Annotated in this window: 47 protein-coding genes, 2 pseudogenes and 1 other annotated feature (1 of these 50 running past the window's edge); of the genes and pseudogenes, 12 read left to right on the forward strand and 37 right to left on the reverse strand. The window is 50.6% G+C overall.

What is annotated here, in order from left to right; genetic code table 11:
- Positions 1-1,015, forward strand: a 1,015-nt coding sequence (locus AC1DWB_RS12530) for a hypothetical protein (RefSeq protein ID WP_477541403.1), incomplete at its 5' end; no start/stop codon positions are given.
- A gap of 89 nt (positions 1,016-1,104) precedes the next feature.
- Here AC1DWB_RS12530 and AC1DWB_RS12535 read toward each other — a convergent pair.
- Entirely contained in the window at positions 1,105-2,364 is a 1,260-nt protein-coding gene (locus AC1DWB_RS12535) for an S-layer homology domain-containing protein (protein WP_477541404.1), read from the reverse strand.
- Positions 2,365-2,568: 204 nt separating this feature from the next.
- Between AC1DWB_RS12535 and AC1DWB_RS12540 the strand changes: the two genes are divergently transcribed.
- On the forward strand, positions 2,569-4,329 hold the full coding sequence (locus AC1DWB_RS12540; RefSeq protein ID WP_477541405.1) for an FAD-dependent oxidoreductase: 1,761 nt from the start codon (positions 2,569-2,571) through the stop codon (positions 4,327-4,329).
- A gap of 319 nt (positions 4,330-4,648) precedes the next feature.
- Here AC1DWB_RS12540 and asd read toward each other — a convergent pair whose 3' ends face one another.
- The 7 genes from asd to AC1DWB_RS12575 all read right to left on the reverse strand — a co-directional run bounded on the left by asd (position 4,649) and on the right by AC1DWB_RS12575 (position 13,582).
- Complete coding sequence (asd, locus tag AC1DWB_RS12545) at positions 4,649-5,734, reverse strand: aspartate-semialdehyde dehydrogenase (RefSeq protein ID WP_477541406.1); 1,086 nt, start codon at positions 5,732-5,734, stop codon at positions 4,649-4,651.
- Positions 5,735-5,821: 87 nt separating this feature from the next.
- Positions 5,822-6,085, reverse strand: a binding site (T-box leader).
- A 329-nt stretch (positions 6,086-6,414) separates the two neighbouring features.
- The gene (locus AC1DWB_RS12550) at positions 6,415-7,863 is read right to left on the reverse strand and encodes an extracellular solute-binding protein (protein WP_477541407.1); all 1,449 of its coding nucleotides are present in this window, start codon (positions 7,861-7,863) and stop codon (positions 6,415-6,417) included.
- A 95-nt stretch (positions 7,864-7,958) separates the two neighbouring features.
- Positions 7,959-9,185 carry a GNAT family N-acetyltransferase gene (locus AC1DWB_RS12555; RefSeq protein WP_477541408.1) on the reverse strand — a complete coding sequence of 409 codons (1,227 nt, stop codon included), beginning with the start codon at positions 9,183-9,185 and terminating at the stop codon, positions 7,959-7,961.
- 4 nt (positions 9,186-9,189) lie between these two features.
- On the reverse strand, positions 9,190-10,392 hold the full coding sequence (locus AC1DWB_RS12560) for a DegT/DnrJ/EryC1/StrS family aminotransferase (RefSeq protein WP_477541409.1): 1,203 nt from the start codon (positions 10,390-10,392) through the stop codon (positions 9,190-9,192).
- A 238-nt stretch (positions 10,393-10,630) separates the two neighbouring features.
- Positions 10,631-11,602 (reverse strand): ROK family protein, encoded by a 972-nt coding sequence (locus AC1DWB_RS12565; protein ID WP_477541410.1) that lies wholly within the window; start codon positions 11,600-11,602, stop codon positions 10,631-10,633.
- A gap of 109 nt (positions 11,603-11,711) precedes the next feature.
- Positions 11,712-12,497, reverse strand: coding sequence for a DeoR/GlpR family DNA-binding transcription regulator (locus AC1DWB_RS12570; RefSeq protein ID WP_477541411.1), 786 nt, complete (start codon positions 12,495-12,497; stop codon positions 11,712-11,714).
- Between the two features lie 23 nt (positions 12,498-12,520).
- Entirely contained in the window at positions 12,521-13,582 is a 1,062-nt protein-coding gene (locus AC1DWB_RS12575) for an SIS domain-containing protein (protein ID WP_477541412.1), read from the reverse strand.
- 246 nt (positions 13,583-13,828) lie between these two features.
- Here AC1DWB_RS12575 and acsA point away from each other — a divergent pair, with 246 nt between their 5' ends.
- Positions 13,829-15,556, forward strand: coding sequence for an acetate--CoA ligase (acsA, locus tag AC1DWB_RS12580; RefSeq protein WP_477541413.1), 1,728 nt, complete (start codon positions 13,829-13,831; stop codon positions 15,554-15,556).
- A gap of 117 nt (positions 15,557-15,673) precedes the next feature.
- Here acsA and AC1DWB_RS12585 read toward each other — a convergent pair whose 3' ends face one another.
- Both AC1DWB_RS12585 and AC1DWB_RS12590 read right to left on the reverse strand, forming a co-directional pair.
- The gene (locus AC1DWB_RS12585; RefSeq protein WP_477541414.1) at positions 15,674-16,036 is read right to left on the reverse strand and encodes a hypothetical protein; all 363 of its coding nucleotides are present in this window, start codon (positions 16,034-16,036) and stop codon (positions 15,674-15,676) included.
- 234 nt (positions 16,037-16,270) lie between these two features.
- Entirely contained in the window at positions 16,271-16,525 is a 255-nt protein-coding gene (locus tag AC1DWB_RS12590; RefSeq protein WP_477541415.1) for a hypothetical protein, read from the reverse strand.
- Positions 16,526-16,679: 154 nt separating this feature from the next.
- Here AC1DWB_RS12590 and AC1DWB_RS12595 point away from each other — a divergent pair, with 154 nt between their 5' ends.
- The 3 genes from AC1DWB_RS12595 to AC1DWB_RS12605 are packed head-to-tail and all read left to right on the forward strand — an operon-like array spanning position 16,680 to position 19,401.
- Positions 16,680-17,600: a DUF2997 domain-containing protein gene (locus AC1DWB_RS12595; RefSeq protein WP_477541416.1), complete on the forward strand. Its 921-nt coding sequence runs from the start codon at positions 16,680-16,682 to the stop codon at positions 17,598-17,600.
- Between the two features lie 6 nt (positions 17,601-17,606).
- Positions 17,607-18,596 (forward strand): helix-hairpin-helix domain-containing protein, encoded by a 990-nt coding sequence (locus tag AC1DWB_RS12600; protein WP_477541417.1) that lies wholly within the window; start codon positions 17,607-17,609, stop codon positions 18,594-18,596.
- Positions 18,597-18,618: 22 nt separating this feature from the next.
- The gene (locus AC1DWB_RS12605) at positions 18,619-19,401 is read left to right on the forward strand and encodes a ComEA family DNA-binding protein (RefSeq protein ID WP_477541418.1); all 783 of its coding nucleotides are present in this window, start codon (positions 18,619-18,621) and stop codon (positions 19,399-19,401) included.
- A 14-nt stretch (positions 19,402-19,415) separates the two neighbouring features.
- Here AC1DWB_RS12605 and AC1DWB_RS12610 read toward each other — a convergent pair.
- A pseudogene (locus tag AC1DWB_RS12610) lies at positions 19,416-19,565 on the reverse strand (SPASM domain-containing protein); the annotation flags it as partial.
- Between the two features lie 19 nt (positions 19,566-19,584).
- Here AC1DWB_RS12610 and AC1DWB_RS12615 point away from each other — a divergent pair.
- Positions 19,585-20,322, forward strand: coding sequence for a ComEA family DNA-binding protein (locus AC1DWB_RS12615; protein ID WP_477541419.1), 738 nt, complete (start codon positions 19,585-19,587; stop codon positions 20,320-20,322).
- A gap of 15 nt (positions 20,323-20,337) precedes the next feature.
- Here the strand turns inward: AC1DWB_RS12615 and AC1DWB_RS12620 are convergent, their stop codons facing one another.
- The gene (locus AC1DWB_RS12620; RefSeq protein WP_477541420.1) at positions 20,338-21,213 is read right to left on the reverse strand and encodes a radical SAM/SPASM domain-containing protein; all 876 of its coding nucleotides are present in this window, start codon (positions 21,211-21,213) and stop codon (positions 20,338-20,340) included.
- 141 nt (positions 21,214-21,354) lie between these two features.
- On the opposite strand from AC1DWB_RS12620, the gene AC1DWB_RS12625 reads away from it, so the two are divergent.
- A complete protein-coding gene (locus tag AC1DWB_RS12625; protein WP_477541421.1) occupies positions 21,355-21,939 on the forward strand; it encodes a dihydrofolate reductase family protein in 585 nt (194 codons plus the stop codon).
- Between the two features lie 74 nt (positions 21,940-22,013).
- Here AC1DWB_RS12625 and AC1DWB_RS12630 read toward each other — a convergent pair whose 3' ends face one another.
- The 13 genes from AC1DWB_RS12630 to AC1DWB_RS12690 all read right to left on the reverse strand — a co-directional run bounded on the left by AC1DWB_RS12630 (position 22,014) and on the right by AC1DWB_RS12690 (position 41,539).
- Positions 22,014-27,956 (reverse strand): S-layer homology domain-containing protein, encoded by a 5,943-nt coding sequence (locus AC1DWB_RS12630; protein ID WP_477541422.1) that lies wholly within the window; start codon positions 27,954-27,956, stop codon positions 22,014-22,016.
- 26 nt (positions 27,957-27,982) lie between these two features.
- The gene (locus AC1DWB_RS12635; RefSeq protein ID WP_477541423.1) at positions 27,983-29,635 is read right to left on the reverse strand and encodes a beta-N-acetylhexosaminidase family protein; all 1,653 of its coding nucleotides are present in this window, start codon (positions 29,633-29,635) and stop codon (positions 27,983-27,985) included.
- A complete protein-coding gene (locus AC1DWB_RS12640; protein ID WP_477541424.1) occupies positions 29,628-30,998 on the reverse strand; it encodes an FAD-dependent oxidoreductase in 1,371 nt (456 codons plus the stop codon). Before AC1DWB_RS12640 ends, AC1DWB_RS12635 begins: the two co-directional genes overlap by 8 nt.
- Before the next feature lie 100 nt (positions 30,999-31,098).
- Positions 31,099-32,127 (reverse strand): LacI family DNA-binding transcriptional regulator, encoded by a 1,029-nt coding sequence (locus tag AC1DWB_RS12645; protein ID WP_477541425.1) that lies wholly within the window; start codon positions 32,125-32,127, stop codon positions 31,099-31,101.
- A gap of 124 nt (positions 32,128-32,251) precedes the next feature.
- A complete protein-coding gene (locus AC1DWB_RS12650) occupies positions 32,252-32,797 on the reverse strand; it encodes a GNAT family N-acetyltransferase (RefSeq protein WP_477541426.1) in 546 nt (181 codons plus the stop codon).
- Positions 32,798-32,821: 24 nt separating this feature from the next.
- Positions 32,822-33,727 (reverse strand): Gfo/Idh/MocA family protein, encoded by a 906-nt coding sequence (locus AC1DWB_RS12655; protein WP_477541427.1) that lies wholly within the window; start codon positions 33,725-33,727, stop codon positions 32,822-32,824.
- 34 nt (positions 33,728-33,761) lie between these two features.
- The gene (locus tag AC1DWB_RS12660) at positions 33,762-35,111 is read right to left on the reverse strand and encodes a hypothetical protein (protein ID WP_477541428.1); all 1,350 of its coding nucleotides are present in this window, start codon (positions 35,109-35,111) and stop codon (positions 33,762-33,764) included.
- A gap of 40 nt (positions 35,112-35,151) precedes the next feature.
- Positions 35,152-36,357 (reverse strand): M20 metallopeptidase family protein, encoded by a 1,206-nt coding sequence (locus AC1DWB_RS12665; RefSeq protein WP_477541429.1) that lies wholly within the window; start codon positions 36,355-36,357, stop codon positions 35,152-35,154.
- Positions 36,358-36,397: 40 nt separating this feature from the next.
- A complete protein-coding gene (gene sdaAA, locus AC1DWB_RS12670; protein WP_477541430.1) occupies positions 36,398-37,318 on the reverse strand; it encodes an L-serine ammonia-lyase, iron-sulfur-dependent, subunit alpha in 921 nt (306 codons plus the stop codon).
- Complete coding sequence (sdaAB, locus tag AC1DWB_RS12675) at positions 37,315-37,995, reverse strand: L-serine ammonia-lyase, iron-sulfur-dependent subunit beta (protein ID WP_477541431.1); 681 nt, start codon at positions 37,993-37,995, stop codon at positions 37,315-37,317. Before sdaAB ends, sdaAA begins: the two co-directional genes overlap by 4 nt.
- 118 nt (positions 37,996-38,113) lie before the next feature.
- Positions 38,114-39,178, reverse strand: a complete 1,065-nt coding sequence (locus tag AC1DWB_RS12680; RefSeq protein ID WP_477541432.1) for a dihydrodipicolinate synthase family protein — start codon at positions 39,176-39,178, stop codon at positions 38,114-38,116.
- 3 nt (positions 39,179-39,181) lie between these two features.
- A complete protein-coding gene (locus AC1DWB_RS12685; protein WP_477541433.1) occupies positions 39,182-40,198 on the reverse strand; it encodes an NAD-dependent epimerase/dehydratase family protein in 1,017 nt (338 codons plus the stop codon).
- A gap of 132 nt (positions 40,199-40,330) precedes the next feature.
- A complete protein-coding gene (locus AC1DWB_RS12690) occupies positions 40,331-41,539 on the reverse strand; it encodes a serine hydrolase domain-containing protein (protein WP_477541434.1) in 1,209 nt (402 codons plus the stop codon).
- 85 nt (positions 41,540-41,624) lie between these two features.
- Between AC1DWB_RS12690 and AC1DWB_RS12695 the strand changes: the two genes are divergently transcribed.
- From AC1DWB_RS12695 to AC1DWB_RS12705, 3 genes are all read left to right on the forward strand, one after another.
- Positions 41,625-41,804, forward strand: coding sequence for a hypothetical protein (locus tag AC1DWB_RS12695; protein WP_477541435.1), 180 nt, complete (start codon positions 41,625-41,627; stop codon positions 41,802-41,804).
- A gap of 93 nt (positions 41,805-41,897) precedes the next feature.
- Entirely contained in the window at positions 41,898-42,668 is a 771-nt protein-coding gene (locus AC1DWB_RS12700; RefSeq protein WP_477541436.1) for a P-loop NTPase family protein, read from the forward strand.
- 171 nt (positions 42,669-42,839) lie between these two features.
- Entirely contained in the window at positions 42,840-43,298 is a 459-nt protein-coding gene (locus AC1DWB_RS12705) for a hypothetical protein (RefSeq protein ID WP_477541437.1), read from the forward strand.
- A gap of 229 nt (positions 43,299-43,527) precedes the next feature.
- Here the strand turns inward: AC1DWB_RS12705 and AC1DWB_RS12710 are convergent, their stop codons facing one another.
- On the reverse strand, positions 43,528-44,577 hold the full coding sequence (locus AC1DWB_RS12710) for an HD-GYP domain-containing protein (protein WP_477541438.1): 1,050 nt from the start codon (positions 44,575-44,577) through the stop codon (positions 43,528-43,530).
- Between the two features lie 156 nt (positions 44,578-44,733).
- Complete coding sequence (locus AC1DWB_RS12715; RefSeq protein ID WP_477541439.1) at positions 44,734-45,582, reverse strand: AraC family transcriptional regulator; 849 nt, start codon at positions 45,580-45,582, stop codon at positions 44,734-44,736.
- A 141-nt stretch (positions 45,583-45,723) separates the two neighbouring features.
- Here AC1DWB_RS12715 and AC1DWB_RS12720 point away from each other — a divergent pair, with 141 nt between their 5' ends.
- Complete coding sequence (locus AC1DWB_RS12720) at positions 45,724-47,031, forward strand: Gfo/Idh/MocA family protein (protein ID WP_477541440.1); 1,308 nt, start codon at positions 45,724-45,726, stop codon at positions 47,029-47,031.
- A 402-nt stretch (positions 47,032-47,433) separates the two neighbouring features.
- Here the strand turns inward: AC1DWB_RS12720 and AC1DWB_RS12725 are convergent.
- The 10 genes and pseudogenes from AC1DWB_RS12725 to yqeK all read right to left on the reverse strand — a co-directional run.
- A pseudogene (locus tag AC1DWB_RS12725) lies at positions 47,434-47,868 on the reverse strand (IS110 family RNA-guided transposase); the annotation flags it as partial.
- Positions 47,869-47,976: 108 nt separating this feature from the next.
- Positions 47,977-48,120: a hypothetical protein gene (locus tag AC1DWB_RS12730; RefSeq protein ID WP_477541441.1), complete on the reverse strand. Its 144-nt coding sequence runs from the start codon at positions 48,118-48,120 to the stop codon at positions 47,977-47,979.
- Positions 48,121-48,498: 378 nt separating this feature from the next.
- Positions 48,499-50,196 carry a type 2 periplasmic-binding domain-containing protein gene (locus AC1DWB_RS12735; protein ID WP_477541442.1) on the reverse strand — a complete coding sequence of 566 codons (1,698 nt, stop codon included), beginning with the start codon at positions 50,194-50,196 and terminating at the stop codon, positions 48,499-48,501.
- A gap of 82 nt (positions 50,197-50,278) precedes the next feature.
- Positions 50,279-51,154, reverse strand: coding sequence for a carbohydrate ABC transporter permease (locus tag AC1DWB_RS12740; protein ID WP_477541443.1), 876 nt, complete (start codon positions 51,152-51,154; stop codon positions 50,279-50,281).
- 13 nt (positions 51,155-51,167) lie between these two features.
- Entirely contained in the window at positions 51,168-52,070 is a 903-nt protein-coding gene (locus AC1DWB_RS12745) for an ABC transporter permease (RefSeq protein WP_477541444.1), read from the reverse strand.
- 316 nt (positions 52,071-52,386) lie between these two features.
- Positions 52,387-54,594 carry a helix-turn-helix domain-containing protein gene (locus AC1DWB_RS12750; protein ID WP_477541445.1) on the reverse strand — a complete coding sequence of 736 codons (2,208 nt, stop codon included), beginning with the start codon at positions 54,592-54,594 and terminating at the stop codon, positions 52,387-52,389.
- A 273-nt stretch (positions 54,595-54,867) separates the two neighbouring features.
- Positions 54,868-54,999, reverse strand: coding sequence for a hypothetical protein (locus tag AC1DWB_RS12755; protein WP_477541446.1), 132 nt, complete (start codon positions 54,997-54,999; stop codon positions 54,868-54,870).
- A gap of 454 nt (positions 55,000-55,453) precedes the next feature.
- Positions 55,454-56,515 carry a zinc-binding metallopeptidase family protein gene (locus AC1DWB_RS12760; protein WP_477541447.1) on the reverse strand — a complete coding sequence of 354 codons (1,062 nt, stop codon included), beginning with the start codon at positions 56,513-56,515 and terminating at the stop codon, positions 55,454-55,456.
- A 119-nt stretch (positions 56,516-56,634) separates the two neighbouring features.
- Positions 56,635-56,916, reverse strand: a complete 282-nt coding sequence (locus tag AC1DWB_RS12765; protein WP_477541448.1) for a hypothetical protein — start codon at positions 56,914-56,916, stop codon at positions 56,635-56,637.
- Positions 56,917-57,441: 525 nt separating this feature from the next.
- Positions 57,442-57,671, reverse strand: the 3' portion of a protein-coding gene (yqeK, locus tag AC1DWB_RS12770; protein ID WP_477541449.1) for a bis(5'-nucleosyl)-tetraphosphatase (symmetrical) YqeK. Its footprint extends 382 nt past the window's final position; the window shows 230 of its 612 coding nt (coding positions 383-612); its start codon lies beyond the right edge, outside the window — the gene reads right to left on this strand; its stop codon occupies positions 57,442-57,444.

Here is a 57,671-nt window from a genome sequence, read left to right on the forward strand (position 1 = left end):
GCGCCAACTCAGCTTCCAGCCTTCGCACCCGCAGGCGTTGTATCGAATTAACTTGCCAACTGGTGCAAAGACAAGTTTATTCGCGTCCATGGTTCATTACGATGAGATTGAAGTTTCCCCTAACGGTCAATACGGGTTGGCCGCCATTGAAAACTATAACGAGATGTATGCCATCTACACTTACTCCGTTATCAAGCTGGACGGGACTGTACTTCACTCGTTCGATATCGATGCTATTCACCTAGTAAAGTGGTATCACAACGGAGAATCGATCGTGTATTTGCACAATAACAACGTCATGCACCTTAACCTCGTTACCGGGGAGACGACGACGATCATGGCAGCACCAGACTCAACGAGCAATGCCAGATTCGTCTCACTCGATACGTATTCGAAATCAGCTGGTTCCATCATTGCAGGCTGGGGAACGCACAACGATGAAGGCAAGTTCACGTATGATCTCTACGTCTTCTCTGATCCGACCGATAATTCACCTAACCGAATTCGCAATGTTGGCACGTTTTCCTGCTATGAAGGACCGTGTTATGCTCCAGGCGAACGAACCGTGAAGCAAGACAGCCTACATTTGGAACAGCAGATCATGAAGGAAGACAAATGGAACTGGATCGCCTATGAACTAGATTTGAATAGTGGTGAGAAGAAAGAAGCCGTATCCACTTATTCCCCACTAGATGATGGCAGCAAGAGAATCGTGGCACTGGAAGACGGAACATCGTTATGGATTCAGCCTAAGAATGGTGGAGAGGAATGGTTGCAGGTCGACCGGACCACGAATATGCGAACATCACTGCTGGAAACGAAGCTCGGCATGAACAAAGCATGGACACCGGTGTTGGAGATCGGAGCTGGCCAATATTTGATCCATCTCCCTGATCAGCCTTGGCAGCTAGTTAATACCGGTAACAAGAGCATGTCCACATTCGATGCGATCCCACCAGAAGTGCACGCGGTTCATAAGCATGGATCCGAGCTGTATTTCTTCAGTAGTAAATGATGGACTTAAACTCAAAAGCCCTACATCTGATAGATGCAGGGCTTTCCTTCTAACCTTATTATGATCTCGTCTGTCTAGCTGTCTCTAATTTATTTTACTTCAATAGAAGTAACTTTATTGTTAACACCTTTCAACTGTACATTTTGACCGGTGATCAGATTAGCTGCATTTCCGATAATCGTATAGGAAGGATCAACTTCATACACCTTCGTAGTTCCAGTCGTAGAGCCATACACGTCTTGGGTTATGCTGATGAGCTTAATCTTCTGCCCTTCGTACACTAATGTATTCAGTTTGCCGTCTTCCGTGAATGTTACGTTCGGTGTAGTTGTGCCTTGTTTCGTGATGTCTACGTAGAAGGCAATATTCGTGTTGCTTACCAATTTGACCGTTATTTCATCGCCTACTGTAACTTCTGTTAAAGGTACTCTCGCACCACCAGTGAATACCCATGCTCCAGCATCCAATAATACTTGCGTCGTCGTTCCATCCTTCTTCGTGACGTTCAGGACGTTACCGTTCACTGCCGTAACCGAGCCTTTCACCGCATCCTTCTCGAAGTTAGGTGTTTGCTGATCCGCACGGTCAACCAATGCTGCCATTTGAGCGCGTGTTACTGGAACGTTTGGACGGAATGTGTTGTTTTCGAACCCATCGATCAGGCCTTTTTCAACGGCAACCGCTACATAACCTACGGAACCGGCTGGAATTTCTTTAGCGTCCTTGAACTGCAGTTGTGTATTCATTTTTGCTTTTGCTTCGCCGTCAAGCTTAAGTGCTTTGACAAGCAAGGTCGTGGCCCACAGGCGATCTGCTGGTTTGTCAGGCTGTACAGTTGTTTCGGTCTCGCCGAACAAATCGTGCTCCAACGCTACAGCTACGTAACCTACAGCCCAAGCTGGGATTTTATCCGCATCCTTGAAATTCAGCTTCGTGCTCATCTCAGCTTGCGACTTCGCTTGCTCCTCAAGACCGAGTAAACGAACAGCCGCTGTGATCGCTTCTACACGGGAGATCGTGTTTCTTGGCTTGAATGATCCATCCTCGTAACCTTGGAAGATCCCTTTGGATGACAAGCTTGTAATATTTTTAATCGCCCATTCAACATCGGCGCCCTGCATATCGTAGAAGTTGAAGATGTTGATTGTACCGTTATTGATAATTTTGCTTCCGGTGTCCTTGCCTTTGCTGTCTTTAYCGTTGTTACCCTTCACGTTCTGCTCATAACGGTCACGGTCGTTGTCGTTTCCTTTGCCCTTGTTATTGTCAGCGAACGCTGCTGTGGAACCGCCAATCACCATTGCCAACGTCAATCCAGTAACGACTACTTGCTTGAACACTTTCTTCATAAAAACATCTCCCTCTCATTGTCAGAAAATATAGTGATAATAAGTCGTGCTGCTCTTCCTGTCTGATGCTGCAGAGAACCTTCGCGAAGTGTTCCTGGTTACGTTAGATTGTTTCGACTTTATAAAAACAATTGAGGGGGTCGCGACAACATGATAGACTAGAATAGCACATACGAACTACAACGCGAAGGAGCAACCCGGTCCATGTCAACAAGACGAATGCCTGCAATGAAACCTACCGTTTGGCTCATTATTTTCATAATAGCAGCAGCAATTGGAGTAACCGTTTTCTTCCTATGGACATCTATTGCCGAGGAAGATAAGACAGCACAGCCGAACGATCAAATAGTCCAAAATGCCCAGACGCCATTAACGAGCCCAAACCCACTTCCATCACCTAATAACCCATCATCTGGAAATACGATCGCAACAGGTACGCCTGCTGATCATACGACAACACCTGCACCGACGTCCTCCCAGACTCCGAATACACCTAAATCTGATGATAAGGCTGGAGCTGTACAACCTCCTGCTTCCACAGAGAAAGCCGACATTGTCATCATCGGTACCGAGATGGAAGGGATGTACTTGGCAAGGGCTGCGGTGGACGAAGGGCTGAAGGTTGTTGTACTGGACCCCAGGGATAAGGTAGGCGGCCAGCTGATTGAGGCGGAGATGCTGTTCCTCGACGAGACGAAGGATGATCAAGGGAAATCGCTCGTGCAAGGCCGCATGAAGCAATTGTTCGATGGGTTCAAGAATGGTAAAATTCGCAAGAAATCGGAGTTTGTACAATACTTCGATACGTTGAATAAGGACATCCCGATTGTGTCAGGCATCTCATTACTGGATGTGAAGGCTGTCCCGGGCAAGCTGTCTCAACAAGCAGTTCAGACCATTACATATCAAACAAAGGATCAACAGAAGAAGACAATCGAGGCGCAATATTGGGTCGAGAACACCGACAACGGCGCGATAACCCGCAAGCTTCAAGTAACTCGGATGCCCGGGCTGGAAGCATTCTACGGACAACACAACATCGAGTATATGAGTGCCGGAATCATGATGAAGTTCAAAGGCGTCGATTGGGCGAAGTTCTCAAGCAGCTTCAACGCGTTGACAGCTGAGGAAAAGAGCAAAAAGTACGGCGGAGGGTATGTGAACGAAAGCTTCGCCATCGGGTTATCCGGGATGACCAGCGCTTATCATTCAACGAACAACCGGGTATTCCTGCGCGGATTGAATGCAGTTAACCAACGGGATGGCGATGTGTTGATTAACGCCCTTCTCGTCTATACGATCGATCCCGCTGACCCTAAGTCTGTCGCAGAAGGCCTGGAACTGGGCAAGAAAGAACTGCCGCTCATTCGTGACCATTTCCGCAAAAGCATCGTAGGTTGGGAACATGTGGAGTTGAATGGATTCCCCGAGTACTTATATATTCGTGAGTACGATCACTACGAAACCGATTATGTGCTGAAGCCCTCGGACATGCTCGGGGGGAATATGTTCTGGGACAACGTTAGCATTGCTGGCTATCCGCTAGATCTGCAGGGTACGAGCGCCAGCAAATGGGGCATCGAGATGGGACGTCCGGACAAATACGGCATGCCATTACGAAGCTTCCTGCTGCGCAATTACGACAACRTCATCCTAGCGGGCAAGAACGTCGGTTCCTCCGCTATCGCCTATGGCAGCGCACGTATCCAGCCGAACACCGGACTCGCTGCCGAATCGATCGGCGTCATTTTGGGGCAGATTCAAGGGAAGAAGAAGCTGCGCGAGCTGAAGGAAGAAGACATGCGACCGCTGCATACTTATCTGGAGAGCAAGTATCATATTAAGCTGACCGGGGTCAAGGGCAACAATAAGATTACGGGCTGGACAGCGGATGAAGTGCACAAGCTGGATACGGGTGAGATCGTATATCCGCAATATATTAAAGTACGAAAGCCGCCCAAGTAGGGCGGCTTTTACTTTTGTTCGCTGAATAAAGAAACAGCGTCGGACTTGGACGCAATACGAAGCTGTCGATTCATTGTGAACACAGGAGTGGAAAGTGAAAGAGAGGACCTTTATACAATCAATGGAGGTTCAAACAAGATGTTTGAAACCTGGGGCCCCCGCAAAGTACTCGGAATTAACTACAGAGCTTGGCTTCACTTTGTGGGGATGACTAAGGGGTTCTTTTTCACTTGTAACGGCCGTCTGCTTCAATCAATGAATCGACAGCCGCAATATACGTCCTAGTCCAACGCTGCCGTTCGAATCCATTTGCTTGCTTCTATTTTGCCTGAATGTACCCTTCCGCTTTAAGCAATTCGGCGATCAGAACAGCACCACCCGCTGCTCCGCGTAATGTGTTATGCGAGAGTCCTACAAATTTGTAATCGTAGATGGAATCCTCGCGCAATCTACCCGCCGTAACTCCCATACCGCGCTCAATGTCACGGTCAAGTTTCGTCTGGGGTCTGTTCTCTTCTTCAAAATAAGTGATGAATTGCTTGGGTGCGCTTGGCAGGCCAAGCTCTTGTGGTCGCCCTTTGAATTGCAGCCAGCGATCGAGAATCTCATCTTTCGAAGGTTTGTTCTCAAACGAAACAAATACCGTAGCCAAATGCCCATCCGTTACTGGAACGCGAATACATTGTGTTGTAATTAATGGAGAACTTGCTTTGATAATTTCATTATTTACAATACTACCCCAGATGCGCAATGGCTCTTGCTCGCTTTTTTCTTCCTCACCGCCAATATAAGGGATCACATTATCTAACATATCGGGCCAATCGGTAAAATTTTTGCCAGCTCCAGATATCGCCTGATACGTCGATGCAACCACCTGTGTTGGTTTGTAATCCAGCAGTGCATGAAGGGCTGGCACATAGCTCTGAATGGAACAGTTGGGCTTAACGGCAATGAAACCGGTCGAGGTTCCAAGTCGCTTTCTCTGTGCAGCAATCACATCAAAATGACCTGGATTAATTTCCGGAATGACCATCGGAATGTCAGGCGTCCAACGGTGAGCCGAATTATTAGAGATAACAGGCGTACCTGTTTTGGCGTATGCCTCTTCCAACGCTTGAGTTTCAATCTTGTTCATATCAACGGCACAAAAAATAAAATCGACCTGAGTAGCAACCTCTTCCACGTTCGAAGCATCCTGAACGACGATATGTTTCACATCTTCAGGAATGGGGCTAGACAGCTTCCATCTGCCTTGTACAGATTCTTCATACGTTTTACCAGCCGAGCTGGCACTGGCTGCAATGTTCGTTACCTGAAACCAGGGATGCTGATCCAGCAACTGAACAAAACGCTGACCAACCATGCCCGTTCCTCCGACAATACCAACCTTCAGTTTTTGTGTCATTAGGTATTCAATCCTTTCGAAATGGAGTTATTCGGGTTTATCGAAATTAAAACAACAAAAAAATCCCACCCCCAAGACTTAATCAGTCTTAGGGACGAGATTCGTATACTCGTGGTACCACCCCAGATTCGCCAAAACGTTGCCGTATTAGCCTCTTCAAGTACGGCATTACCATGTAATGCTTATACTTTAGCTCTGTAACAGGAGCTCCTGTCACACCATCGCCTTTCGCGGGGTTCCGATGTGCTGCTCTGAGCCTTTTTTCAATAAAGAACGCTTTACTCCCTTTTCACCTAACGGAGCTCTCTGCAAAAGAATTCGTTTATTTACTCTTCTCTTCATCGCATTTGAATATTGCAATTAATTTTACCAGATATCTCTTGTGAGGTAAACAAAAATATGTCCGAAACAAGAAATACCGTCAGGAATCACAGGACGGTCCTTGGTGAATGAGTTAAGTTGTGTGCGCGGTGAGGGTATGTGAGGAGATTCCGCTTCTCCCCCCCCTCCCACACCCTCTTTCGTTCTTCTTTCGTATTAGGAGTTACGTCTTCCGTACAATCAAGGCATTACATCTTCCAAGTGGCAGAAAGGTTCCACCCCTAAAACTTATACTTCTATCTAAAAAAAGACTGTTCGCCAGGTCCGACACCCGACAAATAGCCTTTTCAGCGTACATCCTATTCAGTTACATGACTGCCCAACGCGCCCGCTTGCTCCAACAGATCATTCACACGGATACAAGCCGGTTCAGGTGACTCCATATTAGCCCATAAGACGTGCAACTCGCTATGCAACACACCTAGCTGGTCAGCAGACAAATGCAAGCTTTGCATCGTCTGCGCATACGGCATCACTTCAGCGAATGCATTATAGTTCGCCGGATGAATCGACAGATCAAGCAACCTGTTATCCATAGCAATCTGACGTCTAACCGGGATTGTACAGCCATGACGCTTCAAAAGCGACTGCGCTTCAGTGCCCAACATGAACTCGGCTAAGCTCTCCGCCACTTTAACCTTATCTCCGAATTTATTAACAGCCAGGGCACCGGCCACGAGCAGCGTTCCCTTATCCGTATTGCCTGGGAGCGGCAGTACATCCCACTTGAGATCGATTCCGCGAAACTCATTCATGAAGTAGTAGGTGGACATAACCATAGCCGCCCGCATTTTCTTAAACACCGTCTCTGCTAAAAAGCTGCTTCCGTGTGAATAAATCGGCGATACATGGTGCTTATACATCAGATCAATACAGAACTGCAACGCCTCGGCGTTGCGTGGGTCAGCAAACTTGCCAGTTCTGCCATCCTCCGAAACAAAGCTCCCGCCATTTTGCATAATAAAAGTAGGCCAGCGGTTCGAAGAAGACGAGAAACAAAACCCGTATTGCTGCATCATGCCGTCGTCACCGGTCTCTTCCGTACACTGCTTGGCAATGCGTAGCAAATCGTCCCAAGAGTTCATCGCTTGCGCATCGGCATCAGTAACACCCGCATGAGCGAACATTTCCTTGTTGTAGCAGATCACGACTGGAGAGAAATGGACCGGCATGGCCATCAGCTGTTGCTTATGACGAAAGGCGTCGAATAGTATAGGATAACTGTCCTTCTCAGGATCAATACTCTTAGGCGTAGACGGCTCCAGAAGGTGCAGCTTGTCCAGCTTAACGAAATCGCGGAAATGCGCATCCGATACGAAGAGCAGATCGGGACCTTTCCCCTCTTCCATCATCTGGGTCACACTGGTCACATATTGCTCAGCCGGTAATATAATCAGTTCCACTTGAACATAAGGATGCGACTTTTCATAACGATCGATGATCATTCTTACAATATCGGTTTCATAGGAACCCGAAAACCACGTCAACTTAATCGTCTGACGCGGGATTTCTTCTTCCGGTGGTTTAATACGGTTGCCCTTGCCGGCGATCTTCTCGATTAGCCCTTCTTCGACCAGTTGCGCGAGAACTTTCCGGACGGAGACACGACTGATTTTGTATTTCTCACTGAGCGTATTCTCAGGCAAAATAAATTCGCCCGGCTTAATAGCCCCGCTAAGTATCTCATTCTTCAGTTCCGTGAGAAAATTATTGTACCGTTCTTGAAACAAATTCCTTCTTTTCAGCAATGTAGACCGCTCCAATACAAGTTCATAAGTACATATTACCTTACGAGGAGCGGTTTTGTAAAATGAGTACATTACCAAATAATCACATTTCGTGATTAGACATAATTCAAGCCAGCTGGAGAAGGGAATGGAACGGGAAATATGGCTTTCCATGCCTCCTCTGATGGATACGGAATGTTGGTAGCGCCGTCACGGACCGGACTACTAGATTGAGAATCGAACAGGAGTGAAATCCATTCAGCTCCAGTCAGTACATAGTCAACATGGTCCCAGGACACCTTGACGTCAGCCGATGACGCCTCCTGCTCGATCTTGACTCTGGCGCATGCCGCCGCATCTACCGATTGCCAATAAGGCATTAACTGGGCAACAAGTGTTGCTGTATCAAGGACAAGCACAGACCCTGTGTGCTTCTGATGTTGGCTGTGTCCAACCACTTCGCTCAGGAGAGCAATGAGTTCGCGATCATAGGAAGCAACGGACACGTTCAACTGCTCCACACCTGCTTCCGCGAAGCCATGCGCGAGAATAGCGGCCACTGCTGTCGGACGGCCGCCCCATTCTACGGCGCAGGGCGCGCCCTTGGGCTTGACGGCGCCCGGCACAGCCAATACGGCGTATGCCTGCACGCCGTCATCGTCCTCCGCCACCCAGACTTGGTGGCGGAGCTTGCCGTTGCTGGCCATCGCCGAGGCTTGTATCAAGCCGGCGATGTCCCACACGCTCTGCTCGAAGCGGACGTGTCGGGCGTCCGCCAACTGCTTGACGGCGAACCAGTCGGCGCCGTCCAGTGCTCGTATGCGCAGCCGCCCAGTAGGGTCGGCTGCGGCCAGTAGCTTCTGCGCGCCGGTGGCGTCGAGCGGGAACTTCGCTATGTCGCCGAAGAGCTGGCTGCCGGCGCGCTCGTAGATGCCACGGTGGCCGGAGATGAGTATGAGCGAAGCTTTGGCTCTTCGGCCGTGAGCTATAATATGCTGCAGGATCAGGCCTGCGTAGCCCTTGCCCCGATGCTCTAGCTCTGTGCACACAGAGCCGATCGAATAGACGGCCAGTGTAGCCGGGCCGATCTTCACGATCGACGGCACTAACCCGATGAAGGACACTAGCCGGCCATCCACGAAGCAACCGAACGATTGCTTCAGGCTAGCAGAGAAAGCATGGGGATACGCGGTTCCCATGGAAATATGCTCCGCATCGCGGAACGTTCGGTCAGACAAGGCAACGGCCTCATCGATCTCTTCCTCGCGAATGGGACGAATAATTGGCGTCGACGCTGGATCTTGGACGGGGTCTGGATTCGAGCTTGGGTTAGATGTTGTCATCGGACTATATGTGGCTATGCATGACTTTGCGCACAGCTTCGGCTATATCATGAATGTCGGATTCATCTCCGAGCAGCATGTTCTGATGCAGCCACAACACTTCTTTCACACACAGCCGCTCACTGATAGGGCAGCTATATACGCGATTCTCGCCCGTCCACTTCTTCGTTTCGTTGATCACAGCCTGGTTCTGATTCAACGACACATAGCCCGACGATGCCGGAATTCCTTCAGCCACCAATTGCTTGATCACTTCGTTCTTATCGATCCGATTAGCCAAAGCTGCTTCCAGCTTGAACATGTACAAATGATAAGCGTGACGTGTGATGCCCGGATCGCGGCGCAATACTTGAATACCCTCGATCTCGCTCAGCAGTTGCGTCAACAGCTTGCCATTCCGTTCACGTGCTGCCATTTGCTCTTCCAGTCGCGTCATCTGTCCGATTAGGATCGCCGCTTGAAACTCCGTCATGCGCAAGTTCCAGCCGATGTGCTCATGCTGATACCAGCCGCCATTGCGAATGCGCCCTACGTTCGTAAGCGACCAAGCCATATCGGCCAACTCTTCGTTGTTGGTCAAGATCATGCCGCCTTCACCGGCGTTGATGTTTTTGCTGGACTGGAAGCTGAACGTACCAAGGTCGCCTTGCGCGCCTATACCCGTTCCATTCCACTGGCCGCCTACGGCTTGCGCGGAATCTTCGATCAGCCACAGGTTGTGCTTGGCCGCGATTGCCTTCAGTCGTGTCAGATCCGCAGGAGCGCCGCCGATATGAACCGCGATGATCGCTTTGGTCTTCGGCGTAATCGCCGCCTCGACTTTATCTGGGTCAATGAGCAGGGTGTCCGGCTCAACATCAACGAATACCGGAATGGCCCCGAACAAGAGCGCAGAGCTCGCCGTCGCGATGAATGTGTACGGAGGCATAATAACTTCGTCGCCAGGCTGAACCCCTGCTGCTTGTAAAGCAATCGTAATCGCAACGGTTCCGTTGACGATGGAGACTGCATACTTCGCATCATGGGCGGCGGCGAATTTCTCTTCGATGATAGGCAGCATCACGCGACCCGTACCGCCCCATTTGCCCGAGCGGACCACTTCGAGGATCAGTCGCTCTTCGACTTCATTATGAATCGGCCATTCCGGGAATGGTTTCGTACGCACCGGGGTACCGCCATTTATCGCTAGTTTCGGTTCAATTGTCATTGTTGCACGCTCCTATAAAATAACAATTTAGGTATCATACCTGTATTATATATTAGATAGTGGGCCTATGACTATATATAGTTAGTAGTAAACTTGGCGGTGGCTCCTTGTGGTGTTTGTTTGCCCTTGGAACGGCCGAGCTTGCTTTAATCAACTTATACTTTCTGGCGTGTAAATACGAAAAAGCGGACACCCTGTCCGCTTCTCCGTGTAATCGATTATTTATTGAGCTATTCGCTCAAGCACCTGCGCGTGCAAGTGCAAAGGCCGCGCTACCGACGACACCTGCGTCGTCGTTCATCTCGGCCAAGCGGATGTCCATCCGATCCAAGTACATCGGATGGACAATGCCTTGCAGCCCGCGACGCAACGGAGCGAGCAGCCGCTCGCCTGCATTGGCGGCCCCTCCGCCAATAATGATGACGTCGGGGCTCCACAGCGGAATCGCGTAGGAGAGCCCCTTCGCCAGCATGTAGCCGACGAAGTTCATGATGTAGACGGCTAGCTCGTCACCCGCGTCGTACGCGCGGGAGATGTCTGCGGCGGTGATGGCCGCCCGCTGCTCGGCGTCCGGGAACCAGTCGGCCAGTAGACTTGCCCGGCCGGCCTCAAGTTGTTCGCGCGCGATACGGGCGATGCCAGTCGCCGAAGCGATCGTCTCCAGGCAGCCGTGCAGCCCGCAGCCGCAAGGCGCGCTCTCGCCCTCCATCACGATGTGGCCGATCTCGCCGGCCTGGAAGCCGCCACCATAATACTGGCGGCCGTTGTTGATCATCGCCGCGGCGATGCCGGTGCCGAGTGTGATGCCCATGATATGGGCATACCCGCGTCCCGCGCCACGGACGGCTTCGCCGTAGATATACATCTTCACATCGTTGTCGATGTACACAGGAATGCCGCCCAGCAGGCCGCTTAGCTTCTCCGTCACCGGCACATCGTGCCACTTCAAGTTACCGGCGAAGATGGCGACACCGCGCTCCGGGTCAACGATGCCCGGATTGCCCATGCCGACGGCTGTCAGATCGCCGCGCCCTGCGCCTTGCTCCTGCAGCAGCTCATCGATCATCCCGGCAATATGACTCAGCACATAGTCGGCGCCGTTCGCTGCGCCCGTCGGCTTCTTCACTTTGCGTAGCAGTTCCAGCTCGCTATTCAGCAGCCCGCACACGATGTTCGTTCCACCAATGTCCACACCTACTACATAACTCATATCCGGCACACTCCCATGTCCACGATCACTCATATTTCTATCAGAATCTGTACATCTCCTACGAACCTGCAATCCTAGTGTACATAATTATACACCAGTTGTTCCTCCCTCATTCCGCTACATACACGCGGATGTTCTGACGGTTCAACTCTTGTTGAAAGGAAGCTTCAAGCGGAGCGTCGGTAATACAAGCCTGAGCCGCAGACAGCGGAGCGATCGAGAACAAGGACGCTCGCCCTACCTTCGTTCGATCGAACACCGCATACGTCTGATCGGAACGCTTGATCAGCATCTTGGCGATTTGAGCTTCCGATTCCGAGTAGGTCGTCAGCCCTTGCGACAAGGCGACTCCGTCGAGACCCAGAAACATTTTACCTATATTCAGACTCTCGATGACCTTCTCGGACAACGGCCCGCATAGCTCGAAGCTCTTATGCCGAAGGACGCCACCCGCTACCACAACCTGGATATCATCGCTGTCCGCGAGCTCCATCGCGATATTGATCGCATTGGTCACGACCGTGATGCCTCTGCGGTGCTTGATGGCCCGAGCGATGTGGAACGTCGTCGTTCCGCCGGACAGACCGATAATGTCGCCCTCTTCGATCAACGCTGCCGCCGTCGCCGCAATTCGCTCCTTCTCCAGCCAGGAGATCGAAGTCTTCTCTTGGAAAGACACTTCGCGCGCCGGACTGTGCCCGTCATAGATGGCCCCGCCAATCGTACGGATGATTGCCTCGGACTTCTCCAGCATATCCAAGTCGCGTCGCGCCGTCGCTTCCGAGCAATGCAACGTATCCACGATATCCTGCACCGAGACACGACCTTTCTGCTTGAGCATCGTTACAATCGTGTCTCTGCGTTGATCGCCCTTGGAAAGCGATTGACCGCCCATGCCCGATTCCTCCATCCTGCTTGCTAAATCTTCACAACTTGCGTCAAATTACGCGGGTGATCCGGATCTACATTGTTTTTCAAAGCCGTATAGTACCCGATATATTGCAACACCGGCAAATACAACACACTGCGAGCTTCATCGGACAAGGAGCTTCCACCTACTTCGAACACGGCATCGGCAAATTCTGTATCCGCACCCTTGGCTGACGTGACGATCAGAACTGTAGCGCCGTAAGCTTTCATCTCTTCCGCTACTTTCACTTCGAACGAGCGAGCGGTCTCCGACAGCAGCAGCACGATCAGCGTGCCTGGCTCGACAATCGACTTAGGACCATGACGGAATTCTAGCGTACCGAAGCTTTCGGTCCATACATAGGACATTTCTTTGATTTTCAGGCAAGCCTCTTGAGAAAGTCCGTAGTACGCGCCCATGCCCAAGTAGACGAATTTGTTCAACGCATGATCTTGCACCAACGATTTGGCAAAAGGATCAGCAGCCTTCACCACAGCCGCATCAGCCGCGACTACTTGACCGATTTCTTCCCACAGTTGCGCTTGACCTGAAGCGATCGCTATGGCAGCTTGCATCTGCAACGTCATGCTGCTGAGCGATTTGGTCATAACGGTACTCTTCTCTTTGCCAAGCGGGGAGACGAGGCAATCGCACATTTGCGCCATTTTGCTATCCTCGTAGCACGTAATCCCGCATGTGGTCCAACCTTCTAACGATTTGACCGAATCCAGTGCGAGAATGACTTCCGTCGATTCACCCGAGCGAGATACGCCAACCAACAACGTCTTGCGTCCAGGTACGGCCGCGGTGTCACGGAATAAATAAATTTCCGAAGAAGGTTGTGCCGAAGAGCTGCGTCCTAACCATTTGCGGAAAGTAGCGGCCATCGTCTGAGCTTGATAATAGGATGAACCGGATCCGATAAAAATAACTTCGTCATACTCAGTGTTGCCGATATATTGCGAAACCCATTCTTTCTGAGACGTTTCCAAATGGCGTACTGCTGCTGCCAGTGCGTCTGCTTGAGCGGAAATTTCCGGGTAAGTCAATTGACCAAAATTTGTTTGCATAAAGTCATCTCTCCTCTTTCATCCATCTGAATACTTACTATCTTCAGTATAAGATGTAGAAATGATTTTATCAATCATTATAATGACTTTTTCAATCATTTTATTAAGGGACATTTTTTCGAAACGTCATTTTGGCATGAAAAGGGAAAAAGTAAATTCAAAAAGCTGCTACCGTATGTTACAATGTTAGGGTTAAATTTATAACAGGATAGAGACAAGTACTAATCGACTGGGAGGAAGGGAATTATGTTGGAAAATCAAGAAGACATCATTCAAGCAAGCGCTGCCAATTCGAATCTCCACAATTATGAGGAAGCCCGCGATAGCTTCAAATGGGAAGACGTTGAAAAGCAGTTCAGCTGGTATACGACCGGCAAGGTGAACATGGCTTATGAAGCGATTGACCGTCATGCTGAATCTGGCCGCCGCGACAAGGTTGCGCTCTATTACAGCGATGCGACCCGCGATGAGAAATACACGTTCGCCGAGATGAAAGCGAATTCTAATAAATTCGGTAACGTGCTGCGTAAGATTGGCGTTGGGAAAGGCGACCGTATCTTCATCTTCATGCCGCGCACACCGGAGCTGTACTTCGCCCTGCTTGGTTCGCTCAAGGTTGGCGCGATCGTCGGCCCGCTGTTCGAAGCGTTCATGGAGACAGCTGTTCGCGACCGACTGGAAGACAGCGAAGCCGTCGCCATCATTACGACACCGTCGCAATTGCCACGCGTACCCGTTAATGAGCTGCCGAATCTAAAGCATATCATTCTCGTTGGCGATAACGTTGACGCATCAGCCGCTGGGCAAATCAACTTCCATCAAGAAATGGCTACTGCCTCCGAATCACTCGATATCGAGTGGTTGGACCGCGAGGACGGCCTTATTCTACACTATACATCCGGTTCTACCGGCAAGCCTAAAGGTGTGTTTCATGCGCAGAACGCGATGATCCAACATTACTATACAGGCCGCATCGTGCTCGACCTGCAGGAAGATGACGTATACTGGTGTACCGCCGATCCAGGTTGGGTCACGGGAACGTCTTACGGTATATTCGCTCCATGGCTGAACGGCGCGACGAACGTCATTCGTGGCGGCCGCTTCAGCCCGCAGGACTGGTACAACACCTTGCAGCGCTATGGTGTAACTGTCTGGTACAGTGCGCCGACCGCATTCCGCATGCTGATGGGCGCAGGCGACGATGTCGTGAAGCAGTATGACTTGTCCAAGGTGCGTCACGTGCTGAGTGTTGGTGAGCCGCTTAACCCAGAAGTCGTACGTTGGGGCATGAAAGTATACAACAAGCGTATCCACGATACTTGGTGGATGACAGAAACAGGCGGTCAACTGATCTGCAACTATCCGTCAATGGCGATCAAGCCAGGCTCGATGGGCCGTCCGATTCCAGGCGTAGATGCCGCCATCCTCGATGACGAAGGGAACGTGCTCCCTCCTTACCGGATGGGCAACCTGGCGATCAAAACACCTTGGCCGTCGATGATGCGCAAGATCTGGAACAACCCTTCGAAGTATGCGGAGTACTTCCGCCTCGAAGGGTGGTATGTGTCCGGCGACTCGGCCTATATGGATGAGGACGGCTACTTCTGGTTCCAGGGCCGCGTTGATGATGTAATCAACACGGCTGGCGAGCGCGTTGGACCGTTCGAAGTCGAGAGCAAGCTCGTCGAACATCCGGCTGTAGCCGAAGCTGGCGTCATCGGTAAGCCCGACCCGCTGCGCGGTGAAGTGATCAAGGCGTTCATCTCGCTACGCGAAGGCTTCACGCCGTCCGACGAACTGAAGGCGGACATCGCCAAGTTCGTCAAGGAAGGGCTGTCCGCGCATGCTGCTCCGCGCGAGATCGAGTTCAAGGATAAGCTGCCGAAGACGCGCAGCGGTAAGATTATGCGCCGCGTGCTTAAGGCGTGGGAGCTTGGATTGCCGACTGGCGACCTGTCGACGATCGAAGATTAAGATTAGTGTATGCAGGGTGCCATCCGTCGTGGATGGCACCCTTTTCGCCTGAAATGAGGCTGTCGATTAACTGTTGATAGAAGCAAAAACGGCCGTTCCAAGTGAAAAAGGACCCCTTTAGCTCAAACATCTTGTTTGAACCTCCCTGATTGTATAAGGGATTTTGCGGTATGGAGGTTCAAGCCAAAACTCGCCAGGGTCCTCTTTTTCACTTTCCACTCCTGTGTTCACAATGAATCGACTGCTGCTCTGCAAGTCCGAAAATTGGCCTGCAGCCCGGGAAATGGCAACCTGCTTCGCCCCAAGGCCGATTTTCGGCCTTGCAGCCCGGGAAATGGTAACCTGCTTCGCTCCAAGACCGAAAATCGGCCTTTGCACGGCTTCGCGGCGTGCCTCCACGCGTTGTAAGACGATTTTTTCGTCTTGCACGGCTTCGCTGGGCGCTTCCTCGAGCTGTAAGACGATTTTTTCGTCTTGCACGGCTTCGCGGCCAGCTTTCTCAAGCTGTAAGACGATTTTTTCGTCTTACACAGCTCAGCGGCTCGGCGACATGCCTTCACGGGCTGAAAGGCGATGATTTCACCTTACCAGTACAAGGCCAAGATCTCGAATTGTGATCTTGGCCTTGTTCGTGCCCCAGCCCTTTGACCCACCTGTAAACTGCTCATCAGCTCCCTAACTCAAAACAAACTAGTTGTGGTCACCCCTCACTTCCTACAACTCTGGCAGTAACACATATAAGGTGGTGGCAGCTAAGTTGGATAGCTTGCGCAGGCCGAACGTTACCGTGCCACTGGTGGGCATCAGATCAACGTAACTTATCAACTGCCAGCCCGTACCCACCGGATAAGCCGCGGTGCTTATGCCCAACTGACTCGTATAAGTGGCAGCCCCTGTACTGGCCGCAGATGGCTTGGCATAAAAGGCGATATATACGTATTTGCCAGCAAGACGAGGGTAATCCGCCATATCGATCAGGTCTAATCTGCCCCCGCCGTTATTCCGAGCGCGAACGAAATGTCGTTTTGTTAGAGGGATAATACCCTCTTTTGTCGAATATAAAAGGCAAGTTGTAGTTCTGTGGCATCACCGTTATGTCTCATCGATCAAGGAGGTACGCCCATTGTCTTCCCCGCAAATTCCTGTACACATCTATCCGGACGGCCGAATTGAGGCCGAAGTAATTGGAATCAAAGGTAAAGCGAGTCTCGACTATATCCCGATCTTGGAGCAGTTGCTCATTGCGGAAACTGTAGACTCTGATTATACAGCCGACCAGATGTCGATCACCCTATCACTCGTCCCTGTCGCTCTAACACTGCGGATCGCTATGGGAGGAGAGAACTTCAGGAACTGGTCCGAATCGATGCAGGTCCAAGTTCCCACATCCTTCGCTAGCGAGCTTGAATTGATCCGAACCGTACGCAAAGCTGGCTATGAGACCGATAAGTGGTCAGGGTTGATCAAAACCCACTTGGACGGCGAGCAACTACGCCTATACTGGCAGCAGATTGACGGAAGATGGTACGCTATATTCGGCAGAGCGGATTCCAGGCAAAAGATTGATCGCTTCGTCGCGGATATGAACCAGGCTGCTGGACGCCAAGTATTCAGCAACACTTCGACCCAGGCGTCGAATCTGTCCGAAGCATCTCCCCACGAAGGAACGGTTCTGGATCCCGCATCGGTTGCCCCCTCATTCCCTACCAATTTCCGTGACGGGGAGCTGTTGTTCCGGACGTTGAAGGACTTGGGGCTGAACCCTATGCGTAGGGGAGAAGACATCACTTGCCAAGCCGACTCCTCCATTCTGGTGTTCCGGCAGTCCGGCATCAGTCCTTTCTATGTAGAAGTGCACCATGCCCCAGACTTGCGTAATGTGTTCGGACATCTCTCGAACATCGACGACGATTATAAACGCTGTGTGCAAGCACTTGTATACGAACACTTGAAGGACCGCGTCGACTCGCGTAACATGACCGTGAACGGCGAAGAAGTACAGGATGACAATTCTATCATCGTCACATTGACCATCAGGAGCTGAGCTTGAATGGGATACATCGACATCCAGCATATTGCCGAGATTTGTGCGCGATTTTCCGGGCCCCACTATTACGTTAGCCATATGATACCACAGTCCCAACTTGCCAATGTTCAGGACAAAATCGAGAATGCCCGCAAAAGCTTCCCGATTCCTTCCAACGAATACGTCGTTGTCTTGTTGGATGCCACTCTGTTCAACTCGGGCAAAAACGGCTTGGCGATATGTACGTCCGGCTTATACTGGCACAATAACTGGACGGTTAAGACCGCATACAATTATTGCTCATGGGAATATCTCGCTACGGCCTATATTCAACAGCATGACCAATACTCGTTGGAACTCGGCCCTGACTGTATCGTCGGATTAGCAAGCTGCCCGTTCGATAAGAACGTTCTCATTCAATTGCTCCAAGAACTGCAGCGATACGTCGGCCATGCCTTAAGCGAATCGAATACAACCGTGACGATGACCATTCAGACAGAGGCTTCATTGCCTGTGGAAGATTGGATGATCGCGGTCGCAGGCCAACAATACGGCCCATACGATCTTGGAAGTATTAGAACGATGGTCGTGACGAAGCAGCTCGTACCTGAAGACACCTATGTGTGGAGGCAGGGAATGGCCGAGTGGGTGCTATTCTTGCACATTCCAGGATTGGCGGCCCTTGTCCCGCCTGCCATGCCGCCTGTTCCACCAGCACTATCCCAGCGGCCAGTATCGAGCTACACATCCGGACCAACAGCTTCATCCCCTCAGGAGGCATATGGACTTTCAGCTGATTCAATAGGAGCCACCGGTTCCAAAACAGTTAACGTGAACACCGCTTCTTGGGAATCGTTGCTGGAGCTGCCAGGGATCGGACTCACAAGTGCCAAACGACTTGTTCAGCAGCGCGATGTTATTGGAGGGTTCACTTCGGTTGAGGAAATGGGCGATCTGTTAGGGTTGAAACCCCATCAAGTGGTGAAGCTGCGGTCGCGTATTTTATTCGAATAACTTGAATTTGGAGGGTTGCAAGATGGAACGTTCGGAGAAAGGATGGTTATGGAAGCTGGTACAGTCTTGGTGGATTTTGTTGACATTCACCTTGTTCTTTAACTGGGTTGCGTTTTTCTATATTGCCTATAGATCGAAGAAAGCAAGCTGGTATTTCTGGACGCTGGTCTATATCATTCCCGTCATCCTGCTCTTCACAGATATTTTGGGTAGCGAAAATTGGCTATATAATGTGATGATGACCTATTTGTTATTGGGGTGGATCGGCTCGATCATTCATGCCTTCATCGTCCGGAAGGAATTCCTGATTCGTCTGGAGGCCCGGCAATGGGCTGTACAGGAAGAAGAGGACAGTCTGAAGCGTCAGGTAGGGATAGAGTTCGGCGTGCCCCTTCGGAGCACTCCCGGGCAAGTTCAACCACAGTTCGATTCTAACTTTGCACCTCCGCCAATGCCCGGTCAAGCCAAATCGGCCCCGGTTACGAAGCCTGCAGTTGGCGTATTCGGCACTTCGCAATCAGGAGGCGATGCAGGCAAGACAGGTACTGCTCCAGTATGGCCGGATGCCGTGAATCTCAACACAGCCACCGAAGATACGATCGCGGCGCTGCCCGGCATTGGAATCATCCTAGCCAAGAAAGCATGCCAGCATCGGCTGGCGAATGGCGGATTCAGCTCAGTGGACGAGTTCTTCGAGATACTCGGTGCGAAGGCCCACGTTATCCAACGTGTAAGGCCGCTCATTACGGTCCGACTTGCCCCGACTCCCCCTCCGCCGCCTGGTGGACACACGGTCGATTCCTGAACGTAATCGTCGCTCTAAGCGCCGAAGCGTTGTCTGTACTCGTACTTCCGGCATACTTCCTCGACCGCTTCTCTCCTGGAAAATCCGTGGAACAGATTATTCGCCCGCTCACTCTCTACGATTTCCGAGAATGGCGTGTCGTGGACATTGCCGATGTTGAATAAGAATTGGAGGAATGGATCAATGCTGCGTTCGCAGAGAGGCTGGCTATGGCGATTGGCCCAATCTTGGTGGATATTGTTGACTTTCGTGCTTTTATTTAATTGGACTGCCTTCCTCTACATAGCCATAAGAACGAAAAATCTGAAATGGTACGGTTGTAGCGTACTCTATATGCTTCCGAACATTTTGCTTTTCACCTTGACTGAGGAGGCTGATGCTTGGAGTGACTACCCAAAATTATTAATCATAAGCGCGAGCGAGATGGGTTCCATCATACATGCATTCAAGGTTCGAAATAGATACTTGATGCTTCTGGAGGCCAGACTGAATGCTCGTCTCGTTACAGAGTATGGCTTGCCTAATGGGCAAATACAGTCGCAATATAATACATCAACTACACCTCCATCACTACCTGGGCAAGCCAAATCGGCCCCGGTTACGAAGCCTGCAGTTGGCGTATTCGGCACTTCGCAATCGGTGGGAGGCAACGGCCCCACTGCCTCCGTATCTTGGCCGGATGCCGTCAATCTCAACACAGCCACCGAAGATACGATCGCGGCGCTGCCCGGCATTGGAATCATCCTAGCCAAGAAAGCATTACAGCATCGGCAAACGAAGGGCGGATTCAGCTCGGTGGACGAGTTCTTCGAGATACTTGGTGCGAAAGCCCACGTTATCCAACGCGTAAGGCCGCTCGTTACCGTCAATACTACCCTGCCGCCACCTCCGTTGCCTGGTGGACACACAGTGGATTCATAATCGCAATCGGTCGCATTAAGCGCCAAACCGCTGTCTATACCCGCACTTCCGGCATAGTTCCTCGACCGCTTCTCTCCTGGAGAACCCGTAGAACAGATTATTCGCTCGTTCGCTTTCTACGATTTCAGAGAAAGGCGTGTCGTGGACATTGCCCAGATTAATAACTCCCTCTCCGTCCAGGCAGCAAGGCACAACCGTCCCGTCGACGAGTACCGCCGCTTGACTGCGAAGTGCATGACAGAAACCTTTGCCGTCATCTTCGGGAGCGCTTAGACTAGGCCATTGAAATTCGTGATCTTGATTAATATAGACCCGATCGGCAATCTTCACGCCGCTGCCTGGTATTACCTTCTCTTCAATCCGATAGTCGAGGTTGAACTCCTTCTCCAGAATCTCAAGCGTCTGCCGATTTCGGCTCTTCTCTGCGTTCGTCGCATTGTCTGGCGTCAAATTCCACAATCGGAATGAGAAGATGACTTTGTGTGGAGCGGCTTCCCGGACAAAGGAAAGAATATTGGTCAAGTACCCTTCCCGATCTTGCGACCCCTCATGACCATCGAAGCTGTGGAGTGAGAAGTTCATTTGCCGAAGAGCTGGTTTCCCTAGTATGTTGGGGCCAGCCTTATGAATCAATGTTCCGTTCGTCGTGATGTTCACCTTGAACCCTTTGGCATGGCTGGCATCGAGCAGCTCACCGAGCTTCGGATGAAGGAGCGGTTCACCCTTCACGTGCAGGTAGATGTGATTCGTGTGCGGCTTGATCTGATCCAATATATGATTGAACGTATCCAGCTTGATGAAATTAGCCTTTCGTGCCGTCTGCGGACAGAAGGTGCAGGCCAGGTTGCATACGCTTGTAATTTCTATATATACTTTTTTGAAAGTTTTCACGATTTGGTTCCAACCCTTTCCGCAAGATCGAACGATCTTGAACTCATTCTGTATTATAGCATGTGATAGAAATTAATGTTTCATTGTGTCTATTCTACCGAGGAACAAAATACAAATGTTGAAATCCAAAGGAGAATGAACATGAGAAAAGTCGTTTTATTCATGCACGTATCGCTTGATGGCTTCGCAGCAGGACCAAACGGAGAATTAGATTGGATTCCATACGATGAAGAAATGATTGGGTATGCAGATGAAATCGTTAGTACAGTAGGCTCACCCGTGTACGGACGTGTAACTTATCAAATGATGGAAGGCTATTGGCCTACTGTGCTGGAGAACCCATCTGGAAGTAGTAAGCATGAGATCGATCATGCCAATTGGATTGAGAACGTTGACAAAATCGTCATTTCCAACAGTCTCGAAAAAGTGGAGTGGAATCGTACAAGGTTGATCAAGGAAAATATTGCAGAAGAAATCGCCGAACTCAAGCAGCAGCCCGGGAAGGATCTTGTGATTTTCGGCAGTCCAGGTCTGGCACAAACATTTATTCAGCTGGACTTAATCGATGAGTATCGACTTACCTTATGTCCAGTAGTATTAGGTAGTGGAATCCGATTATTCCGAGACAACCCGGATATGATTAACCTGAAGCTCTTGTCTGCCAGAACTTATCGTTCAGGTGTTATAGCTCTCCACTATCAGTCGGTGAAAAATAACGCTGAATGATCAGAGCCATGTAAGAAACCATGAGCGATCACAAAATGCCTCACCCAAACCGGGTGAGGCATTTTGACTATGTCCTAGAGTATCCTGTGCAGCATTACTGCTGCTTGCGCTCTGGTTGTCGGAGCCTGGGGAGCAAACGAGCCGTCGTCCATTCCCTGGATAATCCCGGCTGCTTGCATAGCGGACACCGCATCCGCGGCATAGCCGCCGACCGCAGCTCGATCCTTAAACAGCGGCAGATCGCTCCGCTGCGCCAGCTGGATTTTCAAAACCTGGGTAGCTCTGTACATCATGACGGCCATATCCTGGCGGGTAATCGTCTCCTGAGCACCGAACCTGGTACCCGTAACGCCGTTCACGATGCCGAGCTTCTGAGCGCTGGCGACCGCATTGTAGTACCAGGCATCCTTCTCTACATCGGAAAACGCAGTAGTCGCGGTTGGCACTCTAAGGTCGAACGCATTGACCAGCATGGTTACAAATTCCGCTCGGGTCACGTTGCCGGCAGGATTAAAGCTGCCTGCTCCGATTCCCTGGACGATCTCCCTTGCAGCTAACGCTTCGATCGCCTGGATCGCCCAGTCCGCGCCTGCAAGATCGCGGAATGTCACTTTGACTGGCACCGCCGTGTAGTAGCTGAAGTGCTTGGCATTGAATTCAACCTGGCCGGTTTTCGGATTATATTTGCCATTTTTAATGAGCTCAAGGGTGCCATCCTCAAGAATGCAGTATACCACGACTTGATTCGGATTCTCCCCCGGCTGGAGGGTGTATGGAAAAGCCACTCCCACGGTTTCCCCGCCAAAATCGCCCAGTTTCTTGCCATCCAGACTCAGATTGAAATCAAAGACGGGAGCACTTCCGATCTTCTCCCTAGCCTCGGCAGGAAGCTTGGCCGGATCTACCTTGGCGACACTCAGACGAACATCGCCCGGCGATGCGGTCCCAACGCCTTGGAGCAGACTGCCCGGCAAAGAAAGCGTGGCGAAACCTGTCTCAATCCTAAACGTATCGGCCGTCTTCTGCCCCTCCGCATACAATTGCTTGAGAGGCAGATCGACTTGCATTTCCTTCGCACCTTCGACTGGCTGGACTTTGAACACTGCAATGCCATTGGTCGAATTTTGAATCCCCGCTCGCAGCTCTTCCGGCTGGATCACGACCGATGCCATGCCTTTCTCGTCCAGCTTTGGCTGAGAAGCGGACGGAGCCGGTGTCGATGTTGGCGACGGTGTCGGTGTCGATGTCGCCGTCGGCGTTGGCGTTGGCGTTGGCGTTGGTGTCGGCGTCGGCGTCGGTGTTGGTGTTGGTGTTGGTGTTGGCGACGGTGTCGGTGTCGGCGTCGGCGTTGGCGTTGGTGTTGGCGACGGTGTCGGCGTCGGCGTTGGCGTCGGCGTTGGCGTCGGCGTTGGTGTTGGCGTCGGTGTCGGTGTCGGTGTCGGTGTCGGTGTCGGTGTCGGTGTCGGTGTCGGTGTCGGTGTCGGTGTCGGTGTTGGTATTGGCTCAGTTACCGTTACGGTACTGCTTGCCGTCTTGCTGCCGTCTGCAGTGGTCACGGTGATCGTGGCCGTACCGGCCGCTTTGGCTGTCACACGGCCTGCAGCATCTACTTCAGCCACCGCAGGGTTGCTGGATCCCCATGACACCGCTTTGTTCGCCGCATTGGCCGGGGCTACGATCGCCGTCAGTGGCCCCGTCATTCCTGCGACCAGATCCAGAACGGCTGGGGTCAGACTTACGCCGGTGACCGCGATCGACGGTTCCAGCGCGTATTCCAGTTTCGATTTTCCGTCTGTAGCCGTTACACGGATTACAGTCTTGCCTGCAGAGGCATTCTCGATCACCACGGCTGCACCTGATTGGGTAGCGGCGGCTTGAACCACAGCCCCAGGCGCCAACTGAAGCGTGTACTTCCGGATCCCCGGAGAGAATCTTTGCAGCGGCACGCCGTTCACGGTAATGCTGGACAGCGTCGCATCGGTTTGAGGTACCGCAATTCGGGACATCGTCGTCCCTGCCTCAGGCGCGTAGTAGATGCTGCCGTCGATCCCTATGCTCATATCATTCACGAATACGTCTGAGATGATTTTATACGCAAGGGTCTGCGGATCGATCACGATCAATTTGCGGGACAAGGTCGTATACAGCAAGCCGTCAGGGCTCCATTGCAATCGCATCGGCTTCCACTTGCTGGTGTTATACAGACTGGGTTGAATCACTTTACTCTTCATAATCTGTTTGGTAGTGACGTCCATAGCGAAGATCGTGCCGTCCACCGCACCCCACAGATAGCCGTCCGGTCCAAAGGAGAGCTCGCCGATCATCTTGGGCGCTTCATCGATCCCCGGAATGTTCAGCTTGAATTCGTCCACCTTTTGGCCCTTCGCTACGTCCCAGATGAACAGCTTGGCTTCCGAGGCGGCCGGTACGGAGCCCAATCCGCCCCAGATGGATGTGCCTATATAGAGGAGTCCATCCTTGTAGGCCAGTCCAATTATGCTCAGGTCCGGAACCACATCGTTGAACTGTTTCCATACGTCGGTCGCTTCGTCATAGACGGCCAACACGCCGCCCAAATATCCATAGTCGGGCACCGTGCCGACGAACAGCTTGTTGTCCCCGGAAGTTATGGCGAACGGTCGATCCTGGTGGTTTGTAATATCATAGACCAGCTTCGGATTCTGGAGCAGCGAGACGGGCTGAGCAGGATCGAACCGATACATGACCGCACCCACGTAAGTCCCGTAGTACACATGATCGTTCATGAATCCAATTCCCTCCGGCTGAGCGAATGAAGAGATATTCACATCAATCCGGTTGGTGAACGGATTATAAATGCTCAAGCCCCGTTGGTATCCGCCCAAATATTGCCTGCCGTCCGGTCCGGTACCGATTTCTTGGATTCGAACAGGCTGCGGAGATATTTCGAGCTCGACGAAGGAGAGCCAGCTGTCAGCGGGATCGTACAGCACGTACTCCCCGTATTGAGTGACTATTGCCAACACGGTTTTCCCGGCTTTTGCACCGCTGTGCATCTGGATCCATTCCATGTCCTTCACACGAGGCGTATCGGGCAGTGGGACAGGAATCGCGATTTCAGAAATCTTATTGTTTTTGGTATCGTACTGATACAATCGGGATTCGTACTTGTAAAAGATCAGATCCGGATTGGCCGGATATGGCTTGGAGATCATCGCATTGTACTGAAACGTGTTCTCGATCTGATACGTATCCTTATTCATCACAACCATATCGGACGTGCTGGTCGAAACAAGTAGCTTGTTGTGGACGATGAACACATCGGTCATGATTTCTGGAGTTCCTGTATAGCCCGGGACTGCAATTTCCGTTTTGGCCCCGGTTACGCGGTTGATTTTGAATAAGTGCTTCACGGAACCCAGTGCGGCATATATATATTCGTCGTCTACACCGATGCCTCTGACATAATCCTGACCTTGCATGACAGAGCCGTAGTCACGGAATTGGCCGGTTGCAATGTCGTATTCGAATACTTTCCCGTCACCTTTGTCCTTGTTGTACGTCCCGCCGTATAGCTTGCCCTCGGGCGTCGCTTCGAGATCCCATACCCATTTATCGGAAGGATTGACCCCCAGCAGCTCCACTTTCTTTTGGACAGGCAGATAGCGGTACAATTTCCCGTCGCCCGTGCCGGCGAAATACACGTTTTGATCGGGGCCTATGGTCATAGCCCATAAGGCTTCCGTATTAGGAATGACTTCAGAAAATTTCTTTTTTCCCGTCTCCGCATCTAGGACTGTGAACGTCCCAGGCAATCCATTCGAATGAAAATAAACTTCGTTCTCACCCAGGGCATTTTGCTGGATAACACCGGCTTGACCCAGACTAACGCTCACCATCGGTCCCAGATTTACCGGCGCGGCATATTGTCGATCCAATGGCACCTCCTCCGGTACGATTGCAAATGATACGTCATCAAAATAAGCGTTCGTCAGGCTAATCCCTCCTGAATATAAGGCAATCTTGGCGTAGGCGGCTTGTTCGGGGGCTGCGGAGGCGACCCTCATTTCAGTCCATGTGTTCTTTCCAAGAGCTAAGGACCCGAATAATTCCTGTTTAAAGCCAATTTGGGAATCTTGATTATTATAATAATAAATTTCCATAACAATATTGTGGGACTGGCTTACTACGTTTACAAACGCTTTGCTAATGTACGATCTGCCTGGAAGGACAGCGATTTTGTTGCTCAGCACCCGCAGGCCCAGCACGTTGTCGCTGTCGGAGAAATGCAGGCTGTAGGTTCCGCTGCGAATCCGGTCCGTATTGCGCTCCAGCAATCCCGTCGCTGCGGGATCGAGGGACCAGTCCGGAATATTGCCGGCCACTAGGTCCTTTTCATATCCCGGATTCAGAATCTCGGTCGGATACACCTCGATTGGCGGAGTTACTTGGACCGGCACGACGGAGACATCGTCGAAGTAAGCTTCCGTCAAGCTTACATCCCCCGAGATCAAATAGAGCTTGATTTTGGTAATTCCGGACGGCACGGTGAAAGGCACTTGGATCTCCGTCCATTTATTCGTACCCAAGTCGGCCGCAGTAAAATTAATGGCGGTCACCGTACCAACCTGAGTCCCTTGATCGTTATAGTAATGGACCTCGTACCCGATCTTGTGGGATTGACTTACGACATTTACATAAGCTTTGGCTTTATAGGCCGTATTGGCTGTGACTGGAATGATATCGCTCATCACTTGCAATTTCTTCGAAGATTGATCTTTGAAATAAAGGCTTTTCGAGCCTGTGCGTGCTTTATCCGCTCGGATCTCCAGGATGCCTTCCGTAGTTGGCACAAGACTCCATCCTGGAATGACGCCRCCGGCCAAATCCATTTCAAACCCAGGATTCAAAATCGTGCCGGGTGGTTGGCTCGGAGTTGGTGTCGGTGTCGGTGTCGGTGTCGGCGTTGGTGTTGATGTCGCCGCGAATGACACGTCTTCAAAGTAAACATCTGTCAAGCTTTCCTTATCGGAATAAAATCCGACCCTTGCATACGACGCTCCGGCCGGAGCGTCCGAAACATTCTCGATCACACTCCAGGCTTTCAGTGGAAGCGCCGGATTCAGCGCTTGCTGCCGCTGTGTGAGCTCCACATCATTGACATCAAAATATTGAACCTCGAGAGCAATTCTTCCTGTTTGCTGCACGACATATACAGACGCCGTGACCGTGTACGATTTCTCGGAGATGACCGCTATTTTATCGCTGATGACTCGCAATCCCGGAGACGTGGCGAGACTGTCCGAATCCAGAAGATGAAGGCTTTTCGTTCCGCTCTTGACTGGCGCAGCGCTAATCTCGATCACGCCGGCCGTCGCCGGATCCTTGCCCCATCCGGGAATACTGCCGCCGGTCAAGGGCATTTCAAACCCCGGATTCAAGGGAAGCAACGAACTTGCCGTCGATTCGATCGAGACATCGTCAAAATATGCTTCCGTCAGGCTGACGTCGCCGGAATTGAATCGAACCTTGACCGTAGCGGTCCCTGCAGGCGCCGTGAAATCGACAGCCATTTCCGTCCACTTATTGGTGCCTAACTGGACGGCCGTAAAGTTGATAAACTTAGCCGGGGTAATCTCGATGCCATTATCCTTATAATAATGTACTTCATACCCTATTGTGTGGGATTGGCTGACGACATTTACAAAGGTCTTTGCCGTATAGGACTCGCCGGCCGTGACAGGAATAGCCTCGCTGGTCACTTGGAATTTGGAGGCGCTGCTGTCCTTGTAATGCAGGCTCTTCGAGCCGTTGCGAGCTTTCACTGAACTAATCTCCATTAAGCCAACCGTAGAAGGAACGATGCTCCAGCCCGGAACCGTCCCACCCACTACATCCATGTCAAAATTGGGATTCACTAGCTCCTGATTCACATCGCTTGCCGCCATGACTGAAACCGTATTCATTTGCAGCGTTCCAAAAACCAATGTAAAACTGATAATGATTGCCAGCCAACGTCTGGATACCTTGCTCCTCATTCGGATCACCTCGATAATATATGTAATTAGGGTTCAAGCCAACGTTGATAAAGCTTTTCTGAGTACTCGACGATATGCCGCGCGTAACGGTAAGGTTCCTGTTCCGATGCAAACGCTTCTTGCAGCTGTTGCAAAGCCTGTATACTCGATCCGATCTCCGCTAGTGTAGCCAGGATCACCTCCCTTTGCTCCTTGCTTGCGGCTGCTTTTTCGGGATCGACAGCCCTTGCAGGAAATAGAGGGATATTCCAGCTAGTCAGTACGGACAGCTTCGCCTCTATCATTTCGAACAAGGCGCGGACTGCCGGCCGCATGCGTTCCGGATAGCAGCTGTAATAGTCGTTTAGAATCTCTACCAGATCGTCGCTCCATAATGCCCTGCAGAATACATAGCTGTTAAATCCATGCACCCACTTCCACGGGTAGGAGTCCGGACCTCTATAGGGGACGATCAGATTCACGATCCCGAGCACGTTCCGCTGCTCGTAATAAGCTACGTCGTCCATGATCCGATGGGGAAGGAACGGAAACAGGTTAGAGAGCATGTAGTGATCGCTGTAATATTCGAAGATCGTTAGCTTGCGCCCCGTTTGCTCCAGCTCGCACGACCACTGCTCAATGGCCGCTCCAGCTCTACGCTCACCGTCGCGCGGATGATCCTCATAGCCGTATCGATAATCACGTCCCCAAAAGGCGAACAGCGTATCGGCTGCTCCGGAAGGCCGAGTCTCCCCAAGCTCCAGCATGTTCCAGGCTAACCCCGCATTATAAGCGATGTGCTCGACGGCTATATCAAGCTCAAATGCTTGCATACACGCGTTCAACCGCTCAGTAAACTGCAAATAATTCGCAAGGAAATGTTCCGTTTGCCGGTCCGCGATATCCTCCGGCCACAACGAGATTCGGGTCAGATTGGGCACATGGCGACAGTATTCCGTGATCTGCTGGACCATCGGAAGCTGCCAGCCGATATCGCGGAAGTCCAATTGCGCCTTCGCCGTATACGGGTGATCGGCTTGCGCTTGCGGGTCCTGGCCCTTCTGATGATTCAAGAAAAACTTTATACTGTGACCGCCAAGCGTGACTTGAATGCCGCGTTTGACAATCTCGGGAGCCAGCTCGGCACCTACCTGGTCCCACAAAGTAAAGGTGAAAAAGATCTCATTGATCCGATTGTGCGCGAACCAGTCCAGTAACTGCTTCAAGTATGGCGGGTCGTTTATCGTCTCCACTACAAAGCCTCTACGCTCCATTCTAGGAGCATACCGGCGGATTCGCTGTATGCCTGGCTTTGGAACGATCGCCGTTTGGTGCTGCGGAGAAGGATCCATGGCGAAAATCGAAGGCGTAGTCCCCGGATAAATCGCATGCAGCCCCCACGCTTCCCGGGCATATTGATATACCGCGTACAGAGCCGCTCGCTCGGATTTCCCGGAAAGCACCAGTTGATCCTCGGTCTCTCTAATGAAAAATTCATCGGAAAAGCCAGTGTCCTCCCAGACGAAGCCGTCTTCCTCGAGCCACGATGGCTTTGCCTCCTTCAGCTCCTCCCATGTCCCGATCCATCCCATCGCGAGCCGCGTATCCTTGCTTTTGCCTGCCACCCTCAGCAGCCTGCTCCATTCCTCGGCTGCAAAGCTCAGTACAGGGTGTTGGCTCGAAATCGGAAACCTATCCATAGATGACCGTCCCTTCCACTCTGCCTAATTCAGCCTTTCCATCGAGCAAACGCAGCTGCAATTCACGGATCGGCACCTCAGCCGGATCGCACTTATACGCCACGGCCAGGGCGGCTGCAGTGCCTGCCGCTTGGCCGATCGCCATGCAGCTGGGCGTCAGGCGAGTCGTAGCCTGTGCTTCATGCGTAGTGGAGATGCATCTGCCGGCCAACAGCAAATTCGGCGTATTCACTGGGACGATGCTGCGATATGGAATATCGTACGCACCTCCCTCCCGGATGAAATTGGCGGTGACCCCTTTCCCCTCCGGGTTGTGGATGTCGATCGGGTATCCGCTGCGCGCTATGACGTCATCAAATCTTCGTCCATCGAGTACGTCGGTGCCGTTCAGCACATATTGCCCGAGAATCCGCCTCGACTCCCTCACCCCGATCTGAGTGCCGACTGCCGAGATGCTGGCTTTTTCGAATCCCGGTACGGACCGCTGCAAGAAAGCTTCCAGCATAAGGACCTGCTTGCGCCCCTCGATCTCCGCCGCAGTCAAATCCTCGATATTCGTCGGGTCCAGACCGGACACGCGGGATACGTTTACGAGCACCTCATCATCTTGCGGCCCGCTGAAGAAGAGAAGTCCGTCTCGCTGGATAGGAAGGTTGGAAGCCCTCCATTGGCTATAGAAGCCCAAGACGCCCGTGAGAGGCAGCACATCCAGCTCGGAGATCAACGATTTCTCGTAGAATTCGGACGGGTTTTGCTGCATATAGCGCTTCACCAGGTTCAGGTCGACGCCCCTCATCCGGAATTTCATGGTCATCGGTTGTACTTTGCCTATAAGGTTTCCTTTCTCCCAAGGGGCGCCAGCCCTGAAAGCAAGATCGCCGTCTCCGGTCGCATCGATGTATACCTTGGCTTTCAGCTCCGAGATCCCGCTTTTGTTATATAGGGAGATCCCGCTGATGCGAGTACCATCGGTCCGGACATCAACAGCCGACGTATGGAGCAAGAGGTCAGCCCCCGCTTCCTGGAGCATGTCGCAAGCCAGTACTTTGTACACCTCGGGATGGAACGGTGTCAGCGTATGAACAAATCCGATCGTATCCCTCAAGTGGCCGGGAGAGGCGCCTAGCTCCACCAAACGATCCACGATTTCTTGGGCAATGCCTCGGATGACCTGCTCGCCGGATGCCGAGTGGAAGGTCATCCACGGGTACACCATAGCCGCCGTAGACATTCCGCCCAGAAACCCGTAACGCTCCACCAGGATCGTCCTAGCTCCGTTCCTCGCCGCGGCGATGGCGGCCGTAATCCCAGCCGGTCCCCCGCCGAGTACGGCAACATCATATTCCTTATGCAATCTGGCCAATAGCCGGTTTCATTCCCTTCTTTTTTTGGAGCGCTCCCAGTTTTGCATATAGAGAAAGCAAGCGACTTCCTGCCTATCCGCTTGCTTATCCTCCGCAAGGTTACGCCGTTCCCCTCACGATCAATTCACATTCAATAATGACATCCTTGGATGCGGTGGCATCCAGCTCGCCGCGAAACATTTCGAGCAGCAGGCCGATGGCCTCCAGTCCGAGTCTTTTCTTATCCTGGCGAACCGTGGTAAGCGGTGTGGAAAAATACGCGGCAGCCTGAACGTCGTCAAAACCCGCGACCGCAACATCCTGCGGAACCCGATAATTCCGTTCGTAGAGCGACTCGAGGGCGCCGAATGCCATCAAGTCGTTGGCCGCGAACACGGCATCGAACGTAATGTTACGCTCCAGCAGCTGTTGCGTCTGACGCCGCGCCTCCTCCTGACTCGCCCGGCCTATGACCACGAGAGACGGATCGAGCGCGACTCCCGCTTCCAGCAAAGCCTGACAGTACCCGGCGAATCTCTCGTTTTCGTGATAGGTATCCATGATGCCCTGGATGTATACGATGCGGCGTCTGCCCAGGTTCAGCAAATGCCGGGTCGCTTGATACGCCCCGCTGCGATAATTCGAGGTGACGCAGGTGAGGGGCAATAGATCGAAGTTCCTTTTTCCTATCAGCACATAGGGGATATTCTGCTGCCGATAATAAAGCAAATATTCCTGCTGAATATGTTCCCCCATTATGATAAGTCCGTCCACCTTCCGCATCGTGGCGATTCTCTTCCAGTAGTCCTGGTCGGAGCGGCTGCGGTCGGAGAACAGGAGCAGGTCATAGTCGTTGGCTGCCGAACCTGCTTGAATGCCCTGAAGCGCTTCATAGAAAATATGGTGCGTCAAAATATCCGGCTTCGATCCAAATACCATGACGCCGATATTGCCCGTCTTGCCTCCAGCCAAGCTTCTGGCTTGCGGATGGGGAATGTAGTTGGTCTGCCCGATAATCTCCAGCACTTTTTCTCGCACTTTGGGCTTTACGCCTGGTTGGTTGTTAATGACCCGGGAGACGGTGCCTCTGGATACGCCTGCTAAAGCTGCGATGGATTCCAATGTGTGCTTCACTTGATCATTTATCATGGGAGCGCTCCAATAATTTGCCTTACATTTAGTATTATGCAACCGGGATCGGATGTCAATAGAAAAATCCCTCGATGCGAATTCTATGATTCGCATCGAGGGAAAGCAGGTGATTCGTATTAATTTAATCCACACGCCGACCGAGCTGCTGCTCGATGAGCGCCCAGCCTTCGGCGCAAGTGTCGCTGTTGCGGTACGGCTTGAAGCCGTACTTCAAGTACATGCTGACAGCTGGCCAGCTCGTCGTCTGCGTCGTCAAGTAGGCACTCTCATGCTGCAGATCGGCGAGCACACGCAACGCTTGCGTTAATAGCGGATTAGCCAGCTTCTTGCCCTGCTCTTCTGGGATAATGCCGACCCAATGGATGCGCCCTTGCAAATCGCCAAGGGTGTTGCCCCGCCAAGCTGTAGTCGTGCCAACTAGCCGGCCGGACGGATTGACGAGGAACAGGCAGCGCAACTTCATCTCTTCGAGATAGGAACCGAATTCGCGGTTGAACCGTTCCTGTGCCGCCTCCCGGTTGGGGAACTCACCGGCAAGAGTCTCAATGTCCGCCCATGCCTGCTCATCACCATCCTGATACATTCGGATGCTGTAGCCGTCCAGCAAGGGCGCTTCGGGGATGTCGTGCAAATGCTCACGGTGCATCGCTAACGAGATGTGTTTCAACGCCGCTCCCCCTCCTATCCATGCTTAAAGCTTAACCGTTGCACCCGTCTCGCGGCTCTCATTGGCTGCCTCAATAAACCGAATAAGCTCCAACGTTTCCGAGAAATCGATAGAAGGCTTACCTTCTTGGAAGAGCACAATAATGCGATCGAGCAAGCTTGCGTAGTAAGGCTTCGGATTCGAGTATATATCTACATATCGCGTAGTCTTCTCACGGTGCAGGGTAGCTCCGAACTTGTTGTTGTTTTTGCGATTTCCGCGTACAGTACCGATTCGTCCATCCGCCCAACGGCCGATAATCAAGTCATGGTCCTCATTGGTCGTCACGGTCACACTTTCACAGCCTTTGCCGAATGCAGCGTACAGCATCTCAACCGAATGAATGCCGTACCAGAAATACCCTTTCTGTGTCGGCTGTATGGCCATCGGACCGAATGTATCGACTCCGATAATGCTGCCGTTCTCGTTGTCGGACAATGCTTCCAAGAGGCCCTCCGCATAACGCAAGGCAGACGTACTCATGATCGGAACATTGTACTGGCGAGCCAACGCTTCGATCTGATTGGCATCCTCGGATGTAATAGCTAATGGCTTGTCAATATAGACCGGCTTGCCGAATGGAGCGATCTTAGCGAACTGTTCCAGATGGACACGACCGTCGACCGATTCCAGAAGAATCGCGTCCGACTGTTCAGCAACCGCTTCCACAGAATCGACGATTTGGACCCCGTAGGTATCCTTCAGCGTATCAGCAAATCCTTGAACACGGGAGATGCTCAGTTCGAAATCTGGGGAACCGCCTGGGAAAGCAACGACTACCTTACCTCCTGGTACGTGGAAAGCATGACTCGAATCGTTCAATAATTGCGTAAAGGCCGTAACGTGAGAAGTATCCAACCCGATAATTCCGATCTTCAATGAGCTTGACATAATCCAATTCCTCCTCTTTTTGTCCCACCTATTGCTAACGTACCAATTCATTCAAGAACGACAGCCGGTATATTTGCTTCGGTCTGCCCTTCGACTTGCCCTTCTCTTCCCCAACGATTTCTATCAGCCCGCTGTCGAGCCAGGCCAGAAGGAATCGATGCGTACTTCTTACCGTCACACCAAGCACTGAAGCCAAATCCTGCGCGGTGTAATCCGTCTTGCCGAATCGCGTCACATGAGCGACCAGCTTGCTCATATAGCCGGATGTAAGCCCAGCCTCCTCCGCACGCTTGAGCAGGTTGGCATCGATCAACGACAAATCATACTCATGCGGATGCGTCATCTCGAGAGGTCCGATCACGCTCTTGTCTTCCCGCACGATGAAGCAGATGTCGCCGCCCGTCTCCTTCGAATTGCGCAAGGCGAGCCGCGCATGAGTCCCCGCTTCATTGGCAGAGCGGCCGAAACCGATCCCGATACTCAAGCTCAACCCATAATATTTCTCGACAATACGGGCTAGCGGAATCGACTTGTATCCGTAAGTTTCCCGTTCGAAAATCCCTCGGGTAGTAATAAACAAATATTCGTTGCCGCCCATATGAGTCAAGTGGCCATCAAGCGACTCTACGTATCCAAGCAGCATGCGGTGAATGTCGAGCTTCAACCGCTGTACTTCATGCTCGGACGAACGTTTACTGGCAATTCGCTCGAAATCGTCGACGTGAATGAATCCGACAACAATCTGAGATTCTTTACTGCGGCGTGTTTCTGTAGACAATAAGGAGCGCTCAAGCGAAACGATAATATCCTGATCCGTAGGCTGCATCCATTCATTGGGGATGCCCCGCTCGGTTAATGCATCCGCTACCGAACCGACACCTGTCAGCACAGCCTGCGTCTGTCCGCTGCGGAACAACTGCTCATGGAAGTCGACCAACGATTGCATGCTGACAAACTCCGCCCCGTTGGAATATTCCAGACTGCCAGGCGTCTCACCCAACTCCTTGTACGCCCGATCCACGACTTGTCTCGATATTGTATCTACAGACATATTCTGGAGGCCGAACCGCTTCTCCATCCGGAATAGCGCACGATACAGACCTGAACCGGTAAGCGGAACGTAATGAACCGGTATCCGGAAATTCACTTTTTCGACGGCCAGTCTATAGGGCACCGGACCTGAGAAGAGCAACACTTCCACTTGTCCTTGCTCCATAAGCTCCCTAGCTAGCTCAGGTGCATCTTCTTCTTGTTTGTAGACTCTAGCCACCGTGTCGAAAGAGGGAAATCCCTTCAGACAATGATCCATCTTTTCCACAATTACCTCGGGACCGATAATGCCTATCGCAATCCCTTTCGTTTCAGAACTGTTCGAATCCGCCATGGTAAGCCTCCAAGAGATAATGTGGTGCCTGGGTCATCCATTACTGACCGGCGCTTAACCGGGATAATGCCACAGCGGCAAGGAGTGATGCCCCAATGGGCAAGCATTCTTCATGCAAGTTGAACTTCGGATGATGCAAGCCAAATGCGTGTTCGGCCCCTTCCTGCGGCCCCGATCCGAGCCAGAAGAAACAACCAGGCACATGTTGCAGATAGATCGCGAAGTCTTCGCCTGCCAGCGTCGGTGCTGCCTCAACCCGGTTGTCCCGGCCGATTAAAGCATCCGTCACCTGTTCGACATGGGCCACACAAGCATCCGTACTTACTAGCACCGGCGACATGTCCGTATACGTCACTTTCGCCTTGCAGCGATACGCTTCCGCGATTGAGCCTGTAATCCGCTCAACCCTTTCCTTCATTGTGCTCTGAACGTCCGGGGAGAATGTACGGATCGTGCCAACCAGTTCGGCTCGATGAGGAATAACGTTGTAAGACTCCCCAGCGTGCAGCTTGCCAATCGTTACGACGACCGGGGCGAACGGCGATATTTCCCGACTTACAGCGGTCTGCAGCCCCATCACAATGGCGGAACCCGCCACGACAGGATCGATGCTCTGATCCGGAATCGCGCCATGACCGCCCTTACCTTCCAGGGCAATATCGATACGGTCTACTGAACCCATAAGGGAACCATACCGGGTCGCTACTTTGCCAGCTGCTAGGGTCGGCAGATTGTGCAAGCCGTATATTTCATCAACGCCTTCGAGTGCGCCCTGCTCCACCATGAGCTTCGCGCCTTGGTTAACTTCCTCGGCCGACTGGAACAAGAAACGTACCGTACCATGGAGCTTGTCCTTCTCTTCAACGAGCAGACGGGCTGCACCGAGCAGCATCGTCGTATGCGCATCATGACCGCAAGCATGCATGACGCCGGTCTTCTCCGAAGCGAACGGCAATCCCGTCTCCTCTTGAATCGGCAACGCATCCATGTCAGCGCGCAGCGCCACAGTCGGGCCCGTATGAGCGCCGACGAGATCCGCTACAAGGCTATGACCGCCTACACCGGTACGAACTTCATAGCCAAGTGTGCGCAGTTCAGCCGCCACCTTAGCGGCCGTCTCGGATTCTTGCAAGCTGAGCTCCGGATTGCGATGCAAGTCACGGCGGAATGACACGAGCTCGCCTTCCATCTGTTGACCTCCCGCTAGCAGTTGTTCGAGCGGCGCGGAAGAACTCGTTGCTGCCATTTCACTTCACCCTCCTCTTCATCCTTATGCTAGTTACATTCTAATTCAAAGGTGTCTGTTCCTGCTTGCTTGTCGATTTACTTTTCCCTTTGCGGTAGAGCTGGTTCATAATCTCTTTACCCGTCGGGGTCTGAGCTAACCCACCCTTGGCCGTCTCGCGATGCGCTTCCGGCATAGCGCTTCCAACTTCGAGCATGACCTGTATGACTTCATCCGATGGGATGACACTACGAACGCCGGCGAGCGCCATATCCGCAGCAGCCAGCGCATTCACAGCACCGAAGCCGTTGCGGACGATGCACGGAATCTCGACAAGGCCGCCAACCGGATCACAGATCAGGCCGAGTGTGTTCTTAAGCGCAAGCCCCACGCCATGCGCGGCTTGACCCGGTGTGCCGCCGCGCAGCTCGACCATGGCGCCTGCCGCCATGCCGATCGCGGAGCCGACCTCCGCCTGGCAGCCGCCTTCGGCGCCAGACACGAACGAATTGTTGGCGATGACGTAGCCAATCGCACCAGCAGCGAACAGCGCCATTACAAGCTTGTTATCATCCCATCCGAACCGCTTCTGGCTGGAGACGAACACGCCCGGGATGATGCCGCAGGAACCGGCTGTTGGGGTCGCAATGATGCGGCCCATCGACGCATTCACTTCAGAGACGGCAAGCGCGTTCGCCATCGCTTCACAGGCAACGTCGCCTACAGCGGCCTCATTCGTTGCCATGTAGCTGATAACACGCTGCGCATCACGTCCCGTCAGTCCGCTGCGCGAGGTCGTGTCCTCCGTTAATCCTTTGCGAACGGCTTCCTTCATGATCTGATAATATTCGGCCATCTTTGCGAATTCGTGCTCCTCAGATCGACCGGACTCCTTGGCCTGTTCTTCCAGCATCATTTGTCCGATTGTTTTATCCTCTTGCTCGCATAACTGCACAAGTTGCTTCAATGTTCGAAATCTCATGGCTGACTCCTTTCCGTGAGATCCACTTTTTTCACTTCACGTACGGTCGACAATTGCTCGATCTCAAGGATCAGCTCATCTGTAATTGTACCATCGACATCGATAACCGTCACCGCTTCGCCGCTTCTGCCCTTACGGTCCACAGACATATGGCCAATATTCACACTGTCCCGGCTTAGTAACCGTGTGACCTCGGCGATCATACCAGGCCGATCTTCATGGAAGATGATGAGCGTCGGATACATCGCAGTAAACTTCACATCGAAATCGTTCACACCTAGCATTTCAATGTTGCCTCCTCCGATCGAGGCCCCAACAACCGTTGCTTCGCGATCTCCGGCCTTCACCACCAGCTTCGCGGTATTCGGGTGAGGGAACTGACCTTTGCCTGGCCGAAATTCAATCGTCATACCAAGCTGCTCCGCGATGCTGATCGAAATAGGAATACGAGGATCGTCCGTGTCGAAATCGAGCAATCCGCCAATAATAGCCAGATCGGTCCCATGTCCTTGATATGTGTCAGCGAATGAGCCATAAAACAAGATGTGGGCATGCCCGGGAAGCTCGCCCAGCAAATGTCTCGCCACCCGACCGATGCGAACGGCTCCTGCCGTATGTGAACTGGAAGGACCTACCATGGCCGGGCCGATAATCGAAAACACATCTTTAAACCGCATCCAGGATCCCCTCAACTTTTCTATCCCTATAGTATGCCAATATTACGCGAATGGATAAATCCCCCTCGATTAAATCGAGAAAAACGGACAGCAGTTACTCTGTCCGTCTCTACGTGTACTATTTCAACCACTCACTCAAGTTCGCTTTTACAAAAGCATCGTCGTTCAAATGAGGGTAGTCGTTGTACATCCGATCGATCTCTTCGGACTGCCCCGGTGACAGCACTTCATGCGGATTCAAACACCATGTGCCTTTCATCAGACCTTGACGGCGGAGCACTTCATGAATACCTGGGATACAGCCTGCAAAATTGTTAGCCGGATCGAAGAAAGCCGCATTCGACTCGGTCACTTCGACATTACGGGTCAGCCATTCAGCGGATAAAGTAGCGTCATTGCGAACTTGCTTGATCTCGTCCAGTAATTCGACCGCGCTCTTCGTCCAAACGCACCAATGGCCAAGCAGACCGCCGACAATCTTCTTCTCAACGGTTTCTCCATTCACATTGAAGCGATACGTGGTAAGCAGATCGATGACGATGTTGTCGTCATTACCTGTATACAGGGCGATCTCATCACGGCGCTTCGAATAACATACCGCGCGCACAACGTCGATCGTCTGGTACCGGTTGAACGGTGCCATCTTGATCGCAACTACGCCTTCGATGTCAGCTAGCTGACGCCAGAAGTCGAAGCTGAAGATGCGACCGCCAACTGACGGCTGCAGGTAGAAGCCCACGACATTAATGACTTCGGCAACAGCACGGATACGCTCTAGGTGCTGCTCCTCGGTCCATTCCTTCAGACCACCCATGCTGACAAGACCCGCGTCATAGCCAAGTCGGACCGCGATCTCAGCTTCCTTGAGCGCTTGTGCCGTCGGGCCGCAAATGCCAGCCATCTTAAGAAATGTGCGATCCAGGTTCGCATTGTCCACTTCTTCAGCAGCGAGTTTGAGAACAGGCTCATACAAATTGTACTGCGGTTCGCGAATTTCGAATTGTGTGGAGTGCACACCTACAGCTACTCCACCAGCTCCAGCTGCGATATAATAACGGGTTAACGCCCGTTGATGTTGTTCATCCAGCTTCCGATCCTCGTTCAGCGCAAGCGGCTGAGCGGGAATGACGAGACCGTCGTGCAGCGCCTTGACTTGCTCAGGAGTTAACGGTTTGCGGCTCATGACTTAGTATTTCCCCTCTCTTTCTTGGAAATGAGTCGGCTTGTTCCATGTTTTACCATCGGCCAATACCCATTCCGAGATCCAGTCGATCATTTGCAGCAAGCTGACGCGCGGGTAACCGAACGTTTGGTGCGCTTTGGAACAGTTGCTGAGCAACGCCGTATCGGCTTCTTGACCGATGATGTTGGGATCTACACCGAGGCGTTTCGCGAATTCTTGCGCGACCCAACGCAGGGATACCGTCTCAGGACCGGACATATTGAATACCGCTGGAGGCGTGCTGCACACATTCAAGCAGCGGATCGCCCACTCGTTGGCGTCGCCTTGCCATACGACGTTCGCATGGCCCATGGTCACATCGATCGGTTGGCCGGCTTTTACCGACTTCGCCATTTCAAGCAGAACCCCGTACCGAAGATCAATCGCATAGTTCAAGCGGTAGATCGCCATCGGGATGTCGTATTTGTGGGAAAAGCTTTCGAATACGCGCTCGCGGCCCAGGCAGGACATGCCATACTCTCCGTTTGCTCCAGGAGGCGTCAGCTCTGTTGCTCCACCTGAATAAACAGGAGTCAGAGGGTAAACATTACCAGTAGAGAATACCACGATGCGGGAATTGCGATACTTCTCGGCAACACGGCCTGGCAAGTATGAATTCATCGCCCATGTGAAATGTTCGTTGCCTGTTGTTCCGAATTTGTTACCGGCCATATAAATCACGTTCTTCACATCGGGAAGCTGCTGGAGTTGGTTGTCGTTCAGCAGGTCGACCGAGATCGTCTCAATTCCGTCCGCTTCCAATTCGGCTTTTAGCTCTTTATCGGAAAAGCGCGACGCGCCGTATATTTTCTTGCTGACCCCGGCTTGCTTCAATGCATTTTGTGCAAGACGAGCCAAGCTTGGACCCATCTTTCCACCAATTCCTAGCAGCATGATGTCCCCGTCAATTGCGGCAATGTCACGGACGAGCGCCTCAGAGGGCTCCGCCAATTTGGCTTCCAGTTCGCTTATCGTTTTCATAAGTGCTCCCTTCAAAACGTGAGATTTTCTTGTTCCTGACTCTATATTAAGCGATCTAATAAATTAGAGACAAGTCTATAAAGCGTCTATAATTAACGGCTGCAAAGTCTCAAAATCGTCTGTAATTGCGCGTCATTGCAGGCTTCCAGCAATTGCATTATGGAGACGTGCCCGAAGGGCTGCAACCGACTTCGAACGACCATAGTGAACGCGATTCGTAAGCAGTGTGACCGCGAGGCCGTACTCGGGGTCCACGTACAGACTTGTGCCGGTGAAGCCGGTATGGCCGTAGCTTGTTGGGGAGAGCAGATCCCCCGATGCGTCGTATGGATCACCCTGCAGCACCCAGCTCAGGCCGCGATGGCCGGTAGTCAGGATGCCCGTATGGCTGCGAATCGCAGCGCGCACCGTCGCCGGGGACAGAATCCGGGCGCTGCCGTCGGCTGCTGCGCCTTCATGCAGCCACATGGCCGCATAGCGGGCCAAGTCCGTCGCGGTCGCGAACAGACCGGCGTGGCCACTAATGCCGCCCATGGCGTGGGCATTCTCATCGTGCACCGTGCCGATGCGATACGCTTGTGCCTGCTCGTCCCACTCGGTGGGCGCGATTGTGTTGCCATGCGCGGTGCCCTCCGCTGCGGACAACGGCACATAGCCGCTGGTACGCATGCCGAGCGGCTGCAGGATGTGTGCTTGCGCCGCTTCCGCGAGCGGCATGCCGTGCAGCTGCTCCGCAAGCTCGCCGAGCACGATGTAGCCCAAGTCGCTATAGACGACTTGGGTGCCGGGCTCGTGCTGGAGCGGCTCTGCGAGGACGCGCGAGACGATCTGTTCGCGCGTCCAGCCGTGCACGTGCAGGTTGACGAACGGCTTCAGCCCCGCCGTATGCGTCAACAGCTGACGGATCGTGACTGAAGACTTACTTGCTGGGGCAGCGTTGGTTGCTGCTACTGCTGCCGTCTTCCCCGTGCTAGCAGTTACCGTATCTGGTGCAGCTTCAGCAAACGCTGGGAAGTATTGTGCCACCGTATCATCCAACCGCAGCTTCCCTTGCTCGACCAACTGCAGTACGAGCGGCAGGGTGACGACTACCTTCGTCAGCGAAGCTACGTCGTATAAGGTGTCCGGCTGTACAGGCACGAACGCCTCACCGCTAATTCCCGCGCTCCCTGCCGCATACGTGACCGTATACCCGCGACGGCTTATCGCGATTACTCCGCCTGGAATTACTCCTGCCTCTATTTCTCTATCGATACATTCGAATGCCTTCATCAGCTTCTGCGGGTTTAACCCCATTGGCCCGGCGTGCTCAAATCCAGCTATATGGTTGTGGTGTGTCATAGTCTGATCATCTCCTGTCTTATACTCCAAATCTAACATATAATCCTAGATAAGAGTAATCTTCGGTTAAAGGAGAATTATGACGATGGAGACAAGCAAACTTATACTCATAGAGGGCATTCCCGGCTCAGGCAAGTCTACGATCACACAGGCCATATCCATAAATCTGGAAGCTAGTGGAATTAAACATAAGTGGTGGTATGAGGAAGAGCGAGGTCATCCCGTCTATATGTTTCATGATGAGCCCTCGATGGAAGCTGTATAACGAGGTCTGGCTGACAGGAACTTTCAACAAGTCATCGATAGAGCTTTATCACAATGGCGAGCGTTCGCGGAAAAGGTTGCGGGCGGGAATCAAGTGGTACTGGTGGACAGCTGTCTATTCGGCTACTTAACCTGGAGTCTGTACCCTGCGGGGGCAGATCAAGCCCTGATTGCTGCATATGTCGAAGAAATCGCTCTTATAATTGCTCCCTGTTTCCCGAAGCTAATCTACTTATCCCCAGTCGACATCGAAGCTTCGTTCAAGTGGATATGCGACAAGCGCGGTGGGGGAACGGAGGAGCGATTCATTCACCAAGCCGTTCAGTCGGTCTATGGCCGCAAGCACCACTTGGCCGGATTCGCTGGCCTGATAAGCTATTGGCAGGATTATCGGACGATGACAGACGAATGGTTCAATCGACTGGGCACGGACAAGCTTGCCATGCGGGTTGAGGATCATAATCGGGACGACTCCTGGGATCAGATCCGATCTTTTCTAAACCTTCCCGTTAAGCCTGAATGTGCCGACATTGTCGAAGAGTCTCAGAGGCAGATCACCACACAACGTGTATTTCCGCGATACATCGGCCTCTACACGGACACAGGCTTAGACATAGACGTAGAAGGAGCAACTCGCTGTGAAATTAGCCTGGATGCCGACACCTTATATATCCATGGCGGAGGACCATCCATATGGCCCCATACCCGGTTGCTCTACCTTAGTCCAGGCGTGTTTCAAGTCGAGTCGTTGCCGATTCAGCTGACGTTCCTGTCCGATCCCGATCGCTTGCATATTACAGGCCCGGAGTTGTTCAGCGGTCCTGTCGAGCGGCTGCTGCTCAAAGTGACGGCTGACATACTATAGATCCGCTTTACATAGAAAGAACCCGAGTTTAACTGATAGCCAAATTCATCGAGATACGCCTATAATGTGTAAAGCCCCCTCGACGATCACCTATCCTAAGCTTGTTAGATAATCAAATTTTCACCTGATAGCCTAAACTAAGGAATAGATATATTAAGGATGTGTGTGAACTTGAACAAAAAGATATTTTATCTTTTAATCGTCATTGCCGTTGCTTACATTGGATTTTTTTTATATCAAAATTTTTCTAAATATTATAAGGCCAAAAATGTTGCTACAACTTTCTTAAACGAGATTACACAAGGTAACTATGATTATGCATATAATAGTCACTATCTCTCTACAATAAACCCTACCATCGAAGATAAAAATAGATGGGCAAATAAACTAGAAAAGTTGAAAATAGAAGGCTTTTATGTCACTGGATACATTAACTTAAAAATTGAGCTTGATGATGCATGGGTAACTGGTAGCTTAACGTTAAAAGTAAATGAAAATGGTAAGAAAGTAGAGTATCCAATGTACATGAACTTTGATACATATCGATCGCACTATTATGTATCCGAGTTGCACCATCTTAATGAAAGTGAATCCCTAAAGAACTGGGTAACAAATGTACAAGGTAAATGAATTGGACCAGAAATGTGTCACCTAATTGTATTCTACCAACTAATATTTACATAGGACCTGCCCTATACGGGTAAGAATTTCTAGTGTCACTACCGTCTAGGTTATCCCATCCCGACTAGGACCGCTGTTGCTCAGCGGGCTCACTTTTACAGTTTGTCACTGAAGCTCACTTAACATAGAAAGACCCCCTATCGGTGAGGCCAACTGCCACTCCGATAGGGGGTTATTTTTACGCGCTGAAGGACAACACTTGATGAATATGCAGATCAGGCTGTTTGCTCAAATCAATGAAAGAGTCTCCGGATTGCACTAACGGTCGCAAGTGATCGTGAGGGTTGATTAGAACGATCTTGCCGCTCGTTCCATCGGATAGCAGCACATCATAGCCGAACAGTGCCTGCATGTTTTTGTTAATCAGCAAGTACACAATCGCCGGATCAAATGCCCCGAATGCACTGCGATCCATCTGCTGGAGTACTTCATAGAACGGGCAAGGCGTGCGGTATACTTTCTCCGAGCTCATCGCGTGGAACACATCGGCCACCGCCACGATGCGGCTGAACAAGTCAATCTGTTGGTCACGGATACCGTGTGGATAACCCGAGCCATCCATCCGCTCATGATGCTGTAGCGCGGCAAGCGCCTGTCTGCGGGTGATGCCCACGGTATTACGGAGCATGTCATGTCCGAACACGGTGTGCTTCTTCATCAACACATATTCTTCGTCATTCAAGCTCTCATTTTTATTAAGCAGCTCAAGCGGAATTTGAGTCTTACCCACATCATGCAGAAGGGCAGAGGTCGTCAACTGAAGCAAGTCAATCTCGTTCAGCCCCATCCATTTGCCTAACAAATTCGATATCACCCCAACTGCAAAATGGTGCCGATACAAATAATCGTCCTTCGTCCGAAGGGCGGCGAACAGATCGAACAAGTTCGGTTGATCGGTGATGCTCTGGATGACAGGGATCACTTGCTTGCGAATTTCCGCCACTGGGATTCGTTTCAGATACCGAATATTTTCGAACAGATGGCCCATCACATCTATGGCTTCATCCACGGCTTGAGCATGTGTATTGCCCGACTCATCCCGGTATGGCCCGAGGAACTCAACGTCCTTGTCCGATAGACGAATACTTTGACCTTGTAACAATTGAATATGCTGACGGTCGAGCAAAGTCGACGCCGCAATGAGCAGAACACCGCTTCTATTAAACACGTCGTGCAGCAATCGCTTGCCGACAAAAAAATGGTTCGAATGAGTATCCTTGCTATTCAATGCTAACTCCTCCAATTGCTGCCGGAACACCGAAGCGCCGAACTCGAGACTCGAGACCTTTAATAATAGTCACAGTCTAGCACGGGTAACTGAACATTTTCTGAACAGCGTAGTTCCGATGGAAGAGTCGATTTCACCCACCAATATACAATGGAATTAGTAGGTTGCAGGCGAAAGTTTATTTACCATTTTCCGGTATTCCATGGGCGACATGGCCGTGACTTCCTTGAACTTTCGATTAAAGTGCGACACGTTGGTGAAGCCGACTTGCCCTGCAATTTGGATCATTTTGTACCGGGTTTCCCGAATGAGCCGCTGCGCCTCCCGGATCCGGACTGTATTCACATATTCGGTGAACGTGAAGCCTGTCATTTTTTTGAACAACCGGGTGAAGTGAAAGGGACTGATGAAGAATTGACTAGAGATGGTATCTAGCCGCAACGGCTTGTCGAAATAAACATTGCAGTAGGCGATAATCTCGGCGATCTTCTCGTTCAGCGGACCGATTGGTTTGGGTGCAGGCTGATCGGCCATTTTGCGGGCGGCGAACACCAGCAGTTGAATGAGCAAAGCTCCTGTATGCACTTCTTGCCCAGGTCTCGTCTCATCGGTTGCTTCCTGTTCCAGCTGGAACAGCAAGTTCTCTACATAGCTTTGCTCCTGCATATTGAGCTCCAGCATCTTGTTGTCGGAACGGAAAGGMGTAAGCAAGAACTCCAGGTACCGGCCGCCGCCGAACTCTTTCATATACGGTTCCTTAAAATAAATAAGCGTCCGCTCATGTCCAGGCCCTGCTTTATCGACGGTTTTGTGGATGTCGTTTCTATTGATGAACAGAAGGCAGCCCTTCTTCAATTCATAGCTCTGATTCTCGATATAATAGGTTCGTTCCCCCGCCAGCAAGTAGTAGATCTCATACGAATCGTGGTAATGGTATTTCGCCATCGTGTACGGCTTGGTCCGCCTCATGCGTTCGATGTAAAAGTCACCCGTCGTAATATTCATCCATACTCACCTCACTTGTATCATAAAATATCGAGAGCAAGATATGCAAATAATCGAGAAAATAAGCAAGAAATCCGTAGAATTCTTGCTCTATCTTGTAATATGATTAGAGCAAATTCGTTTCACACAAGAGGTGTGTCCATGAGAAAAAAATATGCAGTGTGTGGTCTCAGCAACCGGGCAATCAGTATGTTCATAAAGCCGATGTTGACTACGTTCTCCGAACAGGCCGAGTTGGTCGCGGTACTCGATATTGATCCAGCACGGTTCGAAGTGTTCCGGCACAAACAGCCAGACCATGCCCACATTCCAGGATACAGTCCAGATCAATTCGATCAGATGGTTGCGGAGATGCATCCAGACGTGATCCTTGTAGCTGGCCGCGACGATACGCATGCCCGCTACATCATCCGGGCGCTAGAGCACGGACTGGATGCGGTATGCGAGAAGCCGATGGCTAYGACAGGTGCAGACTGCCGGGCGATTCTCGAGGCGGAGGCCGCGAGCAAGGGGAAAGTGACCGTTACGTTCAACTACCGTTATTCACCGATCCACACCCGGGTCAAGGAGCTGATCCTGGAAGGCCGTCTCGGCCGTATTACTTCCGTAGACCTGAATTGGTACATCGATACGTATCACGGCTCCAGCTACTTCCAGCGTTGGAACCGCAAGCGCGAGTTCTCTGGAGGTTTGTCCATTCACAAGAGCTCGCACCACTTCGACCTGGTCAACTGGTGGACCGGTCAGCAGCCAGTGGAAGCGTTCTCCTACGGCGCCTTGAATTACTTCGGTGCGGATGGTGAACTGAACCCTCGGCGCGAGGACGGTCGTCATTGTCAGACGTGCGACGTGAAGCGCGATTGCACATACTACAGCCGGTGGAACTCGCGAAGCCGCGACTTGAAAGTGAAGGACGATCATATCGGCACGGTAGCCGTCAGCGGTGGAGTGCAGCCGTATACGAACTATCGGCCGGACATGTGTATCTACGATTCCGAGATCAATATCGAGGATACGTACACCGCCACGGTGAAGTATAACCAGGGAGCTCTGCTCAGTTACTCAGTCAACTTCTCACTACCTTATGAAGGATACCGCTTGGCGATTAATGGTACGAAGGGCCGTCTAGAGACGCAAGAGTATCACGCGCCTTCGCGGATTCCATTCCCAACGCCAGTGCAGACGATCGACTATTACCCGCTGTTCGGCTCCAAGGAGACTCTCCATGTGGTCCACCGTGACGGCGGCCATGGCGGCGGAGATCCGGTGCTGCTGGAGGACGTGTTCCTCGGACCTGATCCGGCGCGGCCTTATGACATCTTGTCCGGCTCGACAGACGGCGCTTATTCGATCGCAACCGGCGAAGCCGTCTGGCGCTCGGTGAAGGAGCACCGTCCGGTACGGATTGACGAGGTATTGGGCGCTTCGCCGGCAGCGGTGAAGGTGTAGGAGTGCGGTTGCGTGAATCCTATAGCAGGAGTGTAACGTACAGCGTGGACCGAGTCAGACACTCGGAGGTCATGTAACATCCAGTTAAGAGCAGCCATCTCGCTAGTGTACATTCGAATCGGGTAGGAGGCTACCCATTAATTGAGTAGCCGACCTCCGACACCACCTTACGTACCCGTTCGGTATACGGCGGTTCCTTAGTTTACGTATTGAATTGTCGGTAGTAGTCGGTAAAGAAGATAAACCCGAGATTCCTAAGTTTGTTGTTGGTGAGGGATGTAGAGAGGATAGGGCTACGGGTAGTTCGGCAGCAGCTCTTTCTTGTGTTGGCGTGCTCCTATGCTTTCTGTAGTTAATCCACCCTTGGATATATCGTCTGAGCTTAATGATCCTGTCTTCGTTGCGTTCAAGTACGGAAACAATCACACGCTCTACATCCTGTAATTGTGCACAAGCAAGGTCTTACTCAACGAGCAGTTGCTTCAAGTGAAGCTTGTAGGCCTGCATAGCATGTCTAGAACCAGCCAGCAAGATTAGAGTACGAGCCTTTCGCTCGCCATAGTGCCGCTTCATAAGTGACTTCCAGCCCCGAATCAGGTCTTGTGGCTGTAATTCACCTAACTCTGCTGTCGTTGGGAAAAGTCGAAATGTGGCAAAGGAACCGGCACACATCAAGTCTTTAAAGACCTGACGCAGCTCAGGAACACTTACGAGTCGCTTCACCACAAAGTCCCGGTTCGAGAGTAAAACACGGAGTTCTTCAAACGCCTCAGGAGTGGTACGTGTGAATGAGTAATACCCGTTTTTCACCATGTCAGCAATGACAAGAGCATCCTTTAATGGCAGGTATCAATAGTCAAAAGAGCGCCTATTGCCTTTGATGGCAATAAGCGCTCTTTTGAAATACTTGTAAGCCTAGCACAGCAGGTCTTCACTTACTGACCATTACACGGCAAGCGCGCCCCAGGAGTAGGCAAACACAGCATCCATACCCGCATTCTGCATATCGCTCATCATGGCAGAATCCGCACCTGAACCGGATATCAGAATAATCACATCATCAAAGCCGCCGCCCAGACTATTTTTCAAAGGGGTATAGCCATATATACCAATAACCGGCTTGTTGTCGACGACCAGATATCTCGGGTCTTTGAAATAATATTTCCATCCAGTTGGGCACCAGGTTATTCCTGAAATCGTCGCTTCCGCTTACCTTGGAGGCAGCAGCCTCCCACATGATCATAAAATCAGTTTGGTTACTATATTTACCATTAAAGTAGCCATTATGAAGAGCCGCTCCCAGATGTGGGTCCTTAATCGGCTTTCCTTCCGATCCCGTTGGCCTGTACCAGCTATCCCATTGCCCTAAAGCAGCGTTCATAAAGAATAAGAGCAACTGATGGGCTGTGAATTTACGTGCCGTATCTTCATAACCCAGCTCGCCTAAGAATTTTTTGTCGTGTAAGCCTACTTTACATACTGCTTGTATATTTCTGCTGTTGTGTAAATTTTATCTTTATTCTTGGCGTACCAGTCTTTGTACCATGCCTCGATTTTGTCGCCGCCGCCTTTGCTCCAGGCTGTTTTAGCATCGTTTATCGCCTGATCCACGGAATAAGAAGCACCACTTACAATTGCTTTGTTGAAAATATCGCTGATCGATTGCGTTAATGAAGCCGAAAAAGCCGATAAATCTTGTGGAAGGGCCGGATTATAACCCGAAGCCGTGAATCCGTTGAACGGACGCTCTGGATTTAAATAAGCAGGCTTCGCTTGCTGCAACAGTAGATCCAGAAATTCCTTCTGCAGCGGAATTTCCGTATCATCGTATACTTTTTCCAGTTGCGCGCATTTGGCAAGCAAACCTATCCCTATGTTTGCCTGCATTCGTAAATCTCCGTTATAGTCCACCTCAACTTTTGATTTGGCCGGATCAATCTGCTTCGGGCAACCATTCTCTCCCATCTTCCAATGTTCATTTTCGATACCAAATGTCAAAGACAATTGCGTCGATTCCTTGGTAAGAAAGTCCATATAGTCCATAACAGCCTGAGGATTCTTGGCTTTCGCATTCACCGCCGCTACCATCTGAATCGGTTCCCAGCCCCAGCTGTATGAACCGTATACTGTCGTTGGAAATGGAATAAATTTAATTTTGGCATTTGGATTATTTTTACGTAACGTTTCGAAATTTTTGTATCCCGCACCATTGATTCCGCCGATATTATTAATACCGTAAATACCAAGCTTGCCGTTGACAAAATCCTGAAGCGCCTTTTCCCCTTTATCTGTCAGGAAGTCTTTATCTACCGTTCCTGCATCGAACAGCTGCTTCTTCAATTGCAGTGCGGCTTTGGAATTATCCCACTGCCGAACAAGCTCTCCATTATTTAGGAGCATGCCGTCTGGGATTTCACCACTATTGTACATACGATCGATTACTCCCCCGCCGATGAAGCTTAGATGGTAACCGAATGTATCCTTCTTCCCGTTGCCGTCCGGATCCCGTTCAGTAAACGCCTTGGCAACAGCCAATAGCTCTTCAGGGGTCGTCGGAGACTTCAAACCCAGATTTTCCAACCAATCCTCCCGAATCACCAGTCCCACATTCAGCGTAGGACCAACCACACGGCCAAAATAATACATCTTGCCATCTTCATTCATAGCCAATTTCTTGACGCCTGGATTCTGCTCAAGAAATTTTTTGTATTCCACACTTTTGCTGACCATATCATCTATTGGCATAAACTGCTTTTGCGCAAGAAACTGATTTTTGATTTTTGCATCAAATTCAAAGATTAAATCAGGAGCCGATCCCGAGGCAAACAAAGTATTCAGCTTCGGCATCGACTCCCAGCGCGGAACCGGGACAAACCCTACATTGGCCGGTCCGTTGGCATTGATCCATTTGCTCCAGCGGTTGTCGTCTATGGTGCCTTCGGCAGCTGGTACATTCCCCCGGTCATAGACGGAAACCGATATTTTCGACTTCGGCTTCATTGTCGCCGGTTTAGTCGACTGTCCGGATGCGCTCGCGTCTGGAGAAGCTGTATCACTTACTGTGTTATCCTTTCTAGTGGAGCAACCGTTCATAATCAATAAAACCAATGCCGATGCCAAAACGATCCTTATTTTTGTACTATGTCCTGTTTTTTTCCTATTCATATTTAACCCTCCTGATTATATTTCGTTCATTTCTCCGAGCATTGATACCCTTGCCCATTCATTTAGCAATCCATAACAGCCTCTATCCCTTAACTGCACCAACTAAGGCACCTTTTACAAAATATTTCTGCAAGAATGGATACACGATCATTAGGGGTAGCAGCAAAATCACAACTGCTCCTGCTTTGATCGCTTCTGGTGTCATAGAAACCGAGTCTTCCGCTTGAAATGTATTGATTTGCTGAAGCAGCTGCTGACTTGCCACCATATTCTGCACAAGTACAGTAAGATTGTATTTCTTAGCATCATTGATGTACAGGAGCACTGTTAGAAACTGGTTCCAATACCCTACAGAATAGAACAAAGTCAACGTGGCAAGGACTGGTAAGGAGAGCGGGAGAAAAATTTGCAGTAGCATTCTGTATTCTCCGCATCCGTCCATTCGTGCGGCATCTTCTAGTTCAGAGGGAATATTGAGGAAGAATGTTCGCATAATCATCATATTGAATGCGCTAACCAAGGACGGCAGCCAGATCGCAGCGTAAGAGTTAATCAACCCCAATTCTTTGATGACCAAAAAGCTTGGGATCAATCCACCGCCGAACAACATCGTGAACACAATCGCCAATGTAAAGAAACGTCTGCCATAGAATGTATTTTTAGACAATGGATAGGCAGCCAATATTGTAAATAACATACTCAGGGCAACACCAACCACTGTTATGATGATACTATTTTTCAAAGCGTGAATAATTCTTGTTCCTTCGATAAGCTGCCTATAGGCTTCGATGTTCCAACCGATCGGCCAAATCGACACCTTTCCCGAGATAATGGCAGAACTATCACTCAATGAGACTGCCAAAATATTGATTAAGGGCACCAATGCACTAATCCCGAATAAAGCCAAAAAAACGTAATTAACGGCGAAAAAAACGTGTTCTCCCTTGCTGGTTTTCACTCTGAAGTCCCTCCTACCATAAGCTCTGGTTATAACGTTTTGCGATTTGATTGGCAGTCAGCACCAGAATTAATCCGATACATGATTCAAATAAGCCCAGTGCAGTTGTCAGACTGAATTGTGAATTCTGTACACCAATTCGATATATGTAAGTGCTAATGACGTCCGATAGAGTCGCGACAGGCGTTCGCAATACATACACTTGATCAAATCCAACCTCCATTACACGCCCCAAGGAAATAATCAGAATAAGAATCATGGTCGAAGCCAGTCCAGGAATCGTAATATGCCAAATTTGCTTCCACTTATTAGCACCGTCCAGGTTGGCCGCTTCATATAAGCTGGTATCGATGCTTGTTATTGCTGCCAGATAGATGATCGCCGAAAACCCGGTTTCTTTCCATAACGCCGATCCGATAAATATCGACCACCAGGAGAAATTGTGATAAAGAAACGCATAGGTCTCTCCGGTTATCCGTTCAATTACATGATTAACAATGCCTGTTTCCTGATTAAATATCGTGAAAACAAACCCGCTGATAATGACCCATGAAAAAAAATGAGGTAAATAAATCAACGTTTGGATCGAGCGTTTGAACCACATCCTGCGTACTTCGTTTAAGAGAATAGCCAATATAACTGGCAACGGAAAGCCAAATAAAATGCCCGTTAAACTTAACACAAAGGTGTTCTTCACAATTCGAACCGTTTCGGGATTCGAGAAAATATAATGAAAGTGCTTAAGTCCTACCCATGGGCTGTCGAGAAAACCTTGATACAGGTTGTAATCCTTGAAAGCAATAATCAGTCCTAGCATAGGTATATATTTGAAAATAACAAAAAACAATAACACAGGGGTAAACATAATAAACAGTGGGAAATTCTCCTTCAATCGCTTTTTATTGATGGTTACCATTTGATGCTACCCTCCTTTCTTCTGTGGTGTCTGTCATAAGCCTAATTGTAGGGATATTCATATTACGCCAGCAATAGACAAGAATCTGTGGTTAACAATTTTCTGCATAAGCTGGGATATGCGATTTGCCATCACTATAATTGCCGCATGAGGATACTTGCTCAATAATAGACACGATTCAGTAACAGTCATAATTCCGTCCAGTTGTCGAAACAATTCCTTTATCGTTGGGTATACAATTTTGACCACAAAAAAAGCCTCAAACATATGAAAGATTCATACGCGAAGGCTTTATGAACATATCAGCGAAAGAATCTCACTTTACTGATTCACTGCGGAATACAACTGGCGTTTTCCCGGTAAGTCTCTTGAATACCCTGTTAAAAGAGACACTATGCTGATAACCGACCTTTCCGGCAATATCCTGTACAGACATGGAAGTATCACTCAGCAGTTGTTTGGCATGCTCCATCCTCACGAAGGCCAAATAATCAACAAAGTTTTCCCCGAATTCTTCTTTAAATAGTTGACTTATATATTTCGAATTGATTTGGAATTTATCACTTAAGTGATTTAAGGAAAGATCCGGATCAAAGTAGTTGGCTTCAATATAGCTCCTTACCTCGGCAAGCAGGCTCCTATTGTTCCTGCCTTCACGTATACGCTCCAGATGTTCTGATGTTTCAGTCAGAATCAGACTCGCCTTACCACGGAATTCCCGTAAAGTATCAAACCGCTGCAATAATTCATTGATAGGCAGCAGCCCTTTTTTTCGCCATATTTCACCATAGTCCTCCGAAAGCTCCATGAGCTCCCGATTCATTTGATAAATCAGATAATTTAGTATACTCTCTACATCTTCTCTGGATAGCAGTGTTCTCTCCAATTCATCAAAGAATGCCTCAAGCTCCTCCCCCCACGATGGATTGCCTAAGCGGAATTGCTGTGACAGCGTCCGTACAGGTGGGAGATGGCGGAACATATCCCCTTTCGGAGACATTTCGATATCGTTGTAGGCAATGATTCGATTGCTGCCCAAACCAGATTTATAGCCAAGCGCTTGCTTTGCGTCGTCGTATGAACGATAAATCAATGCGGCTTCCTTGATTAAACTGCCTACACCAATCGTAACGGTAAATGTCAGGTTGCTCTGCACCCATTCACGCACTTCCTCCAGCATACTTGCAAGCCGCTCGGAATTCTCCCCCTGCTCATCCTGATATTGATAAAGCACCCCTACGATATGATGATCCATCCATTCATGCCAAACGATCACACCGTTATTTTGTGCCACTTCCGCAATCACACTGCACAGAATAAATTTTAACAAGTATTGATCCTTCTGGTTGTAACTCATCTTAAAATCAGTAAATTTATCCATTTCAAATAACACGACTTCAAAACCGCTATACTTCACAGGACGGCCAAACTTGATCATTTCGTCCGTCCATTGCTCAGGTGTGATCTCTCGCAAACCTTCCAAAGCCTCTTGAAAAAATACTTTCTTGCGGAATACGATATTCTCTTCATGCCTTTGTTGAAATTTATTCGATTCCTCTATTAAATTCTCTACCGCATTCTCAATAAAACTGAGCTGATTTCCTCCTGTATGCGTAGCCAATTTCTGGCTAATCTTGAAGGAGAGCGACTGAATTTGATTAATCATAAGCTCGACCGGACGATAATTGCGACGGGTGATATAAACAATCCAGATGACTCCAAATGCAACTATACTCAGACCAATAGTAAGCCATATATAAGAAAAATTAGAAATAAAATAATACACCTTACCCGCCTCGACACCGCTGCGGAGATGCCAATTGGTTATCGGCGAGTGAATATCGGATAAATACATTTCTGTTGGCTTCTGCTTGGCTAGCTCTAACTCGGAACCATTTCTTGACAGAATTACATTGCCCTCACCATCCACAAGCTCCGCGTAGCTGATCCCCGAATCAAATAAATCCTGGAGTATGTTCTGTAAAGCCGTTATTTTGACATTGGTGACAATCTTGCCTTCTTCCCCGGAAAATAAAATCACGCTACGAACAAGTGTTATTACAGATATCGGCTCCGTCTGCGAGGAGAATTCCACATATTGTCTACTTCCGCTCCATGATTGAAGCGACACATCTCCGGTCAGTTGGGATTGCAGAAATTCCTTATCCCCAAATGCGCTGAGCGGAATAAAACGGTTCTTGCTTAAAATGGCTTGATCCGAGTACCGGTAGAGATAAATCGAATCTATAATGGCATGCTTTAAGACTAGTTTATTCAATCCAAGTGAAGATTCATAGGTTTGGAACAAAGGGTTAATTTCTTGCAGTGGTGTAAAAAAATCACGAATACTGCTGTGGTCTGCAATAATTTCATTGATAATACTTTGATCAATAGCCGAAAGCGATTGATCAATAAGCTTCATTACTTGTGTGGAATAAATTTGATTAGCTTCCTCGGCTTCCTTCTTTAAAACCTCACTCACTCCCAGAAAAAGAAATAAAATGAGCAAAGTAACAACAATCAAAAAAACCGGTACATAAGAAATCAATATCCGTGAAAACCAATGATTCTTAATAGGTTCACCTCATTTTTTAAAACAACCTTTTTAAAGGTTAATTATAGCGACAGGATATTAGTTCAACAATAGACTTGTTTCTGTGATAGACATAATTCCGTTCAGTTAGAAGCACGATTATACACTCTAGCAATAGCGATACTCCATTCAGCTTGCAACTGATCATGCTGAATCTGATCTTTAAATCAAATGAGTGGTATTGACTTTTGGCTTTTAAGTATCCTATTTTGGGGCCGCTTGCAAGTTCTCGTTATGCACCCGGGCCAGTTCCTTCGCACCTTCTTCGGGAGTCAACTTCTGAGAGAAGACCTTGTCATAGATGACCTGCTGCTCGATTCCCGTTTTCTTATCCATACTCCTTCTGCTTCTGCTTCTGCTTCTGCAGAAGATGAGGAGATCGTCCGCGTATCGAACAAAACGGTGCCCTCTGGTTGGCTAGTGGTTGGCAACTACAGGCCCCCACAGTGGACTTTCACTACCTAACTAATCGCCATGCGTGGTACACTAGGAAGAACCTCTGGAGCAGATTCACTTCAGAGGTTCTTGGTCGTTTAGATTAGTTTGACGCGTGAGAGCGAGGTAGAGAGCCTATCCTTAGGCTCTAAAATCTAAAGCCGATTTCTAGGCTGTCGATTCATGTGAGAACAGGAGTGGAAAGTGAAAAAGAGGACCCCGGCGAGTTTTGGCTTGAACCTCCCTACCGCGAAATCCCTTATACAATCATAGGAGGTTCAAACAAGATGTTTGAGCTAAAAGGGGTCCTTTTTCACTTGGAACGGCCGTCTTATCGACAGCCACTAAAATCGACCTACAGCTCATCATCAATCGGGTTCAGGTTCTCGTTCCCCGTCAAATGAACGAGGAAATCCACGAGCAGATCGATCTCCTGCTCGATGTCGCGCAGACTGACCGTTTCCACCGGCGCATGCATATAACGCAGCGGCAGTGATACAAGCGAGATCGGCACGCCAGCACCTGTGAAGCGCATCTTGTCGGCATCCGTGCCCGTCAGGCGCGGGGTAAGCTCATACTGCAGCGGGATGTTCTGCCGCTCGGCGGCGAACTCCAGCAGTCGATTGATCTTGCGGTTGATCGGTGCACCCTTGGCAAGCACGGGTCCTCCGTCCAGACGGATGACCTCATTCTTGCTGGACGCGCCCGGATAATCGGTCGCGAACGTCACATCCATCGCAAGCGCCATATTGGGAGATAGCCCAGCCGCCGCGAAATACGCGCCGCCCATGTTGGTCTCCTCATTGACGGTGCTTGCCGCATAGACACCCACCGTCGTGCCCCGTTCCGCCACGCGCCGCAACGTCTCCGCCACGATGAACGCGCCGGTACGATTATCGAGACCGCGACCGCTGATTCGGTCGTTCAAGAGAAGCTCCGGCTCACGCTTGTATACAGCAAGATCGCCCACCTGGACAATTCCGGCGAGCTCTTGCTTGCTCGTGGCCCCACAATCGATGCAAATATCGGAAAACTCAAAGTTTTCCTTCAACCCGCCATGGTGCTGCGCATTGGCCCCGATCACACCCGTGATCACGCCGCCATACCCCAGAATGTTCACCTTCATCCCAACGGCCAGCTTGGGACTAATGCCACCAAGCGCCTCCACGAAGACGAACCCGGAATCGTCGATCCGGCTGACGATCAGGCCAATCTCATCGCAGTGCCCGGCGAGCAGCACCTTGAACGATGCATCGGGGTTGAGAACGCCGATTACATTGCCAGCCAAGTCCGTACGAATCTCATGCGCGAACGGCTGTATATAGTGCATTAGTTTCCGTTGCAGCATCCACTCCTGCCCTGATGGAGACGGGGTGTTCAAGAGGTCAAGTAAACATTGTTTGGCTTCGTTGTCCATAACAGCAGCTTCCTTTCCATTACACGAACTTATACGTTCATCATAGCGGTTTTGAAGCCTATTTTCCAATCTATTACCGCCTACAGAGCCATTAGGGTAACTAGTCTCGTCAGCCCAGTTCAATCCGCCTCATTCACAAATATCCGGTGATCCAATCTCAAGAACCTGCCGCAACAACGGCATTGAATAAGCTCGGCCACATCCTCGAACCAATTGTGCGGCATTGGAAACTGCTCAAGCACATTATAGACACGCTTGAGAGCAAAATCATGACCTGTAACAGCCAAATGCTTAAATTCCCGACCATTACACTTCTCACATTCTGTAATTTGTCTGGATATATAAGCAGCTAACTGATGTATGACCAGCCCACTTCCAGCTTCATTATCGATGATCTCCACGAAATCAACCTCCAGCCGTATTAGAACATTTGTTCCTATACTATAGCACAGATTGTCCAGCATATGAATAACCATTCCCTCGATTTCACACAAAAAAGCCGCACAACCCACATGTGCAGCTTACGCAATCTATTCACCGAATGCTGGATGAAACTCAATCCAGATCGTACTTCTCTTGTTTCGCTTCGGAACAGGATGGGTCCTGACAAACCGAATAATAAGTAACCACGTTCTCCGAATCCACGGTATCGATTACTGTTGAGCAAACTTTACATAATATGACGCCTAAATCCAACTTTGTCGCTGCATTCCCCACCATCATCCCACCCTGACTGTGATTTTCGATGCTAATTACATATTTAGTGTACATCATTCATTATATAGTATGCAATATAAATGTTTTTAGAACGTCATATTTAGGCGGAGCTCGCACCAAAAATAGATAAAGAGACTACCCGAATCAAAAGCCAAGCTTTTGACCGAGATAGCCTCACGTTTCCCACACTTCCAATTTACTTCCGCTTACTAGAGCCGCTCCTTCAACTCCAAATACGCCTCAGCCAGCCAAGGATGAACAACCTTCAGACTGTCCCGCCCCTCCCAGAGATAACTAATGTAGGCGAACGCCGCATCATCCAGGGAGACGTCGAGCGCCTTCAACAGTCGGTCTAGGTAAGGGGGCTGGCCGGACTGATCCCATACGATCTTGTCAGCCACGAACAACACTTTGTCTAGTGGAGTAGCCTTCGCTCTCA

It is taken from the genome of Paenibacillus sp. P4_E11 (assembly GCF_056401635.1).

Coding starts and splice junctions, on each gene's coding strand:
- asd (WP_477541406.1), bottom strand. CDS start 5,734: ATGACACAAAAACTGAAGGTTGGTATTGTCGGAGGAACGGGCATGGTT.
- AC1DWB_RS12555 (WP_477541408.1), bottom strand. CDS start 9,185: ATGACAACATCTAACCCAAGCTCGAATCCAGACCCCGTCCAAGATCCA.
- AC1DWB_RS12560 (WP_477541409.1), bottom strand. CDS start 10,392: ATGACAATTGAACCGAAACTAGCGATAAATGGCGGTACCCCGGTGCGT.
- AC1DWB_RS12565 (WP_477541410.1), bottom strand. CDS start 11,602: ATGAGTTATGTAGTAGGTGTGGACATTGGTGGAACGAACATCGTGTGC.
- AC1DWB_RS12570 (WP_477541411.1), bottom strand. CDS start 12,497: ATGGGCGGTCAATCGCTTTCCAAGGGCGATCAACGCAGAGACACGATT.
- AC1DWB_RS12575 (WP_477541412.1), bottom strand. CDS start 13,582: ATGCAAACAAATTTTGGTCAATTGACTTACCCGGAAATTTCCGCTCAA.
- acsA (WP_477541413.1), top strand. CDS start 13,829: ATGTTGGAAAATCAAGAAGACATCATTCAAGCAAGCGCTGCCAATTCG.
- AC1DWB_RS12590 (WP_477541415.1), bottom strand. CDS start 16,525: ATGGCGGATTACCCTCGTCTTGCTGGCAAATACGTATATATCGCCTTT.
- AC1DWB_RS12600 (WP_477541417.1), top strand. CDS start 17,607: ATGGGATACATCGACATCCAGCATATTGCCGAGATTTGTGCGCGATTT.
- AC1DWB_RS12605 (WP_477541418.1), top strand. CDS start 18,619: ATGGAACGTTCGGAGAAAGGATGGTTATGGAAGCTGGTACAGTCTTGG.
- AC1DWB_RS12615 (WP_477541419.1), top strand. CDS start 19,585: ATGCTGCGTTCGCAGAGAGGCTGGCTATGGCGATTGGCCCAATCTTGG.
- AC1DWB_RS12625 (WP_477541421.1), top strand. CDS start 21,355: ATGAGAAAAGTCGTTTTATTCATGCACGTATCGCTTGATGGCTTCGCA.
- AC1DWB_RS12635 (WP_477541423.1), bottom strand. CDS start 29,635: ATGGATAGGTTTCCGATTTCGAGCCAACACCCTGTACTGAGCTTTGCA.
- AC1DWB_RS12645 (WP_477541425.1), bottom strand. CDS start 32,127: ATGATAAATGATCAAGTGAAGCACACATTGGAATCCATCGCAGCTTTA.
- AC1DWB_RS12655 (WP_477541427.1), bottom strand. CDS start 33,727: ATGTCAAGCTCATTGAAGATCGGAATTATCGGGTTGGATACTTCTCAC.
- AC1DWB_RS12660 (WP_477541428.1), bottom strand. CDS start 35,111: ATGGCGGATTCGAACAGTTCTGAAACGAAAGGGATTGCGATAGGCATT.
- AC1DWB_RS12665 (WP_477541429.1), bottom strand. CDS start 36,357: ATGGCAGCAACGAGTTCTTCCGCGCCGCTCGAACAACTGCTAGCGGGA.
- sdaAA (WP_477541430.1), bottom strand. CDS start 37,318: ATGAGATTTCGAACATTGAAGCAACTTGTGCAGTTATGCGAGCAAGAG.
- sdaAB (WP_477541431.1), bottom strand. CDS start 37,995: ATGCGGTTTAAAGATGTGTTTTCGATTATCGGCCCGGCCATGGTAGGT.
- AC1DWB_RS12680 (WP_477541432.1), bottom strand. CDS start 39,178: ATGAGCCGCAAACCGTTAACTCCTGAGCAAGTCAAGGCGCTGCACGAC.
- AC1DWB_RS12685 (WP_477541433.1), bottom strand. CDS start 40,198: ATGAAAACGATAAGCGAACTGGAAGCCAAATTGGCGGAGCCCTCTGAG.
- AC1DWB_RS12690 (WP_477541434.1), bottom strand. CDS start 41,539: ATGACACACCACAACCATATAGCTGGATTTGAGCACGCCGGGCCAATG.
- AC1DWB_RS12695 (WP_477541435.1), top strand. CDS start 41,625: ATGGAGACAAGCAAACTTATACTCATAGAGGGCATTCCCGGCTCAGGC.
- AC1DWB_RS12735 (WP_477541442.1), bottom strand. CDS start 50,196: ATGAATAGGAAAAAAACAGGACATAGTACAAAAATAAGGATCGTTTTG.
- AC1DWB_RS12745 (WP_477541444.1), bottom strand. CDS start 52,070: ATGGTAACCATCAATAAAAAGCGATTGAAGGAGAATTTCCCACTGTTT.
- AC1DWB_RS12755 (WP_477541446.1), bottom strand. CDS start 54,999: ATGGATAAGAAAACGGGAATCGAGCAGCAGGTCATCTATGACAAGGTC.
- AC1DWB_RS12760 (WP_477541447.1), bottom strand. CDS start 56,515: ATGGACAACGAAGCCAAACAATGTTTACTTGACCTCTTGAACACCCCG.